This is a genomic window from Saccharopolyspora griseoalba (assembly GCF_042665275.1).
Classification (GTDB): Bacteria; Actinomycetota; Actinomycetes; order Mycobacteriales; family Pseudonocardiaceae; genus Saccharopolyspora; species Saccharopolyspora griseoalba.
This window is the reverse complement of the sequence record NZ_JBHTCJ010000006.1, coordinates 110,211-167,881: the sequence shown is the minus strand read 5'-3', so window position 1 is coordinate 167,881 and position 57,671 is coordinate 110,211. Positions and strand designations below refer to the sequence as shown.

The window sequence follows — 57,671 nt, the reverse complement described above, 5'->3', positions numbered from 1 at the left end:
CCACGCGGATGATCCCGCGCAAGGAGGTCCGCTGGGTCGAGGCGCAGGGCGACTACGCGCGGCTGCACACCACCGAGGGCTCGCACCTGGTGCGGATCCCGCTGGCCCAGCTGGAGGAACGCTGGTCGGAGGCCGGTTTCCTGCGCATCCACCGCTCCTTCCTGGTGTCGCTGGCGCTGGTCACCGAGCTCCGGATGTCCTCGTCGGGGTACTCGGTGGTCCTCGGCGGCGGCCCGGCCACCGAGCTGCCGGTCTCGCGCAGGCACACCCGCGAGCTCAAGGACCGCCTGGTGCGCGCACCGCGGCAGGGCTGGGACGAGCAGTGAGGCGTCGATGAGCCCCGAGGGCTTCGACATCAGGGCCCGGCTCGGCGACTCCTCGCCGCGGCCCCGCCGCAAGCGCGTGGTGCTGGCCGACCGGCGCGGCCGCCAGGTCCCGCGGGTGCGCGTGGAGCTGGAGGAGCAGACCGGAGCGTTCGAGGGCCTGGTCCGCGACCTGGTCGAGCGGCAGCTGCGCACCGCGCTGCTGCTCGCCGCCGTGACCGGGGTCGTGCTCTTCGGCCTGCCGCTGCTGTTCTGGCTGGTTCCGGAGATCGGCGAGTTCGCCCCGTGGGGTCTGCGGATCCCGTGGCTGGTGCTCGGCGTGCTGATCTACCCGGTCCTCGTCGCGATCGGCCTGGTGTGCACCCGCCTGGCCGAGCGCAACGAGGAGGACTTCGCGAACATGCTCGACGACTGAGGCGCTTCGTGGACCTGCTGCGGGAGGTGCGGGTGGGGGAGCTGAGCGAGTTCGCGACGACCTCGCCGCGATGGACCCCGGCGGCGCGAGCGACCCGGGCGCTCGCCGGCAGGAGCGCGCAGCTCCTCGAAGGCGCCGGCGGTCTGGCATGATCTTGGTCGAAGGCCCTCCCCGGGACGGCTCTGCCCTGGACGACGTGGTGCGATGATCTCCAACCTCTGGTCCCTGGCCGGCGTCGCGCTGATCGTCGCGGCGACGGTAGGCATCGGCCTGTGGGGTTCGAACTCCGCGCGCACCAAGGACTTCTCCGCCGCGCGCAAGCCGGTGCGCGAGGAGCGCAACGCCGCGGCGATCTCCGGCGAGTACCTCTCCGCCGCGTCCTTCCTGGGCGTGGCGGGCCTGGTGCTCAAGGACGGCGTCGACGCGCTGTGGTACCCGGTCGGGTTCGCCGCCGGATATCTCGCGCTGATGCTGTTCGTGGTCGCGCCGATGCGCAGGTCCGGCGCCTTCACCATGCCCGACTTCGTCGAGGCGCGGCTGAACTCGCTCGACCTGCGCTCGCTGTGCACCGTCTTCGTGCTGATCATCGGCTGGCTGTACCTGGTGCCGCAGCTGCAGGCCGCCGGGCTGACGCTCTCGGCGATCACCGGCTTCCGGCAGCACTACGCCGGGATCCTGGTGGTCGCGATGCTGGTGCACCTGAGCATCGTGACCGGGCTGATGCGCGCGGTGACGCTGGTGCAGGCCTTCCAGTACTGGGTGAAGCTGTTCGCGATCACCCTGCCCGCCTTCGCGCTGCTGCTGGTGTTCGTCACCGGCCCGCCGCAGCAGGCGTTGGACGAGCCGGTGCCGCCGCACTTCCCGCGGGACACCGCGGTGCACATCGACACCCGGGTGGCGCTCCAGGTCAGCGAGCCGGTCTGGCTCAGCAGGTCCGATCGGGGCGGTGAACCCGGAGCGGTCTACCTGCAGCCGGGGCGGCACGTCGTGGAGGCGGGCAGCGAGCTCCGCTTCCCGGCGGGGGCGGCGGTGCCGGTGGTCTCGGACGCCGAGCCGAGCAACGCCGAGTGGCTGCTGCCGCAGCGCGGCGGGACCACGGGCCTGCTGGAGACCTACTCGATCCTGATCGCGACGTTCCTGGGCACGATGGGTCTGCCGCACGTCCTGGCCCGGTTCTACGCCAACCCCTCCGGGGCCGGCGCGCGACGCACCTCGCTGTACGTGCTGGCGCTGCTGGGCGCGTTCTACCTGTTCCCGACCATCTTCGGCCTGCTGTCCCGGCTCTACGTGCCGAAGTTGCTGGTGACCGGCAACACCGACGCGGCGGTGCTGCTGCTGCCGCACGCGATGCTGGGCAACTGGGCGGGCGGGGCGCTGGCCGCGGTGACCGCGGCGGGCGCGTTCGCGGCGTTCCTGTCCACCTCCTCCGGGCTGGTGGTCAGCCTCGCCGGGGTGCTGTCCTCCCGGGACGGCCTGTGGGGGCGCACCATGAGCTTCCGCACGGCCGCCGCGGTGTCCTGCGCGGTCCCGGTGCTGCTGGCGATGCCGATGGACGACCACAACATCGCGCGCAGCGTGGGGCTGGCCTTCGCGATGGCGGCTTCCACGTTCTGCCCGGTGCTGGTGCTGGGGATCTGGTGGCGCGGGCTGACCGATGTCGGCGCGGCCTGCGGGATGCTCGCCGGCGGCGTGCTGGTCGGGGTGTTCGCGCTGGCGGGCATGGCCGGCGGCGACGCCTGGTGGGCGGGTCTGGCCGGGCAGCCCGCGCTGGTCACGGTGCCGGTCTCCTTCCTGGTGACCTGGGGGGTCAGCCGCGCCACCCGCAACCGGGTGCCCAGCGGCGTCGGGCGCCTGATGCTGCGCCTGCACGCGCCGGACCGCCTCGGGTTCATGAACACCTCGCTGACCCAGGAAGCGGGCCCGTCGGGCGGGAAGCACCAGCGCTGAGGAGCACCCCGGGATCGGCCGGCAGCAGGAAGCGCGTTCCCGCCGATCGGTGGAATCGTTGGTGCGGAAGGCCTTTTGCCACCGCAATCAACTACTTTCGGATGCTAGCCAGCTCGGATTTTCGGGAGATCAATAGTCCGAACGGATGAAAAACCGGCCAAAAGTCGCATTTTCGCGGGGACTGTTCCGCGTATCGTTCTTCACTCGATCGTTAGCGTTCGTACTCCTAACGGACCTTCACACCGGATGCCCGGCCTCCGTAGCGTTCCGGCGTTGTTGACGTGCTGGTACACGCCTCGGCGAAGCGCTCGGGGCGTGGCCTTTTTGCTGGTGGGAGGAGAGCCGTGGGAGCCACGGACCAAGACGGGTCCGGGTCCGGTATTAACGCCGAAACCTGGGCCGCTGCGCAAAGCAGTCCCGAATTCGCTTCACTGCGGCGAAAGCTGCGCAACTTCATCTTCCCGGTATCGGCGTTGTTCCTGGTCTGGTACCTGGTGTACGTGCTGCTCGCCGACTACGCGCACGGATTCATGAGCATCAAGCTGGTCGGCAACATCAACGTCGGATTGGTGCTCGGTCTCCTGCAGTTCGCGTCCACCTTCGCGATCACGACGTGGTACGTGGCGTACGCGAACAAGAACCTCGACCCGATCGCCGAGGAAATCAAGGAAACGGTCGAGGGAGGCGAGAAGTGAACCTGGTGCACGCATCCCAGCCGCTGGCGCAGACCGCGACCGGCGGGAACCCGTTGCTCAACATCGGCATCTTCGCGCTGTTCGTGGTCGCAACGCTGTTCGTGGTCTTCCGGGCCAGCAAGAACACCAAGACCGCCGCCGACTACTACGCCGCCGGCCGCTCGTTCAAGGGCTGGCAGAACGGCATCGCGATCTCCGGTGACTACCTGTCCGCCGCGTCGTTCCTCGGCATCGCCGGCGCCATCGCGGTCAACGGCTACGACGGCTTCCTGTACTCGATCGGCTTCCTGGTCGCCTGGCTGGTGGCCCTGCTGCTGGTCGCCGAGCTGCTGCGGAACACCGGCAAGTACACGATGGGCGACGTGCTCAGCTTCCGGATGCAGGAGCGTCCGGTGCGCACCGCGGCCTCGGTGTCCACGCTGGCCGTGAGCTTCTTCTACCTGCTGGCCCAGATGGCCGGTGCGGGCGGGCTCGTCGCGCTGCTGCTCGGCGTGACCAGCTCGGCCGCGCAGTCGCTGGTGATCGCCGTGGTCGGTGCCGTGATGATCGCCTACGTGCTGATCGGCGGCATGAAGGGCACCACCTGGGTGCAGATCATCAAGGCCGCGCTGCTGATCGCGGGCACCTTCGTGATGAGCGTGTGGGTGCTGGGCATGTACGGCTTCAACCTCTCCGGGCTGCTCGGCCACGCCGCCGAGGTCGGCGGGGAGAGCCTGCTCAACCCGGGCGCCAAGTACGGCGAGTCGTCCACCAGCAGGCTGGACTTCCTGTCGCTGGGGCTGGCGCTGGTGCTGGGCACCGCGGGTCTGCCGCACGTGCTGATGCGCTTCTACACCGTGCCGACGGCCAAGGAGGCGCGCCGCTCGGTGGTCTGGGCGATCTGGCTGATCGGCCTGTTCTACCTGTTCACCCTGGTGCTGGGTTACGGCGCGGGCGCGCTGGTGGGCGCCGACAAGATCAAGAACGCTCCGGGCGCGGCGAACTCGGCGGCTCCGCTGCTGGCGTCCTACCTGGGCGGGCCGCTGCTGCTGGGCTTCATCTCCGCGGTCGCCTTCGCCACCATCCTCGCGGTCGTGGCGGGCCTGACGATCACGGCCTCGGCGTCGTTCGCGCACGACATCTACGCCAACGTGATCAAGCGGGGCGCGGTCGACGACAAGAACTCCGAGGTCCGGGTCGCGCGGATCACCGCCGTGGTCATCGGTGTGCTGTCGATCCTGGGCGGCATCGCGGCCAACGGCCAGAACGTGGCGTTCCTGGTGGCGCTGGCCTTCGCGGTCGCGGCCTCGGCGAACCTGCCGACGCTGCTGTACTCGCTGTTCTGGAAGCGCTTCAACACCACCGGTGCGCTGTCCTCGATGTACGGCGGTCTGATCATCACGGTCGTGCTGATCGTGCTGTCCCCGGCCGTCTCCGGCAACGAGGACGCGATGTTCCCCGGCTTGGACTTCGCGGTGTTCCCGCTGCAGAACCCGGGCCTGATCTCGATCCCGCTGTCGTTCCTGCTCGGTTACCTGGGCACGATCTTCAGCAAGGACGAGGACGGCGGCGAGAGGTACGCCGAGATGGAGGTCCGCTCCCTCACCGGAGCGGGCGCCGAGAAGGAGGTCAGCCACTGACCTGCTGCTGATCGCGAGCGCCCCGGGCCGCTTCGGCCCGGGGCGCTTCGTCTTCGGTGTCCCCTCACGCGCAGTTGACACAACTCGTGGCAGCATCGGGACCGTGACTACTCCACCCCCTGGACAGGTGCCCGGCGTGCAGCCGGAGGAACTGCCCGAGCAGCTGCCGGAGGGCAGTGCGCTGCTCGACGTCCGCGAGGCCGACGAGTGGCGAGCCGGGCACGCGCCCGAGGCCGTGCACGTGCCGATGAGCGAGCTCGTGCAGCGGCTCGACGAGATCCCCGAGGCCGATCACCTCTACGTGATCTGCCGGTCCGGCGGCCGGTCGGCGAAGGTCACCGCCTACCTCAACGCCAATGGCTGGGACGCGGTCAACGTCGAGCGCGGGATGAACGGCTGGTCGTCCATCGGCAGGCCGCTGGTGTCCGAGGAAGCCGACGGCGAGCCCTTCGTGCTGTGACGAACCAACCCCGGCAGCAGCGGGCGGAGTGGGTCGCCACCCCGCCCGGCGGTCCGCGCCGCGTCGCGCCGCCGCGCAGGCCGCGGCCCTACACCGGACCGCCCTCCTACCCGGCGGTGCCGCGCTGGGGCTTCCCGCTGCTGGCGTGGCGCTGGCCGCTGGCGCTGCCGACCCACCGGCGGGTCGACCCGATGGTGCGCGTCGAGGCGAGCGCCGGAACCGCGCTCGCGGTCCTGTGGGTGACCGCCGGGGTGGCCGCGCTGGCCACCGCCGCCGAGATCTGGCGCTACGTCCTGCTGCTGCTCAGCCGGGACGGGGCCCTGTCGCGCACCGTGCTGGCGATCTCCGACGCGCTGGTCGGCACCACCGGGCTGATCCTCTGGCTGCTCGGGGTGGTCTCCGGCGTGTTCGTCGTGCTGTGGGGCCTGCGCGCGCGCTCGGCCGCTGCCGAGCGAACCGGGATGCGCCCCGCGCGCCCGGACTGGCAGGTCGTGGTGGGCGCGCTGGTGCCGGGCCTGAACCTGTTCGTGCCCGGCTCGGCGCTGGCCGAGCTGGAGCACTCGGTGCTGGTGGCGGAGGGCGCCCGCGAGCGCGGGGCGCGCCCCTCGCCGAGCCTGGCGGTGCGGTCGTGGTGGGTGCTGTGGGCGGCCACCGCGCTGCTCGGCCTGCTGGTGTTCGCGTGGGGCTTCCGGGAGGGCGTCCAGGCGCTGGCCGACGGCGTCGTGCTGCACGCGATCAACGACGCGCTGGTCACCTCGCTGGCCGTGCTCACCGCGCGCGTCGTGCACGAGCTGACCCGGCTGCTCGCCCCGCTCGACCCCACGGGCCTGCGCCGCTACCGGGTCCGCGCGGTCCGCGCCGCCCCGCCGGCCGAGCGACCGGCCCGGCCGTCCACGGCACCGCGCTGACCCCGCCTCGCCCGGACGGGTCGGCGCCGCGCCAGCCGCGTCGCGTGGCCCGGGGCCGGTCCGCGCGGATAATGGGCGACGTGTCGCCGATCCCCGATGTCGTCGCGCACCGGGGGGCTTCCTCCGCACGCGCCGAACACACCAGAGGTGCCTACGAGCTGGCTCTGCAGCAGGGCGCCGACGCCGTCGAGTGCGACGTGCGGATAAGCCGGGACGGACGGCTGGTGTGCGTGCACGACCGCCGCGTCGACCGGACCTCCACCGGCCGCGGCGCGGTCAGCGGGCTGACCGTCGCCGAGATGGCCTCCCTGGACTTCGCCTCCTGGCACGACCCGGCCCGGACCGAGCTGGGAGTGCTCACGCTCGACGAGCTGCTCGGCATGCTGCGCGACGGCGGCCACGGAACCCGGCTGTTCGTGGAGACCAAGCACCCGGCCCGCTACCGGGGGCTGGTCGAGCACCGGCTGGCCGAACTGCTGGCCCGGCACGGCCTGGCCGCCCCGCGGGTCCGCGCCGAGGCACCGGTGCTGATGATGTCCTTCGCCGAGGCCGCGGTGCGCCGCTTCAAGCTGGCCGCCCCGCGGGTGCCCACGGTGCTGCTGCTGTCCCGGATCAGCCGTGCGCGCCGCGGCGGGGTGCTGCCCGAGTGGGCCGACCTGGCGGGCCCGGACGTGCGGCTGCTCCGCGCGGACCCCGGCTTCGCCGCGCGCGTGGCCGCGCTCGGGCGGGACACCTACTGCTGGACGGTCGACGAGCCCGCCGACGTCGAGCTGTGCCGGCGCTCGGGTGTGCGCTACGTGGCGACCAACCGCCCCGAGGCGACCCGCTCCCACCTGGATGATCCGGGTTTGGCCCGGTTCGGTAGCGTCGCTGAGTAGTCACCGCTAGCGATTGGATCTGCCGTGTCGAAGCGAGCCGCCGCCACCAAGCCCCAGCCGGAAGGCGCCGTCGGTCCGCGTCAGCCCTGCCCGTGCGGTTCCGGCAAGCGCTACAAGAACTGCCACGGTCGTTCCGGTGGCGCCGCCGACGTGATCGTGACCAGGCCGTTCGAGGGCCTGGCCGTCGAGCCCGAGCTGGTGGCGCTGCGCGAGTTCGTGCCGTCGGCGACCGCGAAGCTGCCGCTGCGCGACGGCTCGGACGTCACCCTGGCCAGCGTGCTGCCGATGGCCGCCGCCGCGCTGCGCCGCACCGACGACGTCGCCTTCGTCGGGATGCAGGTGCAGACCCACTCCGGCGACATCAGCCGCGACCTGACCCGCGCGATCGAGTGGGTCGGCCGGGCCGAGCCGGGCCAGTCGCTGTCGGTCGTCGGACCGGAGTCCGCGGAACCGGGCAGCATCCCGCCGCGGCTGCAGGACGTGCTGGACCCCGAGGCCAAGCTGGACGTCGAGCTGCACTCGGACTTCTCCTGGTGGCTTCCCGAGGACGTGGAGCCGACCGGCGAGGTCGCGCTGTCCCTGGAGCGGGCGAACGCGGCGATCATGCCCACCGACCGGCTCAACGGCGTCGAGGCCGCCTACTGGGTGGACGCCGGCGAGAAGGCGCACCTGCGCTGGGTCCGCCGGGAGCCGGAGGAGAAGCTGCTGGCCGCGATGGCCCGGCTGTCCGCGCGCGGCGAGCTCGCCCTCGGCGAGGGCAGCCGGTACGCTGGGTCGTTCCGGGCGCACGGGCTGCTGGTGCCGGTGTGGGACCTGGACCGCGACATGCACGCCCGCGAGTGGGACGAGCCCGCCGCCGAGCTGGGCCGCAGGCTGGAGGAGGCGCTGACCTCCCTCGACGACCAGCAGCTGGACGCCGCCGAGCGCCGCGCGCGGGACGGTCTGCGCGGTCGGCAGGTGACCATCCGCTGAGTGTCGGATACTCCTTCCGCGCAGCGGTGCCGCCGCGTGCCGCTGCGCGGAATGGGTGATCTCGGCTCGATCGGGCAACCCGCGGGCGGTTGCGCGCGTGCCTCCCACAGCTGGACGGACGTCTGGAGGTGGAGGGGTGACCGCGCACTCGCCCGCCTTGTCCACCGGCGAGACGCCCGGGGTGCGACTGGGGCGTGCGCGCCGGGGGGACATGGCAGCGACGGAAGACGACTTCGCCGAATTCGTCCGGGTGGCCCTGCCCGGGTTGATGCGCTACGGCCACGCCCTCACCGGCAACCCGCACGACGCCGCCGACCTGGTGCAGACGGTGCTGGAGAAGGTCGGCGCGCGGTGGAACCGGATCAGCTCCGACTGCCAGGACCCGACCGCCTACGTGCGCAAGGCGATGGCCAACGCGCACATCAGCCGCTGGCGCCGCACGCGCAAGGAGACGCTGCTCGCCGAGTTCCCCGACGTCCCCTCCGTCCCGCAGCAGGACCGGTTGGAGAACGAGCCGGTGTGGGAGGCGCTGCGCGAGCTGCCGCCGCGGCAGCGGGCGGTGGTGGTGCTGCGCTACTACGAGGGCCTCTCCGAGGTGGAGATCGCCGACACCCTGGGCGTCAGCTGCGGAACGGTGAAGAGCCAGGCCAGCAAGGCGATGGCCTCGTTGCGCAAGCGGCTCGGCGCGCTGGTGGAGGGTGGTGAGGCGTGATGGACCTGGAGCGGGAGCTGCAGCGGGTGCTCGACGACGACCGCCTGGAGGTGCCGGTGCGCACCGGGGCCGAGTGGTCGCTGGTCGCCGCGGCTCGCCGGCGCAAGCACCGCAACGCGGCGATGGCCGCGGGCGCGGTCGCGCTGCTGGCGGTGCTGGGTGCCGGTGGCGGCTACGCCGCGGTGCGGATGAGCCCCGAGGCCCCGCCTCCCGCGCCCGCCCCGACGGTGGTCCAGGACCCCACGCGCGCGCCGGTCGCGCCGCCCGGCGGCACCGCGCCGCCGGAACCGCCCACCGGGCAGAGCCCGGGGCGCCCGCCGCAGTGGATCCCGCCGGCCGGCGGCGGCACCGAGCAGCAGCAACAGCAGCAACAGCAGCAGACCGGCGAGGAACCGCCCCCGTCGACCGGTGGTGCGCCGCCGGACCCGTCGATCCTGCGCAGCCCCGGTGAGCCGGACCCGGGGACGGAGGAGCCGGACCGGCAGGAGATGGACCAACCGGCTCCTTCGCAGGGCGGGACGGAACCGAACGGCAACGACCCTCCGCAGGAGCTCGAGAGGCCCTCGCAGGAGCAGCAGCCCACCGAGCAGAACACCCCGGGCGGCTGAGCCGACCGGGGTGCTGCGGGTGGTTCGCCCGCGGCCCGGGGCCGCGGTGTCAGGTGCGGGACCGGCGAGCTCGCACCGCGAACGGCTCGGACCCGCGAAGGCCGAGTTACAGGTTGCCGCCCGCGGCCTTCGGGGCGGTCGGGTCGTTGCCCTCGTCGCCGACGCTCTCGCGGGCGAGCCAGGTCTCCACGCTGAACAGGTCGCCCTTGGCGCGGTCGACCACGTTGAGCAGCGTCGACATCGAGGAGACCTCCTCGACCTGCTCCTTGAGGAACCACTGCATGAACTGCTCGCCGATGTAGTTGCCCTCGTCGCGGGCGGTCTTGGCCAGCGTCTCGATCTCGCGGGTGACCTCGCGCTCCTGCTCGAGAGCGAGCGCGATCAGCTCCCGGGTCTCCGAGAAGTCGTTGCGCACCTGCTCGATCGCGGGGATCTGCGGGCTGACGTCGTTGTCCATCAGGTACTGCACGATCATCATCGCGTGGTTGCGCTCTTCCAGCGCCTGGCGGTAGAAGTGCGCGGCCAGCTGCGGCAGATCGTTGTCGTCGAACCAGACCGCGACCGCGATGTACTGCTGCGAGGCAGTGAACTCGTTGCGGACCTGATCCTGCAGCAGCTGCTCGAACTTCGTTTCCTTGTGTTGGATTTTCTTCGCGGTGACAGCCATGCCATCAAGGTACTCTGGAATTGCTCAAGATTCATCGCAGGGGAACCTAAGAATGCTTTGGTTTCCCTTCGCTCGGCCGGGACTCCGGGAAGGTTTGCCTCAATTAAATGAGTCAAGCCAAACCTTCCCGAATTCCCCCAATGGCGAAGCTATGACCTGCGTGGATGAAGATCATCATCGCTCTGCTGGAGCACTCCGCGGATGTCGTCGGCCGCTGCGAGTCCCGAGCGTTTCGGAAATATGATTCGGCACACCACCAAAGGTTCACCCGATTCGGTGTCCCGCGTTAGCGGGGCAAAGCGGCGCGGCTGATCGGGCAGGACATGCAACGCGGTCCGCCCCGGCCGGAACCGAGTTCCGAACCCGAGATCCGCAGCACCTCGATGCCGGCCTCCTCCAGGCGCGCGTTGGTCTCCGCGTTGCGCTCGTAGGCCACCACCACGCCCGGTGAGACCGCGAGCGTGTTGTTGCCGTCCTCCCACTGCTCGCGCTCGGCGGTCACCGGGTCCAGGCCGGTGTCGATCACCCGCAGCCGGTCGATGCCCATCGCGTCCGCGGCGGCCTCCAGGAACGGCGAGGGGCCCGCGACGTCGAGCTTGTCGTCGGTGGCCCGCAGCGTGTAGGCCCGCAGCGAGTCCCGGATCGCCGGGTACATCACGACCTTGTCGGTGTCGACCATCGTGCACACGGTGTCCAGGTGCATCGAAGCCCGCTGCTGCTCGATCGGCACCGCCAGCACGGTGTGCGCCAGGTCGTCGGCGAACATCGAGCGGGCAAGCGACTCGGCGCCCGCCGGGCTGGTGCGCTCCCCGACGCCGATGGCGACCACGCCGGGGGCGAGCAGCAGCACGTCGCCGCCCTCGACCGGTGCCGAGTGCGCGCCGTAGGCGCGCGAGGCGTGCCGGAAGCGCGGGTGGTACGCGTAGATCAGGTCGGTCAGCGCCGACTCCCGCTTGCGCGCGGGCATGGCCAGCGCCGCGATCGCCACCCGATCGGCGATCCAGGCCGAGGAGTCCCGGGTGAACAGCAGGTTCGGCAGCGGCTCGATGGCGAAGTCGTGCGGGTGGTGCATCCGCCGGACCAGCGACGCGCCCTCGGCGGCGGGCAGCTCCTCGAAGGTCATGCCCGCGATGAGGACGCCGGCCAGCGTCGCGTCGTCCGCGCTGCCCAGGTGCGAGCGCAGCGTGTCGGCGATGTCGCCGCCGAGCCGCCGCTCGTCGACGCCGGCGTGCACCGCGGCGGCGCGCGCCCGCGCGTCGGCGAGCGCCTCGGCGAGCAGGTCGCGCAGCAGCAGCACCTCCACGCCGCGCCCGCGCAGCACCTCGGCGAACGCGTCGTGCTCCTCCTGCGCCCGGTCCACCCACGGGATCCCGTCGAACAGCAGCTGGTCGTTGTTGCGCGGGGTCAAGCGCTTGAGCTCGGCGCCGGGCCGGTGCAGCACCACCGACTGCAGCGGGCCGACCTCGCTCTCCACATGCGGTCGAGTCACGTCGGCAGACTAGCTCCGGGCGCACCGAAACGTCGTCAGTTGCGGCCCATTTCGATCGGCCGTTAACTTGCGGGTGGCCTGAATCGGTGATCTGTTGCGCCGGATGCCCGGATCGAAGCGCCGGTCAGGGCAGCCAGGCCACCTGCCCCTTGAGACCGGCGTAGCCGACGAAGGCCACCACGTCGATCAGCGCGTGCCCGACGATCAGCGGCCAGAGCCGGTCGGTCCGCTGCCACACCCGGCCGTAGACCAGCCCCATCACCAGGTTGCCGACGAAGCCGCCGAAGCCCTGGTAGAGGTGGTAGCTGCCGCGCAGCACCGCGGCGACCAGCAGCGACCGGTTCTCGCCCCAGCCGAGCTGGCGCAGCCGGGTCAGCAGGTAGCCGACGACCAGCACCTCCTCGGCGAAGGAGTTGCCGAAGGCCGACAGCACCAGCACCGGGGCGCGCCACCACGCGTCGCCGAGGGTCGAGGGCGCCACCGTCAGGCTCAGGCCCAGCGCGTGCGCCACAAGGTAGAACCCGAGCCCGGGGATGCCGATCAGCGCGGCCAGCCCCGCGCCGCCGAGCAGGTCCCGGCGGGGGCGGGTGCGGTCCAGGCCGATCCGGTGCAGGGCGATCCCGCCGCGCCACAGCAGGTAGAGCCCGAGCGCGCCCCAGGCCACCAGCTGCAGCACGCCCACCAGCTGCGCGAGCATGTCCAGCGGGCCGAGGTCGGCCCGCGGCGCGTTGATCGCCACCTGCTGCTGGGACAGCGGTTCCGGGCGCAGCAGCGAGTCCAGCAGCGACACCAGGCTCCGCAGCCCGGACAGGCCGAGGGTCACGGTGAACACCACGACCAGCTCGATGACGATCGCCCTGCGCTCGGCCGGATCGGCGAGCGCCTCGGGGCGGCCGGGGCGGGACGGGCTCAGCCAGGCGCGCATGGTGCTCACCGGGTGAACGCTACCCGGATGTCCGTGCCAGACTGCCGCACGCCGAGAACCGCGAAGAACGGGAGCGGCCGAGCCCCGGAACCGCCGCGGTGGAGACGTCCCAGTCGGTGAAGCGAGGAGGTGGCGGTGGACGTATTCCTGTGGGGCACGCCCCGGGCCGAACCGGCCGCCTCGGTGCTGCCCGCCCTCGCCGCCAGGGTGCTGGGCGAGGTGCGCGGATTCGACTCGTTCAACAGCGCGGACGAGGACGGCGACTTCTTCGCCATCCGGGACGGCGTCCTCGTCGAGCTGCGGCACTGCGAGCCCGGCGGGCTGCACGTGCACTTCGCCGACGGCACCCGCACCGGGCGGGCGTGGACCGTGGCGCACGCCTTCCTGTGGCTGGTCACCCGCAACCCGGAGATCGCCGACGCCGTCCTGCAGGGCCCCGGGACCGAGCGCCTCCGCTTCCGCGACGGCCGGATCACCCGAGTGGCCAGCTGGTTCTCCGACGAGGTCTCCTAGCTGCTTCGGGGCAGCGGTGGCCCTCCTTCAGCAGCAGTCCCGGCGTGCTCCGCGCCGGGACTGCTGCTGAGCGAAGCGTGCGAGCCTCAGGGCTCGTCGCGGCGCTGCTCGGCGAGGAAGGGGCAGCCGACCAGGCGCCGGAGCTCCTTGCCCAGGTGCTCGGTGGTGTCGGTGGGCTGGGAGAACCCCAGCCGGACGTCGTGGTCGCCGTCGGCGGACTCCACCCGCAGCCGCAGGCCGTAGCGGTCCAGGCCCAGCGGCCGGATGTGCCCGCCGCGCAGCTCCTCCGGCAGGTGCCGGGCCAGCAGCCCGACCACGTCGCGGTGGGACAGCTCCAGGTGCCGCAGCCACGCGTCCTCGTAGGTGCAGAAGGGGTCCGGGGTGGCCGAGCGGAAGTCCGGCGCCTCGATCGAGGAGGTCCCCTCGGCGTCGGCGAGCACCATCGAGGCCGACTCCAGCCGCAGCACCTTCGCGGTGTGCCCGGCGTCCAGCAGTCGCGGGTCGGGGCGGTCGTCGACCACGGACAGCACCTCGTGGTGCGCCTCGTCGGCGTCCAGCAGGCGCAGCCAGCCGGTGAGCCACAGCAGGCCGCGCACCGGCTCGCGCAGCCGCACCGGGGTCGGGTCGGCGAGTTCGAGGACGGCGGCGACCTCGCCGCGCGGGGCGTGCCAGGTCGCGGCGATCAGCGGGTGGTCGTCGGGGAGCAGGATCGTGGCCGTGCCGTCCGGGTGCACGTGGTGCAGGTGCGGGGTGACCCGCTCCGCCGACTCGCCGGATGGCAGCAGGGCGGCCTTGCCCCCGCGCTTGGCGATGCTCCGGGCTCGCTCCGCGGCACTGGGACTGGCCGGCCTGCGCGTCTTCGTCTCGCCCACCGCTCACCTCCAACTTAGGCAAGCCTAAGTTAACACCGACGTCCGTGCGGTTCAAATCCCGCGCGGGTGCGCGCCACTCCCTTACTACCAGGGCCGGAGCGGGAGCGGAGGGCCCAATCGGGGCAGGCTCGCCCCGGCGCGTCGGCGGCCTTGTTTGTACTGTCGCCTGAGGGGGTGGATATGACCGATTGCGCTGGGTGCATGATGGCGGCCGAATCCGACGAGGGAGGCGCGCATGACCCGCCCGGGCGTCCGTTTATCGGGCATCTTTGTTCACTCGGCGCGACTGCAATAGCGTGTCTTCCGTGTCAAGCGCTGTAGAGCTTCGCGCGCCCGGTCCGCGCGGCATCCCACCACTGTTCGCCCGTCTGGTTGACGACGCCGCGTTGTTCCCGCCCGGGAGCCCCAGAGAGGTGGGCGTCGCGGTGGAGCAGGCCGTGGTCGACCACCTCGACGCGCGCGCCGGTGGTTACGCCGGGATGCTCGGCCCGATCCTGTGCCCGGCGTCCCGGCTCGCCGAGCTGATCACCGAACTGGCGAAGGCCAAGCCGGCCAACCCGATCCCGCTGTCCCTGGTGTGCGACACCGGGCTCGGGGGCGTCCCCAAGTCGCTGTCGATCATCGAGGGCCGCCAGGAGCTGCTGGCCCTGCGGATGGTCGAGATGCCCTGCCCGCCGGACGTCGACGACGTCTGGCTGGAGCGGGTCTCGGAGTTCGTGCCCGAGGACATCATCCGGGTCGTCGAGCCCCGCCGCGGCAGCGAGGAGTGGCTGGACGCGGTCCGCCGCGTCGCCGAGCACGGCTGCTGGCCGAAGCTGCGCACCGGCGGGCAGACCGCGGGCGCGATCCCCTCGGTCGAGGAGGTCACCGACTTCCTGGCCGTCGCGGGCTCGCTGGAGGTGCCGTTCAAGTCCACCACCGGGCTGCACGCGGCCGTGCGAGCCACCGACCCGGACACCGGATTCACCCATCACGGTTTCCTCAACCTGCTCGTCGCGACCGCGCGCTCGCTTTCCGGCAAGGATGTCCGGGCGGCGTTGGAGAGCACCGACGGCGCCGCGCTGGCCGAGGAGGCCCGCGCGCTGTCCGACGACGCGGCCAACGCGGTGCGAGACGTGTTCTCCTCCTACGGCTCGTGCTCGCTGAAGGACCCCGTCGCCGAGCTGGAAGGATTGGGTTTGCTGTGACCTGGATCGCCGACCCCGAGTTCGCCCCGGATCGGCCCTTCGGCCCGCAGACCCTGCCGTACGGGGTTCTGACCACCGGGAACGGGCCGGTGGTCGCGGTGCGGGTGGGGCGCCACGCGCTGCCGCTGCGCGACATCGCGGGCGAGCTGGGGCCGCGGCTGTCCGAACTGGTCGTCGGCGATTCCCTCGACCCGCTGCTGGCCGCTGGGCGGGAGGCCTGGCGGGAGCTGCGGGAGCGGTTGCGCACCATCGTCACCGCCGACTCGGCGCCGCCGGGGGCGAACCTGGTGCGCACCGACTGGCACACGCTGGCCATGCCGTTCACCGTCGGCGACTTCGTCGACTTCTACTCCTCCCGGTACCACGCGGAGAACACCGGGCGGATCCTGCGGCGCGGCTCCTCGCCGCTGCCGGAGAACTTCGAGCACCTGCCGCTGGGCTACCACGGGCGCGCCGGCACGGTGCACGTCTCCGGCACGGACGTGCACCGGCCCAGCGGGCAGCGCAAGACCGCGGGCGACGTGCAGCCGGCCTTCGGCCCGACCCGCAGGCTGGACTTCGAGGCCGAGGTCGGCTTCGTCTGCGGCGGGGAGCCGGCCGCGCACCTGAGCACCGCCGACTTCCCGGAGCACGTCTTCGGCGCGGTGCTGGTCAACGACTGGTCGGCGCGGGACATCCAGAGCTGGGAGTCCAAGCCGCTGGGGCCGCTGCTGTCCAAGTCCTTCGCCACCTCGATGTCCGGCTGGATCACCCCGCTGGAGGCCCTGGAGCACGCCCGCATCCCGGTGCCGAAGCCGGAGTTCCCGCTGCAGGCCTACCTGGTCGAGGAGGAGCCCTGGGGCCTGGACCTGGCCCTGGAGGTGCGCTGCAACGAGACGCTGCTGGCCCGCCCGCGCTTCGAGCACATGGCCTGGTCGGCGGCGCAGCAGCTCGCGCACCTGACCGTCGGCGGCGCCCCGGTGCGCCCCGGCGACCTGTACGCCTCGGGCACGGTCTCCGGGCCGGAGCGCGAGCAGCGCGGCTGCCTGCTGGAGCTGACCTGGGGCGGTTCCGATCCGATCACGCTGGCCGACGGCGAGCAGCGGACCTTCCTCCAGGACGGCGACCGGGTGACACTGAGCGGGAGCGCCCCCGGACCGGACGGCTCCGCCGTGGGTCTGGGCGAGGTGACCGGAACGGTGCTCGCGGCTGTTCGGAGGTGACGCGGTGGCACAGCCCGATCCGCTGCGAGCCGTGCCCGGGGAACCGGCCCGGGAGAGCTCGCTGACCTTGGAGCGGGGGCTGAGCCTGCTGCAGGCGGTCGCCGACGCCGAGAGCGAGGCGCCGACGATCAGCGATCTCGCCGGCCGCATCGGGGTGAGCCGCGCGGCCGTGTACCGGTTGCTCGGGCCGCTGCAGGCGCGCGGGCTGGTGCGCCGCGAGGGGTCGCGGGTGCGGCTCGGTCTCGGCGTGCTGTGGCTGGCCGGGCGGGTGCTGCCGCAGCTCCGGGTGGCGGCCGCGCCCGCGCTGCGCGCGCTGGCCGAGGAGGTCGGCGCCACGGCGCACCTCACGGTCGCCGACGGGACCGAGGCGCAGGCGGTGGCCGTGGTCGAGCCGACCTGGACCAGCTACCACGTCTCCTACCGGGTGGGCAGCAGGCACCCGATCCACTGCGGTGCGGCCGGTCGCGCCGTGGACCTGCCGCCGAGCGGTCCGCGCTGGGTGGTCAGCTCCGGCGATCTGCAGCCCGGCGCGTTCGGGGTGGCCGCCCCGGTGCGCACCGTCCCCGGGCTGCGCGCCTCGGTCGGCGTGGTTGCGCTGCAGCCCTTCGACGCCGACGAGGTCGGGCCCGAGGTGGTCGACGCGGCCGAGGCCGTCGCCGAGGCGCTGCGCTGAGCCGGCACCGGCCGCCGCGCGGGCCGGCCGCCCGAAAGGGCTGTTGACCGAGCTCACTTCCGAGGTAATGTCACCGAATCGTTCGGTCCAGCCCGCGGTGCCGTCGCGGAGCGTCTCGAAGGACCTTGGTCCTGGTCGGACCGGGACACTCGACCGTGGGAATGGGGTACCCCGCCTCTGCGCACCCTCAGCGGTGCCCGGCAGGCTGGGGTCGTGGATCTGCTCGACATCGCGCGCTGGCAGTTCGGGATCACGACCGTCTACCACTTCCTGATGGTGCCGCTGACCATCGGACTGGCGATCCTGGTCGCCGGGATGCAGACGGCCTGGTACCGCACCGGTAACCGCCGATACCTGAAGATGACCAAGTTCTGGGGCAAGTTGATGCTGATCAACTTCGCCATGGGCGTGGTCACCGGGATCGTGCAGGAGTTCCAGTTCGGCATGGCCTGGAGCGAGTACTCCCGGTTCGTCGGCGACGTCTTCGGCGCGCCCCTGGCCATGGAGGGGCTGCTCGCGTTCTTCGTCGAGTCCACCTTCCTCGGCCTGTGGATCTTCGGTTGGGACCGGTTGTCCAAGGGCGTGCACCTGGCCTGCGCCTGGGCGTTCTCGCTGGCGACGGTGCTGTCGGCCTACTTCATCCTGGCGGCCAACTCGTGGATGCAGCACCCGGTGGGCATCCGGATGGTCGAGGGCAAGCCGGAGCTGATCTCCATCTGGGCGGTGCTGACCAACTCCACGGTGCTGGCGGCCTTCCCGCACACCGTCTTCGGCTGCTTCGCCGTCGCGGGCGGGTTCCTGATCGGCATCGCCGCCTGGCAGATCGCCCGGCAGCGCAAGCGCGCGGCGAGCAGCGGCGAGCCGATCGACGAGGAGGACCGGCGCACCTGGCACGGCTCGATGCGGCTCGGCGCCTGGGTCGCGGTGGTGGCCTTCGCCGGGCTGGCCATCAGCGGGGACATCCAGGGCAAGCTCATGTTCGACCAGCAGCCGATGAAGATGGCCTCGGCCGAGGCGCTGTGCCACAGCGAGGAGCCCGCCAGCTTCTCGGTCTTCGCCGTCGGCGACGTCAGCCGTCCGGACTGCGAGGGCGTGAAGAGCCTGACCGTGCCCTACATCCTGTCCTACCTGGCCGAGGGCGACTTCACCAGCAAGGTCGACGGCGTGCAGGAGCTGATCCCGGAGTACCAGGCCAAGTACGGCACGCACTACCCGGACGACCCGCGGCTGGGGCAGTACGCGGGCCAGCCGATCGACTACCAGCCGCTGCTGCCGGTGACCTACTGGGGATTCCGGTTCATGATCGGCTTCGGCGGTCTGGCCGCGCTCGGCGGCGTGGCGGTGCTGTGGCTGACCCGCAAGCAGCGCTTCCCCGAGGGGAAGTTCTGGGCGCCGCTGGCGCTGCTGGGCATCGGCGCGCCGTTCGCGGGCAACATCGCGGGCTGGGTGTTCACCGAGATGGGTCGCCAGCCGTTCGTGGTGGCGCCGAACCCGAACCCCTCCGGGGTCGACGGGGTCTACATGTACACCGCCTCGGCGGTGTCCTCCGGCGTCGCTCCCGGCGAGATGCTGACCTCGGTGATCAGCCTGACCGCGCTCTACGGCGTGCTGCTGGTCGTGGAGGTCTTCCTGATGATCCGGTTCGCCCGCGGCGGCTTCGAGGCCGTGATGCCACCGGAGAAGCCCGAAGGCGAGTCGGACTCCGACGAAGCCCTGTCCTTCGCGTACTGAGAGGCCCGAGATGGATCTGCCCACCTTCTGGTTCCTCGTGATCGCCCTGCTGTGGCTGGGCTACCTCTTCCTGGAGGGCTTCGACTTCGGCGTCGGCATGCTGCTGCCCGTCCTCGGCCGCTCGGAGACCGGGCGCCGGGTGCTGATCAACACCATCGGTCCGGTCTGGGACGGCAACGAGGTCTGGGTGATCGTGGCGGCCGGCGCCACCTTCGCGGCCTTCCCCGGCTGGTACGCCTCGCTGTTCTCCACCGCCTACCTGCCGCTGCTGTTGCTGCTGCTCGCGCTGATCGGGCGCGGCGTGGCCTTCGAGTACCGCGGCAAGGTCGACTCCGACCGCTGGCGGCGCACCTGGGACGCGGTGATCGTGCTGGCGTCCTGGATCGCGCCCGCCGTGGTCGGACTGGTGCTGTCGGCCAACGTCTTCGGCTTGCCGCTGGACGCCAACGGCGACCGGGTCGGCGGCTGGTGGACGATCTTCAGCCTGCCGACGACGCTCGGCGCGATCGCCCTGGTGGCGTTCTCGATGCTGCACGGCGCGATCTTCCTGGCGCTCAAGACCGAGGGCGAGATGCGGCTGCGCGCCCGCCGGTTCGCGCTGCGCGCGGGGATCCCGCTGCTGCTGCCGCTGGCCGCCCTGGTGCTCGTCGCGCAGTTCCGCGGCGGGCAGACCTGGACCTGGGTCCCGCTGGTCATCGCGCTGCTGGCCGGCCTGATCGGGCTGGCCCGGGTCCACGCCGACCGGGAGGGCCAGGCCTTCTTCCTGCAGGGCGTCGCGCTGACCGGGGTGGTGGTGACGCTGTTCGGCACGCTGTGGCCGAACGTCATCCCGTCGACCCTGGACCCGGCGTTCTCGCTGTCCATCCAGGACACCGCGGCCAGCGACTACCCGCTGACCGTGATGACCTGGGTCGCGGCCTTCGGCACCCCGGCGGTGCTGATCTACCAGGGCTGGACCTACTGGGTGTTCCGCAAGCGCATCGGCACCAAGCACATCCCGCCGGTGCACGCGCCGTGAGCGGGCCGCTCGGCGCGCTGCCGCGGCTCTCGCCCGCCGCGCGGCGCGCGCTGATCGCCGGCGGGCTGCTGGCGGCGGGCAACGCGGCCGCGCTGATCGCGCAGGCCTGGGCGCTGGGCAGCGCGCTGGCCGATGTGGTCGTGCGCGACGTCCCGGCTACCGCGATCACCGACCGGATGGTGGTGCTGGCCCTCGCCGTGCTCGCCAGGGCGGTGCTGGGCTGGGCCACCGAGGCGGTCTCGGCCCGCGCCGCGGCCGGCGCGAAGGAGGAGCTGCGCGCCCTGCTGCTGGACGCCGCGCTGCGCCGCGGCCCGGAGTGGATCTCGCGGCGCGGCCGGGCGGAGCTGACCGCGCTGTCCACCAAGGGGCTCGACGCGCTCGACGCCTACTTCACCAAGTACCTGCCCGCGCTGGTCACCGCCGCGGTGGTGCCACCGCTGGTGGGGGCCTGGATCCTGTGGTCGGACTGGGTCTCGGCGCTGGTCGTGGTGCTCACCGTGCCGCTGATCCCGCTGTTCGCCTGGCTGGTCGGCAAGTTCACCGAGCAGCGCACGGCGCGCGCCACCGACGCCCAGCACCGGCTGTCCGCCAGGATGCTCGAACTGGTCCGCGCGCTGCCGGTGCTCACCGCCTTCGGGCGCGCGCGGGCGCAGCGCGAGGTGGTGCGCCAGGTCGGCGAGCAGCACCGGCGCAGCACCGTGGCCACCCTGCGGATCGCGTTCCTGTCCGCGCTGGTGCTGGAGCTGGCGGCCTCGCTGTCGGTGGCGGTGGTGGCCGTCGGCATCGGGCTGCGGCTGGTCTCCGGGGATCTCGACCTCTCGGTCGGGCTGCTGGTGCTGATCCTGGCGCCGGAGTGCTACCTGCCGCTGCGCGCGGCCGGCGCCGCGCACCACGCCAGCGAGGACGGCGTGGAGGCCGTCCGCCGCGTCGAGCTGGCGCTGGCCGACACCGCGGACCACGACTTCGCCGTCGCCGCCTCGGCCCTGCCGGGCCTGCGGGTCACCGACCTGCGGGTGCGCCGCCGCGACGGGCTCGCCCCGGACGGGCTGAGCTTCACCGCGCTGCCCGGCCAGGTGCTGCGGCTGGCCGGGTTCGACGGCATCGGGCCCAGCGGCAGCGGGAAGTCCACGACCCTGTCGGTGCTGCTGGGCTTCACCGCGCCGGAATCCGGCACCGTCACCTTCGGCGGCGAGGTGGGCGACGTCCGGGAGTGGCGCAGGCAGGTGGCCTGGGTGCCGCAGCGACCGAGCTTCACCGGCGGCACCGTCGCCGCGGAGCTCGAGATCGCCACCGCCGACCAGCCGGACCTGTCCGCGCACGTCGACGAGGCGCTCGACGAGGCCGCCGCCGGGCACCTGCGGCACCGCCGCATCGACGAGCTGTCCGCGGGGGAGCGCCAGCGCGTCGCGGTCGCCCGCGCCTTCCTGCGGCTGCGCGGCACCGCCACCGTGCTGCTGCTCGACGAACCCACCGCGCACCTCGACCCGGCCACCGCCGCCCGCGTCGAGGCCGCGATCGATCGCGCGGCCGAGGCCGGGGCGATCGTCGTGCTGGCCGCGCACCGCCTCGCCGACGCCTCGCCGGAACCCGCGCCGGAAGTCCCGGTCGCCGAGCCCGCCGAGTCCGGGGCCGCCGCCAGCGGCGGCCGGTTGCGGGACCTCGTCGACTGGCGGGTGCTGGCCGGTACCGGGCTCGGCGCGCTGTCCCTGCTGTCCGGGCTGGCGCTGACCGCCACCTCGGCCTGGCTGATCGCCCGCGCCTCCCAGCAACCGCCGATCCTGACGCTGTCGGTGGCCGTGGTCGGGGTGCGCACCTTCGCGCTCTCCCGCGCGGTGCTGCGCTACCTGGAGCGCCTGGTCACCCACGACGCAGCCTTCCGGTTGGCGGGCGACCTGCGGGAGCGCCTGTGGGCCTCGCTGGTCCGCCTCGGCCCGGCCCGCACCGCCGGGCTGCGCCGCGGCGAGGGCCTGGCGCGGCTGGTCGACGACGTCGACGCGGTCCGGGACCTGATCCCGCGCGTGCTGCTGCCCCCGCTGATCGCCGGTGCGGTGCTCGTCTCGGCGGTGCTCCTGCAGCTGCTGGTGCTGCCCGAGGCCGGACTGGTGCTGGCCGGGGCCGCGCTGCCGACCGCGCTGGCCGCGCCGCTGACCTCGGTCGTCACCGAGCGCCGCGCCAGCGCCGCGGTCGCCGAGGGCCGCCGCGAGGTGGCGACCCGGGTGCTGGCGCTGCTCGACGGGGCCGCCGAACTGCTCGCCTTCGGCGCGCACGCCCGGCGCCGCGCCGAGCTCGCCGAGGCCTACGCCGGGCTGGCGGCCCGCGCTCGCCGCGCGGCCTTCGGCGCCGGCGCCGCCACCGCGGTGCACACCCTGCTGATCGGCGGTGCGGTGCTGGGCAGCACCTGGTTCGCCGCGATCGCCGTCGAGCAGGGCAGGCTCGCCCCGGAGCTCGCGCCGGTGCTGGCCCTGGTCCCGCTGGCCGCGGCGGAGGCCGTCGCGCTGCTGCCGCCCGCCGCGCAGCAGTGGAGCTCGCTGCGCGCCGCGCACTCCCGACTGGCCCCGCTGCTGGCCGAGACCGGGGAACCGGAGGAGCGCGGCGGCACCGGCGGCGAGATCGAGCTCCGCGGCGTCGACGTGGCCTGGCCCGGTGGCGAGCCGGTGCTGCGCGAGCTGGACCTGCAGGTGCCCGCCGGATCGCACGTCGCGCTGGTCGGCCCCTCCGGGGCGGGCAAGTCCACGCTGCTGGCCCTGCTGCTCGGGTTCCTGCCCGCGGAGCGCGGCAGCGCCCGCACGCCCGCGCGGGTGGCCTGGTGCCCGCAGGACCCGCAGCTGGTCAGCACCACGATCCGGGAGAACCTGCGGCTGGCGGCGCCGCGCGCCACCGACGCCGAGCTCGCCGAGGCGCTGAGCACCGCGGGCCTGCCGGGCTGGGACCTGGGCACGATGGTCGGCAGCGGCGGGGCGGAGCTCTCCGGCGGCGAGGCGCAGCGGCTGGCGCTGGCCCGCGCGCTGCTGGCCGAGGCCGACGTCCTGCTGCTGGACGAGCCCACCGCCCATCTCGACGAGGCGACCGCCGACGCGCTGCTGCGGCGGCTGCGCGAGCGGCTGGCCGGGCGCACCGTCGTGCACGTCACGCACCGCCGCGCCGAGGCCGAGCACGCCGATCAGGTGTGGCACGCCGCCGACGGCGGTGTCCGAGCCCTGCGCGGTGTGTCGTGAACCGCAGCCGCGGCACCCGACACGACCAGTCCGGGAGCTATAGCCTCGACGGGGACATGGATGCCACGCTCGCCAGCCGCATGCTCGCCGCCTCCACCGAGATCACCAGGGCAGCGCTGTCCTCGGAAGATCCGGAGGGCGTGCTGCCGCTGGTCGTGCGCCGCGCCGCGGAGCTGGCCGAGGCCGATCTGGGCGTGGTCACCGTCCGCAACGACGACGGCAGGCTGACCGTCGAGGCCGCCTACGGCGCGCCCAGCGCCACCGGGCCGCTCGCCGACCCGGTCGGCACCGTGCTGTCCTCGCGGTCGGCGGCCGCGCGGGTGGCGCGCAGCGGCGTTCCGGTGGTGGTCGACGACCTCATCGACGATCCGCTCACCGCGCCCTACGTGCCGGCCGCGCTGCGGGTGTACGGGCCGTTCGCGGTCGCCCCGTTCGGCACCAGCGAGCGGCGGCTCGGCGCGCTGGCGGTCTACCGGCGGCGCGGGGCGAACACCTTCAACCGGGTCGCGGTGGACGTGCTGACCTCGTTCGCCGCGCAGGCCGGGTTGGCGCTGGTGCTCGCCGAGGGGTCCACCGCGCGCCAGCGCATCGCCGTCTACCAGGAGCGCGAGCGCATCGCGCGCGATCTGCACGACGTGATCGTGCAGCGGCTCTACGCCGCGGGCGTGCAGCTCGACGTGCTGCAGCGACGCGTCTCCGGCGACCTGGGAGCCTCCGACGCGCAGCGGCTGACCGAGACCGTCGAGCAGATCGACCAGGCCATCGCCGAGGTCCGGGCCACCGCCCGCACGCTGCGAGCGCCCGACCCGGACACCTCCGAGCAGGTGCCCGCGCTGGACGACTCGATGCGCTCCGAGGTGCGCATCGCCGGTGAGCTGATGGGACGTCCGCCGAAGCTGGAGATCGACGGCGATCTCTCCGACGTGCCGGTCGGCGTGGCCGATCACGCGCGCGCCGCCCTGCGCGAAGCGCTGTCCAACGTGGTGCGCCACTCCGGGGCGCGCACCGTGCTGGTGCGGGTGCGCCGCTCGTCCTCGGGGCTGCGCCTGCAGGTCGTCGACGACGGCTGCGGGATTCCCCGCGACGTCAGCAAGCGCGGCCTGCGCAACCTGGAGGAGCGCGCGGTCGCCGCGGGCGGCCGCTGCGAGATCGCCAGCTCGCCGGACAGCGGCACCACGGTCACCTGGGAAGTCCCCCTGGCGGGTGTGTAGAGCAGCGCACTCTTCAGAAACCCCGCGAGCGGCGTGCCTCTTCTCATCAACAGTCCCCGGAGAGTGAACTGGCCAGGCCAACTCGGGGAGGGACTCCTGATGAAAAGAGGCTCTCAAAGGGCCTCCTCGCCGAGCCGTCCTAGGACTTCTCCTGGCGGCGGGCGACCCAGGCCGCGGCCTGGGTGCGGCGCTCCATGCCGAGCTTGGCCAGCACCGAGGTGACGTAGTTCTTCACCGTCTTCTCGGCGAGGAAGAGGCGCTCGGCGATCTGCCGGTTGGTCAGCCCCTCGCCGATGAGGTCGAGGACCCGGCGTTCCCGCTCGGTCAGCTCGGCGAGCTCGTCGGGCTCCGGATTGCTGGACTGGCGGAGCCGGGCCAGCACCCGCCCGGTGGTCACCGGGTCCAGCAGCGACCGGCCCGCGGCCACCTCGCGCACCGCGTTCACCAGGTCCTGCCCGCGCACCTGCTTGAGCAGGTACCCGGATGCGCCGGCGTTGATCGCGCCGACCAGCGCCTGCTCGTCGTCGAAGGCGGTCAGCACCAGGCAGTAGGGCGCGTCCGGCAGCTCGCGCAGCCGGGAGCACAGCTCCAGCCCGTCGCCGTCGGGCAGCCGCATGTCGATGACCGCCACGTCGAGCTCGGTGGCCCGGGCACGCGTCAGCGCCTCGCCGACGCCGCCCGCTTCGGCCACGATCTCGACGTCGTCCTCGGTGTCCAGCAGGTCGCGCAGACCCCGCCGGACCACTTCGTGGTCATCGACCAACAGCACCCTCACCGGCACGCACCCCACGCTAGTGAACGCTTCCGGGTGGTCCGACGGCGAGGGGTTACTTCTTCGCCTTGGCGGCGGCCTTGCCCTTGGCAGCGCTCTTGGCGGCCTTCTTCTTCGCCTTCTCGGCCTTGACCTTGGCGCGGTGGCCCACCGAGGGCTTGCCGCCGGTGTCCACCGACGCCAGCAGCAGGCCGCCGAGCAGGCCCAGGTTCTTCATGAAGTGGACCTGCTGGGCCGCGCGCTCCTGCGGGTCCTCGTACTCCCAGTAGGCGTGCGCGGCCAGCGTCGTCGGGACGATGCTTCCCGCGAGCAGCAACGACGACAGCCGGGGGAACTTGCCCAGCGCCAGCATCGCACCGGCGCCGACCTTGACCGCGCCGTCGATGCGCACCAGCGTCTGCGGGTCCGTGGGCACCTGCGCGGGCAGCGCGTCCACGGCGGGGCGGGCCTTGTCCAGCAGCGGTTCGGCGGCCTTGGCGTGGTTGGGCGCGTCGCGCAGCGTGTTGATGCCGCCGAAGATGAAGATCGCGGAGAGCATCGGGCGGGCCAAGCGGCGGATCAGCATTCGCGGTACCTCCTCGGTGTCAGCCGGTGCGCCCGACGGTACTCACTGCGGCGGGGGCGCGCCTGATCACCGGAGATCGACGCCGGCGAAGACCTCGTCCCACGCCGCGGCGACCTGCCGCGCGCACAGCTCCGGCGCCGCGCCACCGGTCCTGGTGCCCAGGCCGGGCATCGCGATCGAGCGGACCACCTGGTGCACCGGCGCGCCGTTGTCCAGCACCGCGCTGGCCCACAGCCGGAACACCGCCCGCGCGGCCAGGTACGGGTGCACCGTGTCCGCGGGCAGCACCTCGCCGGGCTCGCGCATGGTCGGCGCGCTGATCAACCAGATGGGACTGGGGACCCCGGTGGGAACCAGCAGCGCCTCGCCGACCGGCAGCTCGCCGCCGTGGTAGGCGAGCACGGCGCTGCGCACCTGCTCCTCGACCTCCGGGAAGGCGCGGGCGTACAACGCGTCGATGCCACCGCGCATCCAGCCGTAGGAGTTGGCCGGGCTGACCACCGCGTCCACCCGCGCGTCCAGCACCGAGCCCTGGTGCACGGAAAGGCCGGGCCGGCCGCCTGCGATCTCGTGCCAGGCTGCGGCCAGCGGCTCGTCCAACGCGCAGAGGACGAGCTGCAGCTCCGGCTCCGCTCCTTCCGCCGATGAGCGCTCCGAATCTGCGGTCACGTCACACAGCATCGCAGGAATGCGCCGCGTAGTGGCATTGGGTAGGTCACATCCGCGACGACGTGCCGTTAGGCCACGCGGTGGTGTCCGACGACGATCACGCAGCGTTGGCGCGGGCCGGGGCGGGTGCGGTGGCGCGCGTCCGTAACCTGGTGGCGTGCCAGAAATCGCCTACCTCGGGCCGCCGGGCACGTTCACCGAACAAGCCACCAGGCGGCTGACCGCGGACTTCGAAGCCGATCTCGTCCCCTACGAGGGCGTGCCGGTGGCGCTCGCCGCGGTGCGGTCCGGCGAGGTGCTGGCCGCCGGGGTGCCGGTGGAGAACTCCGTGGAGGGCTCGGTGCCCGCCACCCTGGACGCGCTGACCGTGGACGACCCGCTGGTCGCGGTCGCCGAGACGATGGTCCCGGTCCAGTTCGACGTGCTCGCCCGGCCGGGCCTGGAACTCTCCCAGGTGAACACCGTGGCCAGTCACCCGCACGCGCTCGCGCAGGTGCGCGGCTGGCTGGGCGAGAACCTGCCCAAGGCCGAGCAGCACGCGGTGGCCTCCACCGCGGCGGCGGCCGCCGCCGTCGCCAACGGCGAGTTCGACGCGGCGATCTCGGCCGCGGTCGCCCGCGAGCACTACCCGTCGCTGGTCCGGCTGGAGCACGGCATCGCCGACGTCGCCGATGCGGTCACCCGCTTCCTGCTGGTGCGCAAGCCGGGGGCGCTGCCCGAGCCCACCGGCGCCGACCGCACCTCGATCTGCGCGGTGATCAGCGACGAGGTGGGCACCCTGGCCGACATGCTGGCCGAGCTGTCGCTGCGCGGGATCAACCTCAGCCGCATCGAGTCCCGGCCGGTCAAGGACCGCTTCGGGCACTACCGGTTCTTCCTGGACTTCGACGGGCACGTGGCCGACACGCGCATCGGGGAGGCCCTGGCCGCGCTCAAGCGGCGCTGCTCGACCGTCCGGTTCCTCGGCTCCTACCCGAAGGCGGACCGCAAACCCGGCTACGTCCGCTCGGCCGCCTCCGAGCAGGCCTTCGACAAGTCGGCGCGATGGCTGGAAGCAGTACGGGAAGGACGCCTGGCGTGACCAACGGATTCGAACTCACCGCCCCGGCCGGCGTGCGCCTCATCCTGGCGCGCCACGGCCAGACCCCGGCCAACGTCGCCAAGATCCTCGACACGCTGCCGCCGGGACCGGGGCTCACCGAGCTCGGCGAGACGCAGGCGGAGGCGCTGGCCGAGCGGCTGGCCGACGAGAAGGTCGTCGCGGTGCACGCCAGCCGCGCCCTGCGCGCGCAGCGGACCGCCGCGCCGCTGGCCGCCCACCACGGCGTCGAGGTGCAGATCGCCGAGGGCACCCACGAGATCTACGTGGGCGAGCTGGAGGCGCTGGGCACCCCGGAGGCGCTGGGCACCTTCGAGCAGATCTACCAGCGCTGGCAGCACGGCGAGCTGGACCTGCCGATGCCCGGCGGGGAGACCGCGCGGCAGGCCGTGGCCCGCTTCCTGGAGGGCGCGCGCGGCGCGATCCGGGACGTCGACGCGGGCTCGGTGGTGATGGTCAGCCACGGCGCGATGCTGCGGCTGGTCGCCGGCGCGCTGGTCGAGATCGACCACGACGCGGCCAGCGCGCACCACCTGCCCAACACCGGCCTGATCGTGCTCGAATCCACCCCGGAGACCCCGACCGGCTGGACCTGCCTGTCCTGGGACGGCATCCGCTGAGACCGCTCCGCCTCCCGCACCGCTGGCCGGGCGGCGCCTAGCCCCAGCCGAGCTCGTGCAGCCGGTCGTCGTCGATGCCGAAGTGGTGGGCGATCTCGTGCACCACGGTGATCGCGACCTCGTCGACGACGTCCTGCTCGGTGTCGCACATGTCGAGCAGCGGTTCGCGGAAGATCGTGATGTGGTCCGGCAGCACGCCGGCGTAGTCGTGGTCGCGCTCGGTCAGCGCCACGCCCTCGTAGAGCCCGAGCAGCTCGGGCTCTTCCGGGTGGTGGTCGGAGACGAGCACCACCACGTTGTTCATCGCGCGCGCGAACTCCGCCGGCAGCAGGTCCAGGGCGTCGGAGACCAGCTCCTCGAACCGCGCCCGGGTCATCTCGACCGGCATCAGCGCGGCCGGGTCGCCGGAGCGCCCGGCTGGGTCGGGGTGCTGTGCTCCGCGGCCGGTCGCTCGCCGACCTTGACCTCGCCCTTGACGCTGCCGGTCACCGGCGCGAGGCCGCTGCCGTCCGGCAGCGGAACGCCGAGCTTGCAGTTGACCTGGCGGGAGCCGACGTTCCAGCTCTCCTCGGGCATGGTGTCCCAGAACACGATCAGCCCCTTGTCCTTGGCGACGGCGGGTCCGCCCGCGTAGCCGGCGGTGAGCTCCGCGCACTTGGTGGCCAGGAAGCCGTCCTGGTCCTCCTCGGAGGGGTAGCCCTCCTGGAACTGCTCGGCGAGGTTGACCACCGCGGTGATCTCCACCGAGTGCTGCTTCGAGCAGGCCACCGGGTCCCAGATCCGGGTGCCGCTGATGCCCAGGCAGCGGCCCGCCGGGTACACGTTGGACTGGTCCATCTCCCGCGCCTCGCCCTTGATCGGGTAGAGCTTCCCGGACGGCCCGGGCTCCTGCAGCCCGCAGTGCAGCGTGCGGTCCCCGTCCTGCCAGTTCTCCCGGCTCGGGGTGAACGCGCCGATGCTGAACCGGCCGTTGGGGTCGAACTCGCCCTGCAGGTACTGGTCGGTGACCTCGATGCAGCGCTGCTGCTTGAGCTCCTGCCACTGCTCGGCGTTCGGGTAGGGCGCCTGGGGCGGGAACTCGGCCTTGAGGTCGAACGGCCCGGTGACCTCGAACAGGTGCGGTTCGGCGCAGGTCACCTTGCGGATGTCCGAGGCGTCCGGCTCCGCCCAGGTCAGGCACTCGCCCGCCTTGGCCTCGAACGCGACGTCCGGGGCGGGCGCGGAGCCGAACTTGCCGGAGCCGCCGACGCTGCCGGACCCGCCGGTCGGCCAGTTGAGCAGCACGCTGGCGCCCAGGAACACCAGCGCGCCGACGGCGGCGGCGATCAGCACGATCCTGGAGGTGTTCTGCTTGCGCTGGGTCGACCGGTTCGAGGGCATCGAACACATCATGCCCAATCACCCGCCCGGGTGCTCGGAAGCGCCCCGCGGTTCGGAACCGATTCGTTGCCGGACGCGTCACCGGTGCGAGTACTGTTGCGTGCGGGAGCAGTGGTGACGACGGAGATGCCGGTGGCAGACAACGAGCCCGAGGGCGACAACAAACCCGAAGAGCCGACCCAGCAGGTGCCCCAGCCCGAGGACGGGCGGGGCCGCATCCGCTACCAGGACCCGGACAGCACCACGCCGCGCGAGCCCACGCTCGCCGAGCGGCGCGCTCGCCAGAACGCCGAGCAGCGCAGGCAGGAGGCCGAGGCGGCCGCCCGCGAGGCCGAAGCGGTCAAGACCGCCAAGCGCCGCAAGGCCCTGATCGGCGGCGGCGCCACCGTCGGCGTGGTCGCCCTGGTCGCCGCGATGTACACCGCTTCCGAGGTCAGCGCGAGCGCGAACGCCGCGACCCAGTACTGCGCGACCATCGAGGAGGGCGAGCAGCAGCCGGGCGTTCGCGCCGAGGACCAGAACTGCGATCCGGAGCACGTGGAGAGCCAGGGCGGCTACGTCAGCGGCGGCATGATGTTCATGCCGCTGTTCATCGGTGGTCCGCCCGTGCCGCAGTACCGCTACGCCTACACCTCGCCCGGCACCCCGGCGCCGCGGGTCGGGTCCACCGCGACCGGCTCGACGTTCAACAAGCCGTCCGGCTCGACGATCAAGAACACCTCGGGATCGACCGTGCAGCGCGGCGGGTTCGGCATCTCCAGCAAGACCGGCGGCAGCGGGAGCTGACGGGTGAAGCGGAGGACCACGGCCCGGCGGCCGGACTGGCAGCGCAAGACCGAGGAGCTGGGGCTGGTCTTCGGCACCCCGGCCCGCGCGGCGGACGGCAGCGCCCGGCCCTACTGGGACGAGGGCGTGCACTACGAGTTCGACCTCGACGAGGTGCTGGCGGTGGAGGCCGACGTCGAGCTGCTGCAGTCGATGTGCCTGGACGCCGTCGACCACGTGATCACCACCGAGCGCTACAAGGACTTCGGCATCCCGGAGCGGGTGTGGCCGCACATCGCGGAGTCCTGGAAGCGCGGCGATCCGCACCTCTACGGCCGGTTCGACCTGCGCTACGACGGCTCGGGACCGGCCAAGCTGCTGGAGTACAACGCCGACACGCCGACCTCGCTGCTGGAGGCTGCGGTCGTGCAGTGGCACTGGCTGACCGAGTGCCACGAGGGCGACGACCAGTGGAACTCCATCCACGAGAAGCTCGTCGAGCGCTGGTCGGAGATCTCCCAGCGGCTGGCCACCAACGAGGTGCACTTCAGCTGGTCCGGGCAGGAACCGACCGGCGAGGACCACATCACCGCCGCCTACCTGCAGGAGACCGCCGCCGAGTCCGGACTGGACACGGTGGGCCTGGCCATCGAGGAGATCGGCTGGGACGGGCTGCTGGAGCGCTTCGTCGACCTCGAGGAAGCGCCGATGAACACGGTGGTCAAGATCTACCCCTGGGAGTGGATGGTCGACGACGCCTTCGGCGAGCACGCGGTGAACTCGCTCCCCGCGACCCAGTGGATCGAACCGCTGTGGAAGATGCTGCTGTCCAACAAGGCGCTGCTGGCGATCCTGTGGGAGATGCACCCGGGCCACCCGAACCTGCTGCCGACCTTCCTCGACCAGCCGGGCCTGCTCACCGAGTACGTGCGCAAGCCGAAGCTGGGCCGCGAGGGCAACAACGTCAGCATCGTCGCGCCCGGCTGGGAGACCGCCACCGGCGGTGTCTACGGCGACGAGGGCTTCGTCTACCAGGCCTTCGACCCGCTGCCCGAGTTCGACGGGATGCGGCCCGCGCTGGGCGCGTGGGTCGTCGGCGACGAGTCGGCCGGCCTCGGGATCCGCGAGACGGCGGGGCTGATCACCGACGACGGCGCCGCCTTCGTCCCGCACCGGATCCCGCGATAGCGCGAGCGGCGCGTGCGGTTGCACGACGGTGCGTGCCTTTTTTCATCAGAAGTCCCCACGAGCGCGGAGTGCTCGTGGGGACTTCTGATGAAAAAAGGCCTTCGGCCTCCCCACCCCACCGGGGACTTCTGATGAAGAGGGCTCCGGCACCCCGCCCGTCGATCCTCGGCCGAGGCGGCTAGGCTGACCAGCTGTGATCGACCTGAAGACGCTACGCGATGATCCGGAAGCGGTGCGCGCTTCGCAGCGCGCGCGGGGTGAGGACGCGTCCGCGGTGGACGCGCTGCTGTCCGCCGACGAGCGTCGCAGGTCCGCGGTCAGTCGCGCGGACAACCTGCGCGCCGAGCAGAAGGCGCTCGGCAAGCAGGTCGGCAAGGCCCAGGGCGAGGAGCGCGACGCGCTGCTCGCCCAGGCCAAGGAGCTGGCCGCGCAGGTCAAGCAGGCCGAGGCCGAGCAGAACGAGGCCGACGCCGAGCTGCAGCGCCTGCAGAAGGTGCTGTCCAACGTCGTGGAGCCGGACGTCCCGCCGGGCGGCGAGGACGACTACGCGGTGCTCAAGCACGTCGGCGTGCCGCCGGAGTTCGACTTCGAGGTCGCCGACCACCTGGACCTGGGCAACGCGCTCGGCGCCTTCGACATGGAGCGCGGCGCGAAGGTCTCCGGCGCCCGCTTCTACTTCCTCACCGGGGTCGGCGCGCAGCTGGAGCTGGCGCTGCTGAACATGGCCGCCGCGCAGGCGACCGCGGCCGGTTTCACCCTGGTCGTCCCGCCGGTGCTGGTGCGGCCCGAGATCATGGACGGCACCGGGTTCCTCGGCGCGCACTCCAGCGAGATCTACCACCTGGAGGAGGACGACGCCTACCTGGTCGGCACCTCCGAGGTGCCGCTGGCCGGGTACCACTCGGGCGAGATCCTGGACTTCGGCGCCGGGCCCGCCCGCTACGCCGGCTGGTCCACCTGCTTCCGCCGGGAGGCCGGCTCCTACGGCAAGGACACCCGCGGCATCATCCGGGTGCACCAGTTCAACAAGCTGGAGATGTTCGTCTACTGCCGCGAGGAGGACGCGCGGGACGAGCACCAGAAGCTGCTGGCCTGGGAGGAGGAGATGCTGGCCAAGATCGAGGTGCCCTACCGGGTGATCGACACCGCGGCCGGCGACCTCGGCGCCAGCGCGGCCCGCAAGTTCGACTGCGAGGCCTGGATCCCCAGCCAGGCGACCTACCGCGAGCTGACCTCCACCTCGAACTGCACCACCTTCCAGGCGCGGCGGCTGGGCACCCGGTACCGGGACGAGAGCGGCAAGACCCGCTTCGCCGCGACGCTCAACGGCACGCTGGCCACGACCCGCTGGATCGTGGCGATCCTGGAGAACCACCAGCAGGCCGACGGTTCGGTGCGCGTCCCGGAGGCGCTCCGCCCGTTCCTCGGCGGCCGGGAGGTCCTCGAACCGGTGAAGTGACGGCGGTTCCTCCTCGACCGCGGGCGCGAGCACCGTCGGCCGGGGAGGTTCAGGTCCGCGCCACGTCGGTCACTTCGGCGGCCAGCGAGCGCGACTTGCCGGTTCGCACCAGCGCGGCGGCGAGCTTCGCCAGCTCGTGCCCCTCCACCAGCTCGGCGAGCTGGTGCGGATCGGTCGGCAGCTCCAGCTTCTCGGCCCCGACCAGCGCCTTGTCGTCGAAGTAGGGGCGCAGCTCGGGCCAGACCAGCTGCACCTCGCGGCAGAACACGTCCGCGCCCACCGGGCCCAGCCGGGGCAGCGCGGTCAGCAGCCGGTGCAGCTCCTCGATGTCGCCGTCGGCCTTGGCGCGCATCCGCCGCAGATCGCCGCGGTACTCGTCGAGCACCAGCTCGGCACCGCGCCCCAGCGCGCTCGACGTGCTCTCGTCGTAGCGGGTGTAGTTCGCGCGGTCCAGCGCGTCGACCCGCTGCTGCCAGGTGGCCTCGAACATCCGCTCCGGGGTGCCGAAATCGGCGAGCTCGCGGGCCGCCGCGACCGCCAGCTCGGCCTTGATCCGGGTGGACAGCAGCACCGACAGCACCAGCAGCCGGTACAGCGGCCGGGGCTTGTTCAGCATGCTGATGCCGGCCTCGGCGGCGAACGTGGTCCCCGCCTCGTCCAGCAGGACCCGCACCCTGCTCCGCATCGACATCATCGCCACCTCCTTGCCGAGGTGACTACCCACCGCACCGACCGCCCCAAACGACGAGGACCGACCGCGGAATCCCGCCCCGTCGAGAGCAGCTGCTCTCGACGGGGCGGGATTCCGCGGTTCTCGACGGGGTCAGAGCTCGGGGAGGACCTCGCTGGCGATCTCCTCGACGGTGGTCTCCGAGCCCGCGTAGGGGCTGTCGTTGCGCGGCCAGTGCGTGATCACGTCGGTGAATCCGAGCTCGGCGGCGCGGCCGACGACGTCGCGGAAGCGCTCCACGCTGTCGAGCGCGAACTCCGGGGCGGCGTCGGCCTGCAGGTAGCGCGGCACGCGCAGCGGGTCGAGCTCGTGCTCGTGGCAGATGTCGGTGAACCGCAGCGAGAGCTCGGCGACCCGCTGCCACCAGGCCTCTTCGGTGTCCCCGCCGCGGCCGGTGGTCACCCAGCCCTGACCGTGCCGGGCGGCCAGCCGCATCGAGCGCGTGCCGTTGGCCGCGACGACGAACGGGACCCGCGGCAGCTGCACGCAGCCGGGCGCGCGCCGGGCCTGCACGGCCTTGAAGTACTCGCCGTCGTAGTCGGTCTGGTCGTGGGTGAGGATCTGGTCGAGCAGCTCGACGAACTCGCCGAACCGGTCCGAGCGCTGCTCGACCGACAGCTCCTCCTGGCCGAGCACCTGCGAGTCGAAGCCCGCGCCGCCCGCGCCGACGCCGAGGGTGATCCGGCCGTCGGAGATGTCGTCGAGCGCGGTGAGCTCGCGGGCGAACTGCACCGGGTGCCGGAAGTTCGGCGACGCGACCAGGGTGCCCAGGCGGATCGTCGAGGTGACGGTGGCCGCCGCGGTCAGGGTGGGGACCGCGTCGAACCACGGTTTGTCGACCAAGGACCTCCACCCGATGTGGTCGTAGGTCCAGGCGTGGGCGAAGCCGTACTCCTCGGCCATCCGCCAGAGCGGTTCGGCGGCCCACCACCGGTGTTCAGGCAAGATCACGATCCCTACTCGCACGGCACCGACCGTACTGCCCCGGCCGAGCCCGCTTCGACCCGATCAGGTGAAGCCGGGATAAATCGCCCGCGACCAGCCAGAACGCCCGCTCACGGTTGCTGCGCGCGCTGCAGCGCGACCGCCCGGGAGCGGATCTCCCCGAGGCGGTCGTAGCCGAGCTCGCCGGGGCAGGCGGTCTTGCTGACGTCGCGGTGGGCGAAGATCACCGGCAGGTCCACCGGAGCGCCCTCGGGGTACTTGGAACTGCTCGCGCCCTCGGAGACCAGGCGGGTGCGGTCGTCGGCCGGGATCTGGGCGGTGTCCAGCTTCCAGGCCGCCAGGTGCGAGACCGACTCGACGGTCGCCGCCGAGGGCTGGGCCCGGTCGAAGTTGCCCATCATCGAGATCCCGAAGGTGTGCCGGTTGAAACCGGCCGCGTGCCCGCCGACGACGTCGCCGGCCATGCCTCCCGAGCGTCCCTCGAAGATCGTGCCGCACTCGTCCACGAGCGCGTGGTAGCCGATGTCGCCCCACCCCAGCTCGACGGCGTGGTAGTGGTAGATGCCGCGCACGATCGTCGCGGAGTCGGCGCAGCTGTAGTCGTTGCTCCCCGCGGTGTGGTGCACCGTGGTCGCCTTGAGCGAGGTCGGTTCCGGGGCCCAGGTCATGTCGCTCTCGTCGGCGCCCCACTGCGCGCGGTTGACCACCCGGGGCGCGCCCGGGACGGTTTCGGCGCCCGGGGAGGTGGCCTGCGGCGAGCCGGGGGAGGCGTTCGGCGGGTTGATCCCGACGAACTCCAGCTGGTCGGTGACGTCCGCGCGGTCGCGGGTCGCGCGCACCTGGGCCTCGTCGGCGTCACCGGTCCACAGGGGCTCGGTCGCGCGGCTCTCCGGCAGCGCCTCCAGCGCCGTCCAGCGGCTCCACCCGTCCGCGGTCCTGGTGCGCACCTCGACGCGGTCCGGGGCCGGCCCGGTCCAGGTCAGGCCGATCATCTCGAACCGCGTGCCGGTGCGCACCAGGCGCGCGCCCGCGCGGTCGGCGGTCACGTCGCCCAGCGGCACGCGCACGGTCTCGGTCTCGTTCTCCGGGGCGGGTTCGGGGACGGCGGCGGGGGCGGTCAGCGGGAGCAGGGCGGCGGTCAGCGCGGCGGAGGCGCCCAGCCGGGCGGCGGTGCGGAACGGCATTGATGACCTCGCTTCGGGGATCGGCACGGTGATCGGAGCGTTCCGAGAAGCGAGTATGCGGTGGTTCCGTAATTCCCGCCCGTTCAAGCGGGCACCGCCCTCAGGCGTGCTGGCGGGCCCGCGGGGCCTTGGGGACGGGGGAGGGCGTGACCGGGCGGAAGCGGACGTAGGCCACCGCCGCGGTGACCAGGAAGCCGATCCCGATCAGGGTGTAGGAGTTGCCCACCACCTGCTGGGAGAAGGTCCAGTTCAGCTCGCGGTCGTCGGTGTAGGGCAGGTACCACTGCGGTCCGATCGCGATGGTCAGCGCGGACAGCACCACCGCGAAGGTCATCCCGTACCAGCGGCGCCGCAGCGACATCGCGAACACCGCGGCCAGCGCCGGGGCGGCCCACACCCAGTGGTGCGACCAGGAGATCGGCGAGGCCAGCAGCACCCACACCGCGTTGATCACCAGTGCCAGCGGCAGGTCGGAGGCGCGCAGCGCGTAGCGGATGCCCAGCACCGCCAGCGCCAGCAGCAGCACCGACCCGGCGATCCACAGCGAGTCCAGGGCGACGCCGGTGAGCTCCTGCTTGGCCAGCAGGCTGCGCAGCGTCAGGTTCCCCGCGTAGACGGTGCCGAAGTCGGCGGTGGTGGACCACATCTTGTCCAGCCACCACTCGCCGGCGTCCCGCGGCAGCGCCAGCCAGCCGATCAGCACGGTGACCGCGAAGGCGCCCGCGCTGACCGCCATCGCCCGGTAGTCCTTGCGCAGCAGGAACAGCAGCAGGAAGCCCAGCGGGGTCAGCTTGATCGCCGCGGCGAGGCCGACCAGCAGCCCGCGCGGCCAGCGGGTGCGCGGCAGCAGGCAGTCCGCGGCCACCAGCGCCATCAGCACCAGGTTGATCTGCCCGTAGTTGAGCGTCTCGCGCGCGGGCTCCAGCACGGTCAGCCAGGGCATCAGCCCGGCGGTGGCCACCGCGACCAGCCCGGCCCGCGGCGCCAGGTGCGCCGAGGACTTCGCGAAGGCGTAGGAGGTGACCAGGATCGCCAGGTGCGAGCACACCGCGACGGTCACCACGGCCGCCTGCTCGGACATCCACGCCAGCGGGGTGAACAGGATCGCCGCGAACGGCGGGTAGATGAACGGCAGCGTCACCGACTCCGGGCTCTCCGGGGTCAGGTCGCCGTAGAGCTGGTAACCGTTGAGCCACGCACGGGCACCAAGGCGATAAATCTCGGTGTCCATGTACCCGCGGGTGTCGATCCAGTGCACGAACCAGATCGCCAGCACTTCGAGCGCGATGAACGCGATAAGGAGGTGACGCCCATCACGTGTGCGTGCCACCAAAAACTCACCACCCCGCCGGTCGACGCGCCCGCTCGTCGCGGTGACCAGGACCGCGAGCCTCGGCGCGGGGCGTTTGGATGTCCGGGCGATGGTATCCGCTGCGACTCGCGGGGGCGTCGCCCAATCGGTAAACGGCACTTTGCCCCGGGTGTCCGAATTCACTCCTCGCGGGTGGGGAAAGGGCCAGCGCAAACGGTGGTCGCGTGAAAACGGAAGTGATATCGACACGCTTCGTGGTCATATGTAGCCAATAACGTCAACGCGGTTTCGGGGCCGCGTTCTGGCCCAGCTACCCTCACGCATGTGAGCTTCGCAGGCTATGACCTGATCGTTGTTGGTTCCGGATTCTTCGGCCTCACGATCGCAGAGCGCGCCGCCACCCAGCTGGACAAGCGGGTGCTGGTGCTGGACCGTCGTGACCACATCGGGGGCAACGCCTACTCCGAGGCGGAGCCCGAGACCGGTATTGAGGTGCACCGCTACGGTGCGCACCTGTTCCACACCTCGAACAAGCGGGTGTGGGACTACGTAAATCAGTTCACCGAATTCACCGATTATCAGCACCGGGTGTTCACCAAGCACCAGGGCCAGATTTACTCGTTCCCGATGAACCTGGGCCTGCTGTGCCAGTTCTTCGGGCGCGCCTTCAGCCCGGACGAGGCGAAGGCGCTGGTCGCCGAGCAGGCCGCCGAGATCGACACCGCGGAGGCCCAGAACCTCGAGGAGAAGGCGATCTCGCTGATCGGTCGCCCGCTCTACGAGGCCTTCGTGCGCGGCTACACGGCCAAGCAGTGGCAGACCGACCCCAAGGAGCTGCCCGCGGCCACCATCAGCCGGCTGCCGGTTCGCTACAACTTCAACAACCGGTACTTCAGCGACACCTACGAGGGTCTGCCGGTCGACGGCTACACCGCCTGGCTGAAGAAGATGGCCGAGCACCCGAACGTCGAGGTGCGGCTGTCCACCGACTTCTTCGACGTGCGCGGTGAGCTGCCCGCCGGCGTCCCGGTCGTCTACACCGGGCCGCTGGACCAGTACTTCGACTACGTCGAGGGCGAGCTGGGCTGGCGGACCCTGGACTTCGAGACCGAGGTCAAGAACACCGGGGACTTCCAGGGCACGTCGGTGATGAACTACGCCGACGAGGACGTGCCCTTCACCCGGATCCACGAGTTCCGGCACTTCCACCCCGAGCGGGACTACTACCCGTCGGACAAGACGGTGGTGGTGCGCGAGTACTCGCGATCGGCGGAGAGCGGCGACGAGCCGTACTACCCGATCAACACGCCCGAGGACCGGCGCAAGCTGGAGGCCTACCGCGAGCTGGCCAAGAAGGAGGCCAAGGAACGCAGGGTCATCTTCGGCGGCCGCCTGGGCACCTACAAGTACCTGGACATGCACATGGCCATCGGTTCGGCGCTGAGCATGTTCGACAACAAGATCGCTCCATACTTCACCGAGGGCCGTTCGCTGGACGGCTCGCTGGAGGACTGACGTGACCGACCGGACCCCCCGAGAGCCCAACGCCGCTGGTGAGAGCAAGCTCAGCGACGTCACTTCGGTGCGCACCGGTTCCTCCGACGTCGCTGCCGAGCAGGTGCTGCAGCGGATCGTCTTCCCCCGCGGCGAGGACCCGCTGGACGTGCGCCCGCTCTACGTCGACGAACCGGAGACGCTGGCCAGCAGCGTGACCGTGGTCTCCCGCCGTCACCTGCGCGTGCCCGCGCACAGCAAGATCTCGCTGGCTTCCTACTTCAACGCCTTCCCGGCCAGCTACTGGAAGCGTTGGACCCGGGTCGAAGAGGTCGTGCTGCGGCTGAAGGTCAAGGGGTCCGGTCGGCTCGACGTCTACCGCTCGAAGGCCAACGGCGACAGCGTCCACCTGCAGGGCACCGCGGTGCAGAGCGCGGAGTGGACCTCGCTGGAGTTCCGGGTCTCGCTGCAGCCGTTCGAGGACGGCGGGTGGATCTGGTTCGACCTGTTCACCAACGACGCCGACCTCGAGATCAGCGAGGGCGCCTGGACCACCGACCAGCCGATGCCGCGGCAGCAGGTCGTGGTCGGCACCACCACCATCCGGCCCTCGGAGTGCATCGAGGCTCTCAAGACCCTCGGGGAAGACCCGCAGGTCATGCACGTGGTGGAGCGGGTCATCGTGGCCGACCAGGGCCCGCAGAAGATCCACGAGGTGGACGGCTTCGACGAGGCCGCCAAGGCCATCGGGGACAAGCTGCAGGTCATCGAGCAGGAGAACCTCGGCGGCTCCGGCGGCTTCGGCCGGGTGATGTACGAGGGCATCCACAACTCGGACGCCGCCCAGGTGATGGTCATCGACGACGACATCGCGCTGGAGCCGGACGGCGTGCTGCGGGCCAACGCCTTCGCGCGGGCCGCCGTGCAGCCGGTCATCGTCGGCGGGCAGATGCTCAACCTGCAGGCGCGCTCGCGGCTGCACACCATGGGCGAGGTGGTCGACCTCGGACAGGGCATCTGGCGCGCCGCGCCCGGCGCGGTCACCGATCACGACTTCGCCGAGGAATCGCTGCGCGAGACCGCCAAGCTGCACCAGCGCATCCACTCGACCTACAACGGCTGGTGGATGTGCCTGTTCCCGCGCGAGGTCATCGAGCGCACCGGGATGCCGCTGCCGCTGTTCATCAAGCACGACGACTCGGAGTACTCGCTGCGCGCGGGCGCCCGCGGCTACCCGACGGTGACGCTGCCGGGTGCGGCCATCTGGCACATGCCGTGGACCGACAAGAACGACGCCACCGACTGGACGGCGTACTTCCACACCCGCAACCGGCTGATCCTGGCGGCGCTGCACAGCCCGGCCGAGGTCAAGAACAACATCGTCAAGCAGGGTCTCAAGCTCACGCTGCGGCACCTGCTGTCGATGGAGTACTCCACGGTCGCGGTGCAGCAGAAGGCCATCGAGGACTTCCTGGCCGGACCGTCCGGGCTGTTCGACAGCCTGCGCACGGCGCTGCCGGAGGTCCGCGAGCTGCGCAAGGACTACGACGACGCCAAGACGCTGCCCTCGGCCCGGGAGTTCCCGCCGCCGTCGGCGGACCCGATCATGGCCGAGGGGCTGCTCAAGCCGCCGGTCAACCCGGTGGTGATCGCGGCTCGGGCGTCCAAGGCGCTGCTGCACAACGTCAAGGAACCCGAGCAGCACTCGGGCGAGCGCCCGCAGCTCAACGTGCCCGCCGCGGCGGCGCGCTGGTTCCTGCTGGGCAACCTGGACAGCGCGACGGTGTCCAACGCCGACGGCAGCGGCGTGGCCTTCCGCAAGCGCGATCCCGAGGTGTTCAAGCGGCTCGGCGTGCGGGCCGTGGCGAACTACAAGCGGCTGGGCCAGGAGTGGGACCGGCTGGTCGAGGAGTACCGCGCGGCGCTGGACGAGCTGACCAGCGCGGACTCCTGGAAGCAAGTCTTTGATCCGAAGTGACCCCGACCTTTCCGGAGACGTAGTGGCAGAGCTGACGACGGCGGGCGCCCCCGAAGGTGTGGCCGCCGCCCGCGAAGAGGAGGAAGCGGCGCAGGTCACTCCCGAGACCGTCGCGCTGCGCAGGGTCCAGGGTGCGCTGGCCAAGCCGGCCGTGGTGAAGACCGCGCACGCGATGTCGCTGTTCGGCGAGCACGCCGCGGGCTGGCTGGCCATCGGCGCCGTCGGGGCCCTGGCCGACCGCAAGCGCCGCGGCGAGTGGGTCACCGCCGCCGCCGGGGTGGCGGCGGCGCACGCGGCCTCGATCGCGGTCAAGCGGGTGGTCCGCCGCCCGCGCCCGAAGGACCCCGAGATCCAGGTGCTGGTCGGCACGCCGAGCCAGCTGAGCTTCCCGTCCTCGCACGCGACGTCCACGACGGCCGCCGCGGTGCTCTACGGCGGGTTGACCGGCAAGAAGCTGACCCCGGCACTGGTGCCGCCCATGATGGTCAGCCGCCTTGTCCTGGGGGTTCATTATCCGAGCGACGTGGTCGCCGGTTCGGCGCTCGGCGGTGCCGTTGCGCTGGCGTTCCGGCGAATCATCCGACGGCGGAGGAACCGTGCCTGACAACAAGCAAGCTTCGGTGGAAGCACCCGAGGCAGCCGACGACGTGACCGCCAAGCAGGCGGAGGTGGAGTCCGACGCGGAGGGCAGCATCGGCGCCGAGTTCGGCGGCGAGGTCCTGGAGAGCGACTCGGCGCAGGCCGAGGACGTCAAGGACAAGTCCTCGGACGCCTACCACGCGAAGGTGACCGCCAAGGCCGGTACGCCCGCGGGCCTGGTCACCGGCCTGATCAAGGAGCTTCGCCCGAAGCAGTGGGTGAAGAACGTCCTGGTGCTGGCCGTGCCGTTCGCGGCGGGCGCGATCCTGGAGCCGAACATCCTGATGGCCGCCATCGTGGCGTTCATCGTGTTCTCCATGGCCGCCTCCGGCATCTACTTCGTCAACGACGCGATCGACGTCGAGGCGGACCGGCAGCACCCGACCAAGCGGAACCGGCCGATCGCCGCCGGGCTGATCCCGGTGCCGATCGCCTACGCCGTGTGCGTGCTGCTGCTCGGCGGCTCGCTGGTGATCTCCGGGCTGACCAGCTACCCGCTGCTGGTGGTCATGGCGGTCTACATCGCGGTGCAGCTGGGCTACTGCTTCGGCCTCAAGCACCAGCCGGTGATCGACCTGTGCATCGTGGCCTCCGGCTTCCTGCTGCGCGCGATCGCCGGTGGCGCCGCCGCGCACCTGGTGATCACCCAGTGGTTCTACCTGATCGTGGCGTTCGGCTCGCTGTTCATGGTGGCCGGCAAGCGCTACGCCGAGGTGAAGCTGGCCGCCGAGACCGGCGCCAAGATCCGCAAGTCGCTGAAGGCCTACTCGCCGTCCTACCTGCGGTTCGTGTGGGCGATCGCGGCCGCGATCACGATCATGTCCTACGCCCTGTGGGCCTACGACATCCGCGAGTTCGAGATGTCCCGCTGGGGCCTGATCTCGATCGTGCCGATGGTGATCGCGATCCTGCGGTACGCCGTGGACATCGACAAGGGCGTCGCGGGCGAGCCCGAGGAAGTGGTCCTCAAGGACAAGGTTCTGATGGTGCTGGGCTTGGTCCTGGCGGGCTGCCTCTTCCTGGCCTTCTACCTCTAGGCCGAACGAGCGACGGCGCCCCCGGTTCTCGCCGAACCGGGGGCGCCGTTCCCGTCTTCGCGGGAAATTGGGACGCGCGTCGATCACGCTTCACCGGTGTGTTCACCCGGTGGGGTGAAAGTGGGGCGTTCCGAACTTTTGGGAGGTCGCAAGTGTCCCGTTTCCCCGTTTCCCGCCGCAGCGTGCTGATCGGAGGTGCGGCCGCCGGCGCGTTGACCGTCGCGCCCACGGCCTGGTCCCTGCCCGGTGCGGGTGCCGCGCGCCGCGCCGGGGTGTTCAGCCTCGGTGTCGCCTCCGGTGACCCGGCGCCCGACGGGTTCGTGCTGTGGACCCGGTTGGCCGCCGAGCCGCTCGCCGAGGACGGCATGGGCGGGATGCCGAACAAGGCCCTGCCGGTGCAGTGGGAGGTCGCCACCGACGAGCGCTTCGCGGACGTGGTGCGGCGCGGCGAGGAGCAGGCCGCGCCGGAGATGGGCCACAGCGTGCACGTGGAGCTCGCCGGCCTGCGCCCGGACCGCGACTACTTCTACCGGTTCCGCGCCGAGGGCGAGGTCTCCCCGACCGGGCGGGCGCGCACCGCTCCGCTGCCCACCGCCATGACCGAGCTGGCCATGGCCTTCGCCTCGTGCTCGCAGTTCGAGCACGGCTACTTCACCGCGTACCGGCACATGGCCGAGGAGCGGCCGGACCTGGTGCTGCACCTGGGCGACTACCAGTACGAGTACCAGGCGGGCGACTACGAGATCCCGGGCGGCAACCCGCGCGATCACAAGGGCCCGGAGACGGTGACGCTGGCGAACTACCGGCAGCGGCACGCCCAGTACAAGACCGACCCGGACCTGCAGGCCGCGCACGCCGCCGCTCCGTGGGTCGTGGTGTGGGACGACCACGAGCTGGACAACAACTGGGCGGACGAGGTCTACGAGAACCCGGAGGAGCCGCAGCCGAACTTCCTGGAGCGCCGCAAGGCCGCGTTCAAGGCCTACTACGAGAACATGCCGCTGCGCCGCGCCCAGGTGCCGCGCGGCATCGACCTGCGGCTGCACCGGCGGGTGCAGTGGGGGGCGCTGGCGACCTTCCACATGCTCGACACCCGCCAGTACCGCGACGACCAGGTCGGCGACGACCAGTTCCCGACCCAGGACCCGGAGCGGCTCAACCCCGAGCGCAGCCTGACCGGTGCCGAGCAGGAGCGCTGGCTGCTGCAGGGGCTGCGCTCCTCGCGCGCCCGGTGGGACCTGCTGGGCCAGCAGGTGATGTTCGCCGAGATCGACTACATGAACGGCTCGGAGCGGGGCTTCAACCCGGACGCCTGGGACGGCTACGTCGGTTCCCGGCAGCGCGTGATGCGCGGCTGGGAGCAGGCGGGCACCCGCAACCCGGTGGTGCTCACCGGTGACGTGCACACCCACTGGGCCAACGAGATCCACGACGGCGACCGGGTGGTCGGCACCGAGCTGACCACGACGTCGATCACCAGCAAGGGCGACGGCTCGGCCGAGCTGACCGACAAGGAGAAGGCCTACCTGGCCGAGAACCCGCACGTGCGGTTCTACAGCAACCAGCGCGGGTACGTCTCGACCAAGATCACCGAGAGCGAGATGCGGGCGGACTACAAGGTCCTGCCCTACGTCACCAAGCCCGGTGCCCCGGTGGAGACGGCGAAGTCCTTCGTCATCGAGGACGGCACCCCGGGTCTCAACGAGGCCTGAGCGGCGCAGCCCTTTTCATCAGAAGTCCCCCTCGCGGACGAGGGGGACTTCTGATGAAAAGGGCAACCGCCGTCTACGCCAGGCCCAGGCGCGCGGTCACCTCGTGGGCCATGGCGATGGCGTAGGACTGGCCGCGGTCCTGCGGGTAGATCTGCGACATGGTCGCCAGCGTCACGCCCGGCATCGAGGTCCGGTGCGAGGGGATGAGCGAGCGGTACTCCGGCGTGACGATCGGCTGGGCGAACGGCGCGCGGGAGAACTGCCAGTCCCGGATCCACGACTCGTCGAAGTCCGGGTTCAGCTCGCGCAGCCAGGGCGCGTAGTGCGCGAGCAGCTCGGCGGGATCGGTGGTGAACCGCCAGTCCTCGCGCGGCACGTAGTTGCCCACGTAGACCACGTGCCTGCCGCCGTACTCGGCCCGGTCGACCATGTTGGTGTGCTCGACCACCGCCAGGAACGGGAACCGCGGATCGTTGATGTTGAGCCAGTAGTGCGGGATGAGCCCGCGGTCGAGCTCCAGGACGAAGCAGGTCGCGGCCAGGTACTGGTTGCGCCACAGCAGGTCGTCGGATTCGATGCCCGCCGCCTTGGCGAAGGCGGGTTGGGGCACGGTCACGATCACCTGGTCGAACTCGTAGCGGCTGCCGTCGGCGGTGCCCACCTCGACGTGCTCGCCGGGTTGGGCGATCCGCGACATCGGCTTGTCGAACTCCACCTTGCCGCCGCGGTCGGTCACCGCCTCCAGCAGCGCCCGGTAGAGCTGCTCGAAACCGCCGTGCAGGTAACCGAGCTCGAAGGTGCGGCAGTGGATCCGCGCCCACAGCCAGGCCATCGAGATCCGCTCGGCGTGCTCGCCGAACTTCCCGGTGAGCAGCGGTTCCCAGATCGTCTCGGTGACCCGCCTGCCCGCCCAGCGGCGCATCCAGTCCAGCGCGCGCACCGAGTTGAACCGGTTCCCGTCGCGGAACACCTTGAGGGCCGCGGCCGAAGCGCCGAAGCGCAACCGGTCCAGCAGCGAGAACCGCGGGAACTTCAGCATCTCCGCCGGGGTGCCGAAGTCGTGCAGCCCGTCCAGGTAGATCCCGGTGGAAGGCTTGTGGAAGCGCAGCGAACCGGACAGGCCGAGCTCGTCGATCAGCTCGATCATCGCCCGGTCGGTGCGGAAGATGTGGTGGTAGAACCGCTCCAGCGGCGTACCACCCACCACAGTGGACGCGGCCAGCCCGCCGAGCTCGGACGAGGCCTCCAGCACGGTCACGTCGTGCCCGGCCCGCACGGCGTCGAACGCCGCGGTCAGCCCGGTGGCACCCGCTCCGATGATCCCCACCTTCACGCGAAGCTCCACTTCTTGTTGATCGTGTACTGGAACAGCAGCACCAGCGGCAGGCTGGCCAGCTTCACCAGGTTCGGGTCGACGCCCAGCCAGCCGGAGAACACGTGCAGCAGCAGGAAGGTCAGCCCGATCCCGGCGAGCCCGACGGCGTAGAAGCGCAGGAACCGCACCGCGATCCGGTCGGTCTTGCGGAAGTTGAACAGCGAGTTGAGCGCGAAGTTGTTGGTGATCCCCGCCGTGGTGCTCAGCGCGTTGGCCAGCTGCGGGTGCATCCCGAAGGCGTTGAACAGCAGCAGGAACAGCAGGTAGTCCAGCAGCACCCCGCTGCCGCCGATCACCGCGTAGAGCACCAGCTCCCGGCTGATCAGCCGAGAACCGGGCGAATCAACCTCGGTCATCGCCGATCACGTCCCGCACGACGTACAGCGGTCGCTGCTGCACCTCCTGGTAGATCCGCCCCACGTAGCTGCCGATCACGCCCAGCGAGAGCATCTGCAGGCCGCCCAGGAACAGCAGGACGACCATCAGCATCGTCCAGCCGGACACGGTCACCTCGGGGAAGAACAGCCGCAGCGCGACCGCGTAGACGATGCCCACCACCGCCAACGTCAGGCTGACGAACCCCATCCGCGTGATCAGCTTCAGCGGCGCGGTGGAGAACCCGGTGACCCCGTCGGCGGCCAGCCGCAGCATCTTGCGCATCGGGTACTTCGTCTCGCCCGCCGCCCGCTCGTCGCGGTCGAAGAGGACCTCCTGCTGCTGGAAGCCCATCGTGGCGACCATGCCGCGGATGAACCGGCTGCGCTCCCGGTACCGGCGCAGCTGATCGGCCGCGCGGCGGTCGAGCAGCCGGAAATCCCCGGTGTCCACCGGGATCTCGACCTCGGCGCAGCGCTTGAGCAGCCGGTAGTAACCGTGCGCGGTGGCGCGCTTGACCCGGCCGTCGCGGCGGCTGCGGCGTCGCGCGGAGACGACCTCGGCCCCGTCCTGCCAGGTGTCCAGCATCTCCAGGCTCACCTTCGGCGGGTCCTGCAGGTCGGTGTCCATCACGATCACCGCGTCCCCGGTCGCGTGATCCAGCCCTGCGGTGATGGCGATCTGGTGGCCGAAGTTGCGGGCGAAGTCGATCACCCGCACCCGCGGGTCGTTCTTGGCCAGGTCCTCCAGCACGCGCAGCGAGCCGTCCGCGGAACCGTCGTTGACGTAGACGAACTCGTAGCCGAACTCCGGTCTCTCGCGCACCGCCGCGGCGAGCTCCTCGTGGAAGCGGCGGATGCCGTCGACCTCGTTGTAGACCGGCAGCACGTAGGAGACCAGCGGTGGCCCCTCGCTCTCGCCGGAGGTCTGCTGCTTCGGCACCGACACCGCGACCTCGTGACGCACCCCTTCGGACATGGTCACTCCCCTCGCCAGCCCCACCGCCGGACCGGCTCGCGCTGCACGTCGAACCGGCCGTCCGGGAACGGGTACCGGACCTCGATCAGATGCCCCCACTCCGCGCTGCGCGGCGTCTCGCGGGCGCCGAGCAGGCGGGTGGGGATCTCGCGTTGGACGCCGACTTCGCGCACCCCCGCGAAGCTGCCGCCGATGGCCCGCGTGTAGGCCGCCTCCCCGCCGAAGCCCATCGAGCGCGGCGGGACGAGCAGGTAGGCCGGTGGCTGCACCACGCCGTCGCGGATGCGCGGCAGATCGCGCACGCACGGGACGTTCCAGGCCATCGACCAGTCGGGCAGCACCGGCCCGTCGCTTCGGAGATAGGTCGACATGGGGACCACCTCGCGCAGCCGGGGACCGGCGACCGCGACCCACCCGGCCGGGTCGGTGGTGGTGTCCTCGGCGCGGACGCGCACCCGCGTGGCGCCGTCCGGGACCCGATCGGCGGGCACCGACAGGTCGCGCCAGGCCGGGCGGTCCTGCGGCCGGTCCTCCACGACGTGGTCGGTCGGGTAGGCCGGGCGCTCGTCGGCGTCCCGCCAGCCGTCGTCCAGGACCACCTCGTCGCCGGTGTCGAACTGCACCGCGACGCGGTTGCCGTCCCCGCTGCGCCCGGCGACCGGGAAGGCCAGCTCCCGGCCCTCGGGGCCCTCGGGGAGCTGGAACCAGCCGGTGGTCAGCGAGCCGGTGTTGATCTGCCCGCCGGTGAGGCTGCCCCAGAACCGGGTCCCGCTGGGCGGCGGCCCGGTCGCGGCGCCGCTGCCCGCGGTGAACCCGACCGTCGCCGCGCCGTCCCCGCCGCGCAGCGCACCGCCGGGCACGTCCGGGGTGGCCACGACCTGGTCCGCCAGGCCGCAGCTGCCGTCGCCGAGCGCGGCGATGTTCTGCCCGCCGATCGAGTAGGCGTCGGCCTGCCGGATCGGCGCGAGCGCGAACGACCCGAGCACGACGGTGACCGCCACGCCCATCGCGCCCGCCCCGAGCGCGGCGGGCGCGCGGATCAGCCCGCGCCCCGCGCGCCCGCGCAGCGCGAACGCGCCGACGAGCAGGCCCGCGAGCAGCAGCCACACCAGCGGGGCGTTCAGCGGCCGCACCGGCTGCGCGCCCCAGAGCACGCCCAGCTGGGAGTGCAGGAACCAGTTGTTCTTCCCGGCGAACACCAGCGCCGCGGTCACCGCGAGCAGCGCGGTGAACACCCCGCCGCCGATCAGCACCGCCCGGTCCCGGCTCGCGGTGGCCGCCGCGACCCCGACGAGCACCACCCCGGTGGTCAGCGCGGCCGCGCCGACCCCGGCCAGCGCCCCGAAGTAGTGCGTCCACTTCGACGGGGTCAGCGCCATCAGGGCCACGCTGAGCAGCAGGACAGCGACCGGCACGTGCGCCAGGCGCAGGCCGGGTGCGCGCCCGGCTCCGCGCAGCAGGAGCAGCGCGCTGTAGCCGCCGACGGCCAGCGTGAGCAGCACCGCCGCGCGCCGCGCGACGTCGCCCTGCAGGTCGAAGCCCAGCAGGTACTGGTAGCGCAGGATCTCCTGGAACCACGGCACGTCCGGCCCGTAGCGCGCGTGCACCTCGGTGGCCTGCAACGCCCCGGCCAGCGACTGGTCGGCGAACATCGCCAGCACCCCGGTCGCCGCGATCCCGGCGGTCAGCGCCGCGGCGGGCCAGCTCGCCAGCCGCCGCAGCCGGGGGAGGAGCACCACCAGCGGGGCGATCGCGGTGATGCCCATCGGGTTGACCGCCACCGACAGGCCGGCGGCCAGCGCGGCCACCCCGAGCCAGGCGACCCGGTCGGTGCGCACCGCGCGCAGCGCGGCGGCCAGCACGGCGGCCAGCCCCAGCGCCTCGAACGGCTCCGGGCGGACGCCCAGCCCGAACGGGATCCACCAGGCCACGAAGGCCAGCGCGGCCAGCAGCCGGATCGGGGGTCTGCGGTGCTGGCCGGGCAGCACCGCGCCGAGGATGCCGCGGCTGAGCAGCAGCCAGGTCAGCAGCGCGGCCAGCACGCTGGGGATGCGCATGGCCAGCGCGTTCGGGTTCCACTGCGCCACCGGCAGCAGCAGGTGCTGCACCAGCGTGAACGGCGCCTCGCCCGCGTTCTCCCACCGGTAGTAGTTGGTGATCGCGCCGGTGTCCAGGCCGTTCTGCACGGTGACCGCGGCGAACGAGTCGTCCGGGCCGGTCGGGCCGAGCAGCCACCAGCCGGCCAGCACCGCCCCCACCAGCAGGTCCACCGCGTAGCCGATCGCGCGCCGCCCCGGACGCGCGGGCAGCGGCGTCACCGGCTCCCGGGGCCTGCGCGCGTCGATCCGCAGCAGCAGCCCGAACGCGGCCACGACCAGCAGCAGCTGCACGGCGATGAGCAGCTGCTTCGCCCCGGACGGGGAGTTGGCGTACCAGTTGGGCGTGCGCACCTGCACCTGCGCGCCGGCGGCCTGGGCGGGGGAGAGGTCGGTGGCGAACGCGACGACGTCGCGGATGCGCTGTCCCGGCAGGTGCGCCTCGCGGTCCCCGATGCGCGCGGTCGAGCCGCTCGCGTCGCCGTCGACGGCCACGTCGCAGCCGGGCCCGATCGGGGCCCGCAGCGCCTCCTGCCCGGCGACCAGGGCGAGCACGGTGCTGCCCGCGGTGGTGACCGCGAAGCCCTCGGTGGGCTGCCCGGGCGGGCGGCTGGAGACCACCGTGGCCGGTTCGCCGCGCGCGGCCGCGTTGCGCACCACGCGGCAGGGAACCCGGACGTGCACCTCGCCGGGGTGGTAGGGCACCAGGAAGGCGGTGGTGCTGGTCGGCTGCTGCCCGGCCTGCGGCCAGGTGATGGTGCTCCGCTCGGACAGCACCGGCGCGAAGGGCACGGCGAGCGCGGCGACCAGCGCGAGCAGGCCGACGACCAGGCCGAGGATCGAGGTGGCGCGGTGTCGCCGGGACCGCGCGGCGGAGGCGGGCGCGTGCTGCTGCGTCGCCTGCTCGATCCCGTCCAGCACCGATTCCCCCTGATCAGATCGGTCAGCGGACCTCGCCGCACTCGCGGCAACCCAGTCTCAGCCCTGCCGACGGGTTCTGCAGGTCCACTCGTCCGAACCGGTGCCCTCGAAAAGCAGTTCGGCCTGGAATCGCACCCCTCGGGAGTGCGATTCCAGGCCGAACTGCGCTCGATCGCGTTCCGCGGGTCCCCCAACAGGCAGGCGGGGGACCCACGGCCGCGGGTCCGTCGAACCCCACTTCGCCGGCCCGCGTTCTCACGCGCGCAGCGCCGAGCGCTGCTCATGGGACAGTGCCGAATCGGCCCGTCCCCTGCAACGTCGCTTCGCGGCAACGAAACGTTGCACGACCAGCGGACGGGAAACCGGGGACCGGGCAAATCGGTCACCGCGTCAGCCAGTCTCGATCAATCCAGTCCGGAGGTCAAGCCGGACGCGAAAAGCGGGGCCGCCGGGACGAATCCGGCGACCCCGCTCGCGCGCGTGCGATCAGATCGGCAGCTTGCGGAAGAGGGCGCGCGGGACGTGCCGCAGGGCGGTCATGACCCAGCGCATCTGGCCGGGGGCGTAGACCTGCTCCTTGCCCTTGGCGACGCCGTCGATGATGCAGTCGGCGACCTGCTCCGGGGTCTGGGCCATGGGCGGCGGCTTCATGCCCGTGGTCAGCTTCGTGTGCACGAAGTTCGGCCGGATGACCGTGACCTTCACGCCGTGCTCCTCCAGCGCGTAGGTCAGGCCGGTGTAGAACACGTCCAGGCCGCCCTTGGAGGAGCCGTAGACGAAGTTCGAGCGACGGGCGCGCTCACCGGCCGGCGAGCACATCACCGCGATGCTGCCGTGGCCCTGCTTCTTGAGCTTGTTGGCCAGCAGCACGCCCAGGCCGACCGGGGCGACGTAGTTGATGTCCGCGACGGCGCGGGCGGCCTCGAAGTCGGTCCAGCCCTTCTCGTTGTCGCCCTGGACGCCGAACGCGATCAGCGTGACGTCCACGTCGCCGCCGGCGAAGGCCTTTTCGATGACCTCGGCGTGCGTCTCCGGCTTGCGGGCGTCGAAGGTCAGGATCTCCACCTCGCTGCCGGTCTTGCGCAGCTGCTCGGCGGCGGAGTTCAGGCGCTCGGACTCCTCGGGCCGGTCGGCCAGGATGATCCGCAGCGGCTGGTTCTCGGCGTACTTGCGCGCGGTGGTCAGCGCGATGTCCGAGGTGCCGCCGAGCACCAGCAGGGATTGGGGATTGCCAACGGCGTCGATCACAGTTCAAGCCTCCGGCTCATGTCTGAGGCGAATTTGCCTTCGGGGTCAACGGACTCGCGGATCTTGCGGAACTCCTCGACCCGCGGATACATCTTGTGGAAGGTCTCCGCGCTGGCCCGCGAGTCCTTCGCGGTGTACAGCCGGCCGCCGACTCCCAGCACCATCTCGTCGAGCTCGTTGCACAGCCGGGACAGGCCCGGCTTGATCGGGAAGTCGACGCAGACCATCCAACCGGGGTGCGGGAAGGACAGCGGCGCCCGGTTGCCCTCACCCATCTGCTTGAAGACGTTCAGGAACGAGTAGTGCCCGGAGTTGGCGATCTTGAGCAGGATCCGGCGCAGGTCCTCGTTGGCGTTCAGCGGGGTGCTGAACTGGTACTGCAGGAAGCCCTTGGAACCGTAGGCGCGGTTCCACTCCCCGAACATGTCCAGCGGGTGGTAGAACTCGGTCAGGTTCTCCACCACACCGCGCTTGGCCTTGGGCGACTTGCGGAACCACGCCTCGCCGAGCGCGCTGAACGTCAGCTTGTTGGCCAGCCCGTTCGGGAACACGTCGGGCAGCGTGGCCAGCTTCGGCGCGTCGAACTTCAGCGGGTTGGCGCGCAGCTTCGGCGGCAGGTCGTCGAGCTTGGCCAGCGAGCCGCGGCTGAACGCGGCGCGGCCCAGCCGCTGGTCGGTGGAGATCGCGTCGAACCAGCCCGACGAGTAGGTGTAGTTGTCCTCGGAGCCGTTGCTGACCAGCTCCAGGGTCTCGTCGAGGTTCTCGGTGCGCTCCAGGTCGGCCAGGAAGTAGGCGGTCTCGGTCCGGGTCATCTTGATCTTCGCCCGGACGATGATGCCGGTCAGGCCGATGCCGGCCACGGTGGCCCAGAACAGCTCGGCCTCGTCGCCCTCGGGGGTGATCGTGCGGATCTGGCCGTCCGCGGTGACCAGGTCCATCGACACGATGTGGTTGCCGAAGCTGCCGGCGCTGTGGTGGTTCTTGCCGTGGATGTCGTTGGCGATCGCGCCGCCGATGGTGACCTGGCGGGTGCCCGGCAGCACCGGGACCCACAGGCCGTAGGGCAGCGCGGCCCGCATCAGCTGATCCAGGCTGACACCGGCGTCGAGGTCGACGATCGCGGTGTCCGGATCGATGTCGTGGATGCGGTTCAGCGGGGTCATGTCGATGACCACGCCACCGGCGTTCTGCGCCACGTCGCCGTAGCTGCGGCCCAGGCCGCGGGCGAGCACGCCGCGCTCGTCGGCGGTGCGCACCGCTTCGGCGATCTTCTCGACGTCGTTGGTGCTGAGCACGCGCGCCCGCGTCGGCGCGGTGCGGCCCCAGCCGTAGAGGTCCTTGGTAACGAATTCGGCGGTCACAGGCCCAGCCTTCGCGAAAGGTCGGAAACGAAAATGTTGTCCGATTTGACCGAAGGGGTGAATTCTTCCCATCGGGCGTGTCGGGCATCGATTTTCTCGATCATTTCGGAGTCGGTGCCGGATTCCCTGGTCGGATTCCGCCGACCGCCCGCGACCGGCACCTCCTCGTTGTTAGCGGGGGCGCGGTAACTGCGGCCGAGCCTGCGGGCAGCGACGCCGCGCGCGTCAGCGCAGGTGAGCGTGGTGCGCTCGCCGTGAATTGGCGTCTGAGGCTCGTCCTTAACCGATCCCACCCAGCCCAGTCTATCCGCGTATCGGGGGGTGGTATCGCCGGGTGCGAACCACCGTGCGGGCGATGTCAAGTCGGCTCGCTACACTTGCGGGGGACGTGTGTACGCCTCGTGCTGCTGCCGGGGCCTCTCCCCGGGGGTTCTTCTAGGCCGCCCCCGGGCCGAGCACGTCTTCGGCGAGCCGTCGAGCGGGTCCGCTCTCCTCGCCGGCCCTGACGTCTACTCAGAGGTGACCCCGTGACCGTGGCCGAGTCCGCAGCCAGCACCGATTCGAAGAAGATCGGTCTGCTCAACCAGCTCATCCGATTCATCGTGATCGGCGGCGGCTGCGCCGTCATCGACTTCTCCACCTACTCGCTCCTGCTCGGCGTGCTCGGCTGGCCGGTGTGGGTGTCGAAGTCCATCTCGTTCATCCTGGGCACGACCGCGTCCTACATCATCAACCGCAAGTTCACCTTCCAGGGCGCCAACACCGGCAACACCGCGGCCAAGGCCGGCGCGTTCGGGGTGCTCTACACCACGACGTTCTTCGTCAACATCGGTGCGAACCAGCTGCTCGTGGTGCTGTTCAACGCCACCGAGGCCTGGCAGTTCACCGTCTTCTGGGTCATCGCCCAGGGGCTCGGAACGATGATCAACTTCGTGATGCTCAAGCTGCTCATCTTCCGCGACTGAGCCAGACCGAGGTTCCCTTCTCAGAAAAAGTCCCAGAGCGCTCGCTCGGCGCTCTTGGACTTTCGCTGAGAAGGGGGACCTCCGCCCCGGGTCACTGGTCGGAGTCGGCGCCCTCCGGGGGCGCGAAGTTCTTCACGTCGTTGCGGTCGTCCGAGCTGGGGACGTCACCCGGCAGCTGCACCGTCTTGGTCAGCGGGCCCGGCGTCCAAGTGCCCCAGTGCGTCTCGGTGTGCACCTCCATCGCCGCCTGCGCGGGCAGCGCGTCCGGCTCGTAGGGGTCCACCGCGTACAGCGAGCCCCAGTCCCGGTGGATGTTGTTCTTCAAGTACGTCGGCAGCTCGCGCATGCTGGTGGCCACGCTCAGCCAGCCGAACGGCCCACCGGCGTCCGGCGAGGACCAGCCCTGGCCCACGTCGCGCACCTCGGCGCCCGCCGCGACCCGGAACTTGGGGATCTCGGCCACGCCGTGGTGCACGGTCGGCAGCTGCAGGCACGGGTGCACCAGCGCCGCGGTCCACTCCACGAACGCGGGCTGGTCGCCGACGAAGTCGGTCATGTTCACCAGCTGCGGGGCGCGCGGCGCGCTGACCGCCACCCAGCCGCGCGGGCCCAGCGCGTTGTCCACCGCGACCACGCGCATCTTGGTGGCCTCCCGCTCCTTCTCCCCGAGCGTGTAGCGGAAGTCCCGCCAGCTCGGCGCCCCGGACTGCGCGACGTACTTGCGCTCGGTCACCAGGAAGCCGTTCGGGGTGTCGTGCCCGAACTCCAGCGCGACCGAGTTCGCGCCGAGCTCGGTGCCGGCCAGCGACAGCACCACCGGCACCTCGCCGTTGCGCGCCCGCTCCGGCAGGTCGTACCACTGGGTGCGCAGCTCGCCGGTTCCCACGCCCTTGGGGTCGTAGCTGCCCCACACCGGCGCGTTGTCGTCGCCGAAGTTGTGCGGCGGGTTCCAGTCCGGCTCCTGCGGGTCGCTGCCGTCGCCCGGCGGCAGGCCGGGCAGGTCGAAGCCGGTCAGCTTCGCCTTCAGGTACTGGGCCGCGTCCTCCTTGCCCTCCAGCCTGCGGGGCGGCACGCCGACGTCCTCGTTCTGGCTGGGCGCCGCGACCGAGGGCTGCGAGTCGGAGACGCGCAGCATGCCGTACTGCGGGTTGGTCTCCACGTAGATGTAGTCCGACAGCCCGCAGCTGTAGCCGGTGATCTGCTTGATGTTGTCCGCGCCGAGGCTGTAGCTGCCCCACTGCTTGTGGATCACCTTGCCGAAGTTGGCCAGCTCGACGAGCACCAGCAGGGCGCAGACGATGGACAGCGGGGCGGTGCCCATCCGCAGGGCCCGGCCGCCTCCCTCGTTCTTGTCGAACCGCTCGTCGACGACCTTCGGGTTGTGCTCGTCGATGCGCAGGTGCTCGACGAAGGCCACGATCAGCGAGATCCCGGCGATCACCAGCAGCATGGTGCTGACGTGGTAGCCCTTGAGCTGCGGCGGCATGTTGAACCAGGGCACGCCCCAGCCGGAGACGTACCACCAGGCGTTCGGGCCGGTGGTGGCGAAGGCCAGGATCATCATCAGCCCGGCCACGAACACCGCCCGGTTGCGCTTGGAGCGCAGCACGGTGCTGCTGGTCGCCAGCGCGGTCAGCGCCGCCAGCGCGCCGCCGAAGGCCGCGAAGATGCCGAAGTGGTGGGTCCACTTGGTCGGGGTGAGCACAAGCACGGCGAAGGACATGGCGGTCACCGCCAGCAGCCGCCTGCTCGGGCCCAGCGCCGACCCGCGGATCTTGCCGCGCCGCAGCAGCACCACCGCGCAGGTGACCAGGCACAGGATGACCAGCAGCACCGGGAACCGGCGGGTCATCGAGCCGTCCGGGGTCTGGCTGAACAGCAGGGTGTAGCGGCTGAGCTCCTCGTACCAGCTCTGGCTGGGGCCGATGTCGGTGCGCAGCTCGGTGGCGTCCATGACCGACTTCCAGGTCTGGTCGGAGAACACCAGCGTGAGGATCACGAACCCGGAGGCCGCGATCGGAGCGAGCACCGGGAGCCAGCCGAACTCGTTCGCGCGCTTGCGCACCAGCCGGAACAGCGGCTTGGCCGCGGCGATGAACGGCAGCACCGACACCATGCCGTGCGGGTTAGCGCCGACCGACAGCGCGGCCACGAGGAGCCCCAGCGCGGCGGGCATCAGCCGGTTGGTGGCCACCGCCCGCTCCACCGCGCACAGCGCCAGCAGGGAGAACAGCACCACGACCGGCTCCGGGCGCAGGCCGTTGTTGTACGGCAGCCAGAAGGCCAGGAACACCGCGGCCGCGGCCCAGCCGGCGGCGTGGCTGCGCCGGACCTGCTGGCCCAGCCTGGGCAGCACCTCGCGGGAGATCAGCAACCAGCTGATCACGGCCATCAGCAGCGCGGGCAGCCGCACCCACGGCGTCGCGGTGAAGACCTTCACCCACAGCGCGTAGAGCTCGTAGAACCAGCCGAACGGCGCCTCCGGCACGCCGAACCAGCGGTAGTAGTTGCTGATGTAGCCGAAGCTCTCGCGCGCTCGGGCGATGTTGAGGATGTAGCCGTCGTCCGAGGTCATCGCGCCGATGACCCACCAGATCAGCAGCGAGCCGAGCACGGCGACGTCGCGCAGCGTGGGTCGCCACCAGCCGGTGGCGAACCAGCGCGGAGGTCGTCGCCCGGCCCGCACGTCCAGGCGCCGCAGGCAGACCAGCCCGCCCAGGAAGCACAGCACCGCACCGGCGATGGCGGCCAGCTTCAGCGGGGTCGGCTGGCTCTCGTAGCGGGTGTCCACGCGTGCCTGGAAGGACAGCCCGCTGATGTCGTCGCGCGCCTCGTCGAGGCTGGAGAAGATGCCGGTGACCTGCGGGCGCCGGTCGCCGGCGATGTTGACCAGGGTCTCGTCGCCCGCGGTGGCCTTCAGGCCGTAGGCGGTCGAGTTGACCGACACCGAGCAGTCGCCCGCGGGCAGCGCCACCGAGCCGAGCTGCTGGCCCTTCATCAGCAGGGTGAGCTGGCCGTTGTCGACCTGCAGCACCATGCCGGTGATGTCGCCGTAGTCGGAGTTCGGCGGGTTGGTGCTCAGCAGCACCGCGGGCCCGTTGGTGCGCGCGTCGAGGCTGCGCGCGGCCGGGCACGGGACGTCGGCCTTGAGCCAGAGCGGCTCGTAGGCCACCAGCGGCGCCGAGACGTCCTTGGTGCCTTCCGCGGTCGGCCACTTCAGCGTCGTGACGTTGTAGTCGACCGGCAGGAACGGCACCGACAGCGCCAGCACCGTGCCGAGCAGGCCGAGAACCGATGCGAACAGCTTCAGCCGTTTCGTGGACGGTCGCCTGCTGTTCGTCTCGGTCGCCGAAGCATCGTCCGTTCGGCGGCTTTCCCCATCGCCACTGAGCACGAATGGAGAATAGTAGTTGCTGGTACGCGCGCCTTCGCGGCATTCCGGAGTTGTGCAAATCGACACGACCGGTAACGCGCTGAGCTGGGGTCTCAGCTGCGTCTCAGGGTGAACTCAGGGTTTCGTGACCGCGCGGTTACGCGAAAGGCCGGGAAAGTGCCGCGCTTCACTCGTCCGAGTGGGATCGCGCAATTCGCTCAGCGGCGGAAGAAACGTTCCTTCCGGCCTTGGTCGACCAGCGAGATCCATTCCCGGAAAGCCTTCGGATCGCGGCGCTGCGCGATGAAGTACAGGCCGAAGCGCAGCACCTCGAGCATCCCGAGCTTGCGCATGCCGGGCTGGGCCAGCAGGTAGCCGCGGTTGCGGTAGGTGTAGTAGCGCTTGTTCGCGTCCGAGGGGTCCTGGGCGTGGAACCGGCCGCCCAGCATCGGCTTGAACTCCGCCGAACCGTCCGGGTGCAGGAACTTCGTGCGCAGCGTCGTGCCGAACGGCAGCCCGGAGCGCACCAGCCTGCGGTGGATCTCCACCTCGTCGCCGCGGAAGAACAGCCGGTAGTCCGGCACGCCCACCACGTCCAGCGCCGAGGCCCGGAACAGCGCGCCGTTGAACAGCGAGGCGATGCCCGGCAGGAAGTCCTCGCCGCCGAGCTCGGAGACCTCGCGCTTCCAGGTCAGCCCGCGGCGCAGCGGGAACGCCAGCTTGTCCGGGGTGTCGATGTTGACCACCACCGGCGAGACCGCGGCCAGCCTGCGCTGCTCGGCGACCTCCAGCAGGGTCGACAGCGCCTCGTCGTCGGACGGTCGGCCGTCGTCGTCGCCCAGCCACACCCACTCCGCGCCCAGCGACAGCGCCGTCAGCATGCCCAGCGCGAAGCCCCCGGCGCCGCCGAGGTTGCGCTCGGAGGCGATGTAGGTCGAGGGCACCGGGCACTCGTCGACGACGTCCCGGGCCGGCTTGTCCGGACCGTTGTCCACCACGACGAGGTGATCGGGCAGCCGGGTCTGGCTGGCCACGACCTTCAGCGACTCGGCCAGCAACTCGCGGCGGTGCCTGGTGACGATGACCGCGACGACGGAACCGGCGGCCAGCTGCTGCGCGGAGTCGGTGCTCATGAGCCCTCTTTGCTCCCGATCTTGGCGCTGGACTCGCCGATGCGCTCCAGCGTTTCCT

The 57,671-nt window shown here is 71.6% G+C and carries 53 protein-coding genes (2 of these 53 cut by a window edge); 30 read left to right on the top strand and 23 right to left on the bottom strand.

What is annotated here, in order from left to right; all coding sequences use genetic code 11:
• From ACFQRI_RS13735 to ACFQRI_RS13685, 11 genes are all read left to right on the top strand, one after another.
• Positions 1-326, top strand: partial view of a LytR/AlgR family response regulator transcription factor gene (locus ACFQRI_RS13735; protein WP_380668375.1) — the 3' portion only. The gene continues 520 nt to the left of window position 1, outside the view; 326 of the gene's 846 nt are visible here — the last part of the coding sequence; its start codon lies off the left edge, out of view; its stop codon occupies positions 324-326.
• 7 nt (positions 327-333) lie between these two features.
• Positions 334-738, top strand: a complete 405-nt coding sequence (locus ACFQRI_RS13730) for a hypothetical protein (protein WP_380668373.1) — start codon at positions 334-336, stop codon at positions 736-738.
• Between the two features lie 204 nt (positions 739-942).
• Positions 943-2,685: a sodium/solute symporter gene (locus ACFQRI_RS13725; RefSeq protein WP_380668371.1), complete on the top strand. Its 1,743-nt coding sequence runs from the start codon at positions 943-945 to the stop codon at positions 2,683-2,685.
• 344 nt (positions 2,686-3,029) lie between these two features.
• The gene (locus tag ACFQRI_RS13720) at positions 3,030-3,380 is read left to right on the top strand and encodes a DUF485 domain-containing protein (protein ID WP_380668367.1); all 351 of its coding nucleotides are present in this window, start codon (positions 3,030-3,032) and stop codon (positions 3,378-3,380) included.
• Positions 3,377-4,999 carry a solute symporter family protein gene (locus ACFQRI_RS13715; RefSeq protein ID WP_380668365.1) on the top strand — a complete coding sequence of 541 codons (1,623 nt, stop codon included), beginning with the start codon at positions 3,377-3,379 and terminating at the stop codon, positions 4,997-4,999. Before ACFQRI_RS13720 ends, ACFQRI_RS13715 begins: the two co-directional genes overlap by 4 nt.
• Positions 5,000-5,102: 103 nt before the next feature.
• On the top strand, positions 5,103-5,459 hold the full coding sequence (locus ACFQRI_RS13710; protein ID WP_380668363.1) for a rhodanese-like domain-containing protein: 357 nt from the start codon (positions 5,103-5,105) through the stop codon (positions 5,457-5,459).
• On the top strand, positions 5,456-6,367 hold the full coding sequence (locus tag ACFQRI_RS13705; RefSeq protein WP_380668361.1) for a DUF4328 domain-containing protein: 912 nt from the start codon (positions 5,456-5,458) through the stop codon (positions 6,365-6,367). Before ACFQRI_RS13710 ends, ACFQRI_RS13705 begins: the two co-directional genes overlap by 4 nt.
• A gap of 71 nt (positions 6,368-6,438) precedes the next feature.
• Positions 6,439-7,245, top strand: a complete 807-nt coding sequence (locus ACFQRI_RS13700; RefSeq protein ID WP_380668359.1) for a glycerophosphodiester phosphodiesterase family protein — start codon at positions 6,439-6,441, stop codon at positions 7,243-7,245.
• Between the two features lie 24 nt (positions 7,246-7,269).
• Positions 7,270-8,217 carry a DUF5926 family protein gene (locus ACFQRI_RS13695; RefSeq protein ID WP_380668357.1) on the top strand — a complete coding sequence of 316 codons (948 nt, stop codon included), beginning with the start codon at positions 7,270-7,272 and terminating at the stop codon, positions 8,215-8,217.
• 136 nt (positions 8,218-8,353) lie between these two features.
• The gene (locus ACFQRI_RS13690) at positions 8,354-8,929 is read left to right on the top strand and encodes a SigE family RNA polymerase sigma factor (RefSeq protein WP_465269722.1); all 576 of its coding nucleotides are present in this window, start codon (positions 8,354-8,356) and stop codon (positions 8,927-8,929) included.
• Entirely contained in the window at positions 8,926-9,537 is a 612-nt protein-coding gene (locus tag ACFQRI_RS13685) for a hypothetical protein (protein WP_380668353.1), read from the top strand. The genes ACFQRI_RS13690 and ACFQRI_RS13685 overlap by 4 nt, the downstream gene beginning before the upstream one ends.
• 106 nt (positions 9,538-9,643) lie before the next feature.
• Here the strand turns inward: ACFQRI_RS13685 and ACFQRI_RS13680 are convergent, their stop codons facing one another.
• The 3 genes from ACFQRI_RS13680 to ACFQRI_RS13670 form a co-directional block, all read right to left on the bottom strand.
• A complete protein-coding gene (locus ACFQRI_RS13680) occupies positions 9,644-10,204 on the bottom strand; it encodes a ferritin (protein ID WP_380668351.1) in 561 nt (186 codons plus the stop codon).
• A gap of 286 nt (positions 10,205-10,490) precedes the next feature.
• Positions 10,491-11,678, bottom strand: coding sequence for an arginine deiminase (locus ACFQRI_RS13675; protein ID WP_380668739.1), 1,188 nt, complete (start codon positions 11,676-11,678; stop codon positions 10,491-10,493).
• 139 nt (positions 11,679-11,817) lie between these two features.
• Positions 11,818-12,618, bottom strand: a complete 801-nt coding sequence (locus ACFQRI_RS13670; protein ID WP_380668737.1) for a CPBP family intramembrane glutamic endopeptidase — start codon at positions 12,616-12,618, stop codon at positions 11,818-11,820.
• Between the two features lie 135 nt (positions 12,619-12,753).
• Here ACFQRI_RS13670 and ACFQRI_RS13665 point away from each other — a divergent pair, with 135 nt between their 5' ends.
• A complete protein-coding gene (locus tag ACFQRI_RS13665) occupies positions 12,754-13,131 on the top strand; it encodes a hypothetical protein (protein WP_380668349.1) in 378 nt (125 codons plus the stop codon).
• Between the two features lie 86 nt (positions 13,132-13,217).
• Here ACFQRI_RS13665 and ACFQRI_RS13660 read toward each other — a convergent pair whose 3' ends face one another.
• Complete coding sequence (locus tag ACFQRI_RS13660; RefSeq protein ID WP_380668347.1) at positions 13,218-14,003, bottom strand: DUF2470 domain-containing protein; 786 nt, start codon at positions 14,001-14,003, stop codon at positions 13,218-13,220.
• Between the two features lie 305 nt (positions 14,004-14,308).
• On the opposite strand from ACFQRI_RS13660, the gene ACFQRI_RS13655 reads away from it, so the two are divergent.
• The 7 genes from ACFQRI_RS13655 (at position 14,309) to ACFQRI_RS13625 (ending at position 24,240) form a co-directional block, all read left to right on the top strand.
• Positions 14,309-15,190 carry a hypothetical protein gene (locus ACFQRI_RS13655; protein WP_380668345.1) on the top strand — a complete coding sequence of 294 codons (882 nt, stop codon included), beginning with the start codon at positions 14,309-14,311 and terminating at the stop codon, positions 15,188-15,190.
• Positions 15,187-16,392: a fumarylacetoacetate hydrolase family protein gene (locus ACFQRI_RS13650; RefSeq protein WP_380668343.1), complete on the top strand. Its 1,206-nt coding sequence runs from the start codon at positions 15,187-15,189 to the stop codon at positions 16,390-16,392. The genes ACFQRI_RS13655 and ACFQRI_RS13650 overlap by 4 nt, the downstream gene beginning before the upstream one ends.
• Positions 16,393-16,396: 4 nt before the next feature.
• Positions 16,397-17,065: an IclR family transcriptional regulator gene (locus tag ACFQRI_RS13645; RefSeq protein WP_380668341.1), complete on the top strand. Its 669-nt coding sequence runs from the start codon at positions 16,397-16,399 to the stop codon at positions 17,063-17,065.
• Between the two features lie 213 nt (positions 17,066-17,278).
• Entirely contained in the window at positions 17,279-18,796 is a 1,518-nt protein-coding gene (locus ACFQRI_RS13640; RefSeq protein WP_380668339.1) for a cytochrome ubiquinol oxidase subunit I, read from the top strand.
• Between the two features lie 10 nt (positions 18,797-18,806).
• Positions 18,807-19,814, top strand: a complete 1,008-nt coding sequence (gene cydB / locus ACFQRI_RS13635) for a cytochrome d ubiquinol oxidase subunit II (RefSeq protein WP_380668337.1) — start codon at positions 18,807-18,809, stop codon at positions 19,812-19,814.
• Complete coding sequence (cydD, locus tag ACFQRI_RS13630) at positions 19,811-23,029, top strand: thiol reductant ABC exporter subunit CydD (RefSeq protein ID WP_380668335.1); 3,219 nt, start codon at positions 19,811-19,813, stop codon at positions 23,027-23,029. Before cydB ends, cydD begins: the two co-directional genes overlap by 4 nt.
• Before the next feature lie 56 nt (positions 23,030-23,085).
• Positions 23,086-24,240 (top strand): GAF domain-containing sensor histidine kinase, encoded by a 1,155-nt coding sequence (locus ACFQRI_RS13625; RefSeq protein ID WP_380668333.1) that lies wholly within the window; start codon positions 23,086-23,088, stop codon positions 24,238-24,240.
• A gap of 139 nt (positions 24,241-24,379) precedes the next feature.
• Here ACFQRI_RS13625 and ACFQRI_RS13620 read toward each other — a convergent pair whose 3' ends face one another.
• The 3 genes from ACFQRI_RS13620 to ACFQRI_RS13610 all read right to left on the bottom strand — a co-directional run bounded on the left by ACFQRI_RS13620 (position 24,380) and on the right by ACFQRI_RS13610 (position 26,246).
• Complete coding sequence (locus tag ACFQRI_RS13620; protein WP_380668331.1) at positions 24,380-25,021, bottom strand: response regulator; 642 nt, start codon at positions 25,019-25,021, stop codon at positions 24,380-24,382.
• Between the two features lie 46 nt (positions 25,022-25,067).
• Positions 25,068-25,577, bottom strand: a complete 510-nt coding sequence (locus ACFQRI_RS13615; protein WP_380668329.1) for a DoxX family protein — start codon at positions 25,575-25,577, stop codon at positions 25,068-25,070.
• A 66-nt stretch (positions 25,578-25,643) separates the two neighbouring features.
• A complete protein-coding gene (locus ACFQRI_RS13610; RefSeq protein WP_380668327.1) occupies positions 25,644-26,246 on the bottom strand; it encodes a macro domain-containing protein in 603 nt (200 codons plus the stop codon).
• Positions 26,247-26,403: 157 nt separating this feature from the next.
• Here ACFQRI_RS13610 and pheA point away from each other — a divergent pair, with 157 nt between their 5' ends.
• Together pheA and ACFQRI_RS13600 are read left to right on the top strand one after the other, a co-directional pair.
• Positions 26,404-27,327 (top strand): prephenate dehydratase, encoded by a 924-nt coding sequence (pheA, locus tag ACFQRI_RS13605; RefSeq protein WP_380668324.1) that lies wholly within the window; start codon positions 26,404-26,406, stop codon positions 27,325-27,327.
• A complete protein-coding gene (locus ACFQRI_RS13600; protein WP_380668322.1) occupies positions 27,324-27,965 on the top strand; it encodes a histidine phosphatase family protein in 642 nt (213 codons plus the stop codon). Before pheA ends, ACFQRI_RS13600 begins: the two co-directional genes overlap by 4 nt.
• 37 nt (positions 27,966-28,002) lie before the next feature.
• Here the strand turns inward: ACFQRI_RS13600 and ACFQRI_RS13595 are convergent, their stop codons facing one another.
• Both ACFQRI_RS13595 and ACFQRI_RS13590 read right to left on the bottom strand, forming a co-directional pair.
• On the bottom strand, positions 28,003-28,353 hold the full coding sequence (locus tag ACFQRI_RS13595) for a metallopeptidase family protein (protein ID WP_380668320.1): 351 nt from the start codon (positions 28,351-28,353) through the stop codon (positions 28,003-28,005).
• Positions 28,353-29,345 carry a septum formation family protein gene (locus ACFQRI_RS13590; RefSeq protein ID WP_380668318.1) on the bottom strand — a complete coding sequence of 331 codons (993 nt, stop codon included), beginning with the start codon at positions 29,343-29,345 and terminating at the stop codon, positions 28,353-28,355. The genes ACFQRI_RS13595 and ACFQRI_RS13590 overlap by 1 nt, the downstream gene beginning before the upstream one ends.
• A 126-nt stretch (positions 29,346-29,471) precedes the next feature.
• Here ACFQRI_RS13590 and ACFQRI_RS13585 point away from each other — a divergent pair, with 126 nt between their 5' ends.
• The 3 genes from ACFQRI_RS13585 (at position 29,472) to serS (ending at position 32,757) form a co-directional block, all read left to right on the top strand.
• Positions 29,472-30,131: a hypothetical protein gene (locus ACFQRI_RS13585; protein WP_380668735.1), complete on the top strand. Its 660-nt coding sequence runs from the start codon at positions 29,472-29,474 to the stop codon at positions 30,129-30,131.
• 3 nt (positions 30,132-30,134) lie between these two features.
• Positions 30,135-31,298, top strand: a complete 1,164-nt coding sequence (locus ACFQRI_RS13580) for a glutathionylspermidine synthase family protein (protein ID WP_380668316.1) — start codon at positions 30,135-30,137, stop codon at positions 31,296-31,298.
• A 193-nt stretch (positions 31,299-31,491) separates the two neighbouring features.
• The gene (gene serS / locus ACFQRI_RS13575) at positions 31,492-32,757 is read left to right on the top strand and encodes a serine--tRNA ligase (protein ID WP_380668314.1); all 1,266 of its coding nucleotides are present in this window, start codon (positions 31,492-31,494) and stop codon (positions 32,755-32,757) included.
• Between the two features lie 49 nt (positions 32,758-32,806).
• Here the strand turns inward: serS and ACFQRI_RS13570 are convergent, their stop codons facing one another.
• The 4 genes from ACFQRI_RS13570 to ACFQRI_RS13555 form a co-directional block, all read right to left on the bottom strand.
• Positions 32,807-33,448: an endonuclease gene (locus ACFQRI_RS13570; protein WP_380668733.1), complete on the bottom strand. Its 642-nt coding sequence runs from the start codon at positions 33,446-33,448 to the stop codon at positions 32,807-32,809.
• A 132-nt stretch (positions 33,449-33,580) separates the two neighbouring features.
• Positions 33,581-34,453, bottom strand: coding sequence for an LLM class flavin-dependent oxidoreductase (locus ACFQRI_RS13565; RefSeq protein ID WP_380668311.1), 873 nt, complete (start codon positions 34,451-34,453; stop codon positions 33,581-33,583).
• A gap of 89 nt (positions 34,454-34,542) precedes the next feature.
• A complete protein-coding gene (locus ACFQRI_RS13560) occupies positions 34,543-35,616 on the bottom strand; it encodes a peptidoglycan recognition protein family protein (protein ID WP_380668309.1) in 1,074 nt (357 codons plus the stop codon).
• Between the two features lie 100 nt (positions 35,617-35,716).
• A complete protein-coding gene (locus ACFQRI_RS13555) occupies positions 35,717-36,946 on the bottom strand; it encodes a glycosyltransferase 87 family protein (protein WP_380668307.1) in 1,230 nt (409 codons plus the stop codon).
• 306 nt (positions 36,947-37,252) lie between these two features.
• Between ACFQRI_RS13555 and glf the strand changes: the two genes are divergently transcribed.
• From glf to ACFQRI_RS13530, 5 genes are all read left to right on the top strand, one after another.
• Entirely contained in the window at positions 37,253-38,443 is a 1,191-nt protein-coding gene (glf, locus tag ACFQRI_RS13550) for a UDP-galactopyranose mutase (protein WP_380668305.1), read from the top strand.
• 1 nt (position 38,444) lies between these two features.
• Positions 38,445-40,400, top strand: coding sequence for a glycosyltransferase (locus ACFQRI_RS13545; RefSeq protein ID WP_380668303.1), 1,956 nt, complete (start codon positions 38,445-38,447; stop codon positions 40,398-40,400).
• A 22-nt stretch (positions 40,401-40,422) separates the two neighbouring features.
• On the top strand, positions 40,423-41,004 hold the full coding sequence (locus ACFQRI_RS13540) for a phosphatase PAP2 family protein (protein WP_380668301.1): 582 nt from the start codon (positions 40,423-40,425) through the stop codon (positions 41,002-41,004).
• Between the two features lie 88 nt (positions 41,005-41,092).
• Positions 41,093-42,076 carry a decaprenyl-phosphate phosphoribosyltransferase gene (locus ACFQRI_RS13535; RefSeq protein WP_380668731.1) on the top strand — a complete coding sequence of 328 codons (984 nt, stop codon included), beginning with the start codon at positions 41,093-41,095 and terminating at the stop codon, positions 42,074-42,076.
• Positions 42,077-42,228: 152 nt separating this feature from the next.
• Positions 42,229-43,788 carry an alkaline phosphatase D family protein gene (locus tag ACFQRI_RS13530; protein WP_380668299.1) on the top strand — a complete coding sequence of 520 codons (1,560 nt, stop codon included), beginning with the start codon at positions 42,229-42,231 and terminating at the stop codon, positions 43,786-43,788.
• A gap of 73 nt (positions 43,789-43,861) precedes the next feature.
• Here the strand turns inward: ACFQRI_RS13530 and ACFQRI_RS13525 are convergent, their stop codons facing one another.
• The 7 genes from ACFQRI_RS13525 to ACFQRI_RS13495 all read right to left on the bottom strand — a co-directional run bounded on the left by ACFQRI_RS13525 (position 43,862) and on the right by ACFQRI_RS13495 (position 52,435).
• Positions 43,862-45,121: an NAD(P)/FAD-dependent oxidoreductase gene (locus ACFQRI_RS13525; RefSeq protein WP_380668297.1), complete on the bottom strand. Its 1,260-nt coding sequence runs from the start codon at positions 45,119-45,121 to the stop codon at positions 43,862-43,864.
• Positions 45,118-45,519 (bottom strand): GtrA family protein, encoded by a 402-nt coding sequence (locus ACFQRI_RS13520; RefSeq protein ID WP_380668295.1) that lies wholly within the window; start codon positions 45,517-45,519, stop codon positions 45,118-45,120. Before ACFQRI_RS13520 ends, ACFQRI_RS13525 begins: the two co-directional genes overlap by 4 nt.
• Entirely contained in the window at positions 45,506-46,516 is a 1,011-nt protein-coding gene (locus ACFQRI_RS13515; protein ID WP_380668293.1) for a glycosyltransferase family 2 protein, read from the bottom strand. Before ACFQRI_RS13515 ends, ACFQRI_RS13520 begins: the two co-directional genes overlap by 14 nt.
• 2 nt (positions 46,517-46,518) lie before the next feature.
• Positions 46,519-49,533, bottom strand: coding sequence for an arabinosyltransferase domain-containing protein (locus ACFQRI_RS13510; RefSeq protein ID WP_380668291.1), 3,015 nt, complete (start codon positions 49,531-49,533; stop codon positions 46,519-46,521).
• A gap of 486 nt (positions 49,534-50,019) precedes the next feature.
• Entirely contained in the window at positions 50,020-50,781 is a 762-nt protein-coding gene (locus tag ACFQRI_RS13505) for a decaprenylphospho-beta-D-erythro-pentofuranosid-2-ulose 2-reductase (RefSeq protein ID WP_380668289.1), read from the bottom strand.
• Positions 50,778-52,142 carry an FAD-binding protein gene (locus ACFQRI_RS13500; RefSeq protein WP_380668287.1) on the bottom strand — a complete coding sequence of 455 codons (1,365 nt, stop codon included), beginning with the start codon at positions 52,140-52,142 and terminating at the stop codon, positions 50,778-50,780. Before ACFQRI_RS13500 ends, ACFQRI_RS13505 begins: the two co-directional genes overlap by 4 nt.
• On the bottom strand, positions 52,139-52,435 hold the full coding sequence (locus ACFQRI_RS13495) for a hypothetical protein (protein WP_380668285.1): 297 nt from the start codon (positions 52,433-52,435) through the stop codon (positions 52,139-52,141). Before ACFQRI_RS13495 ends, ACFQRI_RS13500 begins: the two co-directional genes overlap by 4 nt.
• A gap of 234 nt (positions 52,436-52,669) precedes the next feature.
• On the opposite strand from ACFQRI_RS13495, the gene ACFQRI_RS13490 reads away from it, so the two are divergent.
• On the top strand, positions 52,670-53,107 hold the full coding sequence (locus tag ACFQRI_RS13490; RefSeq protein WP_380668283.1) for a GtrA family protein: 438 nt from the start codon (positions 52,670-52,672) through the stop codon (positions 53,105-53,107).
• Between the two features lie 91 nt (positions 53,108-53,198).
• On the opposite strand, the gene ACFQRI_RS13485 is transcribed toward ACFQRI_RS13490, so the two are convergent.
• The 3 genes from ACFQRI_RS13485 to wzt all read right to left on the bottom strand — a co-directional run.
• Entirely contained in the window at positions 53,199-56,501 is a 3,303-nt protein-coding gene (locus ACFQRI_RS13485; RefSeq protein ID WP_380668281.1) for an arabinosyltransferase domain-containing protein, read from the bottom strand.
• 197 nt (positions 56,502-56,698) lie between these two features.
• A complete protein-coding gene (gene glfT1 / locus ACFQRI_RS13480; RefSeq protein WP_380668279.1) occupies positions 56,699-57,613 on the bottom strand; it encodes a galactofuranosyltransferase GlfT1 in 915 nt (304 codons plus the stop codon).
• Positions 57,610-57,671, bottom strand: partial view of a galactan export ABC transporter ATP-binding subunit Wzt/RfbE gene (wzt, locus tag ACFQRI_RS13475; RefSeq protein WP_380668277.1) — the 3' portion only. It continues 757 nt past the right edge of the window; only the last 62 of its 819 coding nucleotides appear in the window; its start codon lies beyond the right edge, outside the window; its stop codon occupies positions 57,610-57,612. The genes glfT1 and wzt overlap by 4 nt, the downstream gene beginning before the upstream one ends.

Bases quoted from the DNA above. Each gene is read 5' to 3' on its own strand.
- ACFQRI_RS13730 (WP_380668373.1), top strand. From the start codon at position 334: ATGAGCCCCGAGGGCTTCGACATCAGGGCCCGGCTCGGCGACTCCTCG.
- ACFQRI_RS13725 (WP_380668371.1), top strand. From the start codon at position 943: ATGATCTCCAACCTCTGGTCCCTGGCCGGCGTCGCGCTGATCGTCGCG.
- ACFQRI_RS13700 (WP_380668359.1), top strand. From the start codon at position 6,439: ATGGGCGACGTGTCGCCGATCCCCGATGTCGTCGCGCACCGGGGGGCT.
- ACFQRI_RS13680 (WP_380668351.1), bottom strand. From the start codon at position 10,204: ATGGCTGTCACCGCGAAGAAAATCCAACACAAGGAAACGAAGTTCGAG.
- ACFQRI_RS13670 (WP_380668737.1), bottom strand. From the start codon at position 12,618: ATGCGCGCCTGGCTGAGCCCGTCCCGCCCCGGCCGCCCCGAGGCGCTC.
- cydB (WP_380668337.1), top strand. From the start codon at position 18,807: ATGGATCTGCCCACCTTCTGGTTCCTCGTGATCGCCCTGCTGTGGCTG.
- ACFQRI_RS13625 (WP_380668333.1), top strand. From the start codon at position 23,086: ATGGATGCCACGCTCGCCAGCCGCATGCTCGCCGCCTCCACCGAGATC.
- ACFQRI_RS13615 (WP_380668329.1), bottom strand. From the start codon at position 25,577: ATGCTGATCCGCCGCTTGGCCCGCCCGATGCTCTCCGCGATCTTCATC.
- ACFQRI_RS13595 (WP_380668320.1), bottom strand. From the start codon at position 28,353: ATGCCGGTCGAGATGACCCGGGCGCGGTTCGAGGAGCTGGTCTCCGAC.
- ACFQRI_RS13590 (WP_380668318.1), bottom strand. From the start codon at position 29,345: ATGCCCTCGAACCGGTCGACCCAGCGCAAGCAGAACACCTCCAGGATC.
- ACFQRI_RS13585 (WP_380668735.1), top strand. From the start codon at position 29,472: ATGCCGGTGGCAGACAACGAGCCCGAGGGCGACAACAAACCCGAAGAG.
- ACFQRI_RS13570 (WP_380668733.1), bottom strand. From the start codon at position 33,448: ATGTCGATGCGGAGCAGGGTGCGGGTCCTGCTGGACGAGGCGGGGACC.
- ACFQRI_RS13560 (WP_380668309.1), bottom strand. From the start codon at position 35,616: ATGCCGTTCCGCACCGCCGCCCGGCTGGGCGCCTCCGCCGCGCTGACC.
- ACFQRI_RS13520 (WP_380668295.1), bottom strand. From the start codon at position 45,519: ATGACCGAGGTTGATTCGCCCGGTTCTCGGCTGATCAGCCGGGAGCTG.
- ACFQRI_RS13515 (WP_380668293.1), bottom strand. From the start codon at position 46,516: ATGTCCGAAGGGGTGCGTCACGAGGTCGCGGTGTCGGTGCCGAAGCAG.
- glfT1 (WP_380668279.1), bottom strand. From the start codon at position 57,613: ATGAGCACCGACTCCGCGCAGCAGCTGGCCGCCGGTTCCGTCGTCGCG.